This is a genomic window from Listeria costaricensis (genome assembly GCF_900183385.1).
GTDB classification, from domain to species: Bacteria; Bacillota; Bacilli; order Lactobacillales; family Listeriaceae; genus Listeria; species Listeria costaricensis.
The window spans coordinates 56103-113773 of the sequence record NZ_FXUT01000009.1; the positions used below are offsets into that span (position 1 = coordinate 56103).

Genomic DNA, 57671 nt, shown 5'->3' on the forward strand with positions numbered 1-57671 from the left:
GAGCCAAACTGGGGCTGGCTAATGTGATCACTTGTATCTCTTTATATACGCTTTCCGCCAAAGATACTTTTATGATTATCTGCATTCGCCTTGTACTAAGCACTTTACTCGGAGGAACGCTATCGACATTTCTTTATAGTGCGGCGGGTGCCATTCTCAGCTTTCTTGGCATGTGGGCCGTTCAAAAACTGGGGCCGAAAAGGGTTAGTATTATTGGTGTCAGCGTGACAGGCGGCGTCATGCATAACGTAGGTCAGCTAGTCGTGGCCAGCTGGGTCGCTCAAAGCTGGACGGTTATGGGGTATTTACCGGTTCTTTCATTCATCGGCATCCTAACGGGTATCGCCATCGGTATCGCTGCCAACTACCTGCTTCAAAATGTTCAAACACTGCGCAACTTTTTTGAACTGAAAGAAAAACGTGCACTTTCGAAATAAATTTATAAAAAAGGAGTACCATTATGCAGCTTCATGCTATGTGGGAAGAATATCCCGCACTTCAAACGGATCTCACCGAAGTGCTTAATACAATTGAGAAAAATATTCAGATTCGCGATAAAAATGTTGAAACGACCATTAAAAATCTGATTCATGCGGGCGGTAAATTGCTTCGTCCTGCCTACGCGCTACTTTGCGCCCAGCTAGGTCCCGATTATGACCGCGAAAAAGCGATTGCTGTGGCCAGTGCACTAGAAGTTTTGCATATGGCGACGCTAATCCACGATGATGTTGTCGATGAATCTGAACTACGTCGTGGCCAGCCGACCATCCATTCACAGTATGGCAATCACTATGCCGTCTATACAGGCGATTATCTTTTCTGCATTTCTTTTAAAATTCTATCTGCGTATTCAGATTCTGCATCTAATATCGAATTTAGCAGTAAAAATATTGAAAAAATCCTGATGGGCGAACTCGATCAAATGCGGATGCGTTACAACATCCATACAACCGTTCGGGATTACTTGTCTCGTATTTCCGGTAAAACTGCGCAGCTTTTCGCGCTCAGCTGCTATTCTGGTGCAACTGCCAGCAATGCGCCGCGCACACTTGTGAGCCGTGCATGGAATATCGGTCATTACTTGGGGATGGCTTTTCAGATTATTGACGATGTGCTTGATTATACGAGTACGGACACCGGCCTTGGGAAGCCAGTTCTAAACGATGTGAAACAAGGCGTGTACTCTTTGCCGCTGATTTACGCACTTCAAGGTCATAAAAAGGAATTTGCACCGCTGCTCGATAAAAAAGAAGCGATGTCAGATGCCGATCTTCATGAACTCACGGCGCTTATCGAGCGTTATCAGGGCGTTCAAAAAGCCTTTGCACTGGCAGACAAATACACGAAGAAGGCGCTTAGAGAGATCAACCGCTTGCCTGATGGCGACTATAAAACGGATTTAAAATCCATCACTTCTAAAATTTTGACAAGAACGATTTAGTGATAGCTTGTGTTAGTTATCACTTTTTCTATATGTGAATAAATGAACAAAAAGGAGGTATCTCCATGCGCAAATGGAAAATTCTACTTTCCGGCCTCATGACTGCTACCCTTTTAACCGGATGTAGCACTGGACAGGCGGCAGAAGAAGAAAAAGTGACACCTGTGATTCCGAACAAGCAGGACTTAAAGATTGCCGTTTCTACTGATATTCATTATTTAGCACCCGAATTGACGGACGGCGGGCCTGCTTTTCAAAAATATGTCGCAAATGGCGATGGAAAACAGCTGGCATATAGCGATCAGATTACAGATGCTTTTTTCGAGCAAGTGGAAAAGCAGCAGGCGGATATACTGATTCTAAGCGGTGATTTAACCAATAATGGTGAAAAAGCCAGTCACGAGGAATTAGCCGAAAAATTGACGGCCGTTGAGAAAGCCGGTACGGATGTCTATGTGATTCCAGGCAATCATGACATCAATAATCCCTGGGCTAGAAGCTTTTCGGGCGACGAGCAACAAGTGACGGATGATATCACACCGGAGGACTTTGAGAAAATCTATCAGGCGTTCGGCTATGAGGAAGCCATCAGTCGAGACGCTTATTCCCTCAGCTACCTAGCACCAGCCAGCAAGGACGTGTGGCTTTTGATGCTCGACACTAGTATCTATGATTCCAATAAACAGGTTGGCAGTCCGACTACAGAGGGCGGATTGACGACGGGCACGCTTGAGTGGGTCGACGAGATGGCCAAACTGGCAGATAAGCAGGGGGCCAAAATTGTCCCTGTCATGCATCATAACCTAACCGATCACAGCAGTGTCATTCAGGACGGTTATACGATCAATTATGCGGACAATGTAGTCGAGACTTTTGCTGATTGTGGCTTTGAATTCTCTCTAAGCGGCCACATCCATACGCAAAATATTGCCACGGCTACTGCTGAAAACGGCACTCAGATTACCGACATTGTCACCAATGCCCTTTCTGTCTATCCGCACAAGTATGGAATGATTGATTATCATCATGATAAGAAGCAATTTGACTACACGGCCAAGCCACTTGATATGGAGGCCTGGGCGCGGGAACATCAGGCTGCGGATCCGAATCTTCTACAGTTTGACACGTTCGACTATGAGACTTTCTATCAAAATGGCTATAACAAGGCGATGGAAGATTTGTCGACTAATCAGGTGCTTAAAAACTATTCCGATGACGATAAGCAAAAAATGGCTGACACGATGGCGATCGACAACATGTGTTTCTTTGCGGGAGAGGAACCGCCAAAAACGGCCGGGGATACACTTTGGCAAGAGGCGCCGGACAGCTTTTTACGTGATTATATTGTTAGCACCCAGTTGCCACTCAAACAGGATAATAACCACTGGACAAGCAAATAAAAGAAGCCGCCCAATCCGAGCGGTCTGCCTTACGAGTTAGACTTTTAAGCAGGCTTCTCATGACTTGGACGGCTTTCTTTTTTAACTACTGCTTGAGGAGGCAGCTGCGGCACTTGCAGCGGCTGCAGCACTGACGGCGGCCGCCTGCTCGATGGCAATCAGAACGTGTACACTGATCATCAGGCTTTCGATTTGTGCTTGGCTCATTTCCCCTACGCGTTGTTCTGTATAGAGGCTGAGTGCGAGCGCTGTCTGAAAGGCTGCCCCTTCAAAGCGAAGGCCTTTTTGTACACGGATTTGCTGAATCAACGCTTCTAGTTCCTCTGTTGCCGGTTCTCCCTGAGTGAGAAAAGTCAGAATGCCCAGCGTCACATAATGGAGTGGCTTCACGCGAATTTTCTTTTCTTTTAAGCTGCGGTAAACTCGCCGGTACTGTTGAATAAAATTCTTTTCTCGATTCGGATATAGGCAGGTCGCGGTTGCAGCCAAGAATTGCAAGCTATTTTCTTTTTTCAAACCAATGTCGGCAAACTGTTGAAAGTAATATTCATTTCGTGCAGCAATCGCTTCTGGCTTCTCTTCAGAGGGGAGTCCAGCAAGTAAAACAGCCGATGTGACATCCTCCGTTCCAGTTAAAAATGGATGGTCTTTGCGGATAAGTTGATAAATTTCTCTTGCCCGACTGGCCAGTTGCTGTCTTTCTTCCGGTGGATATTTTAGCAGCAGATAGGCGGCAAAATATGTATACTCAGTGCGCTTAAAACCAGCTCCTATCAACATCTGATAATTTTGAATGACACTTGAAACTAAATCCTCCTCTTCGTAAGCATCTGCTAGAAGTAAGCCGGCAATTGAAACGCGCGTATTGGTTGTAAGGGCTGTAAAAGAGCCTAGCGCCTTTTTGAATTGCTGGTTGAGCTCTGAAAAGTCTTCCAGATTAATCGTTTCGTTTTTCCCTGTAAATAAACAGGCGATCAAGAGCTGGATTCGTTTTGCAGCAAAACCGGTTTTACTTTTCCGTACTAAGTCATAGTTTTCCATGAGTAAAGTTGTCAGTTGGTCTGACGTTGCTAGATTTTCTTTCATCTCTATCCACTCCTCTCCTTTTCAGTATAGCGAATTTTCCAAAAACATTCTATACAGCGCTGGTTTGAAAAATGACCATTAAAAAGAGAAACCCTGCTTTTCTTCACAAGGTTTCTCTTTAAAATTTATTATTTTACGTTAAGGAATTGTGTGCCAACATAGCCTGTCTGTCCTTTATATTTCACTTGGCTCCAACCGTAGTTGTCTTTGATGAATTCTACTTTTTCACCTTTTTGCAGCGTGCCAAGGATTTTCGACTTCTTGCTTTCTGATGCCCGAACGTATACTGGCGATTTTGCCGTTACTGTGCGTGACGTCTGTTTTGTGGCAGTTGCGGCTTTGGCTTTAGTGCTGGTTGCTTTTTTGCTTGGTTGTTTAGTTGTCGTTTTGCTGGTAGATTTTTGTGCGGAAGTTGCTTCACCCGGCAGATTCAAAAATTGTGTACCAACATAACCTGTTTTACCTTTATATTTCACTTGGCTCCATCCATAGTTATCTTTGATGAATTCTACTTTTTCGCCTTTTTGAAGGGTGCCAAGGATCTTGGAACTTTTGCTTTCTGATGCGCGAACATATACTGGTGATTTTGCTGTCGCTGTTCCGCTCTTAGCTTTAGATGAAACAGTTGCTGCACCGACCGGCAATGCGGCTGCACTGATAGCTGCGAATGTCAGTGATAGAGCGATACCTGTAGCAGCAATGACTTTGATAGATTGAGATTTTAGAACATTATTCATAATTATTCCTCTTTTCTTTAGTTAATAATAAAATGGTATAAGTGCTTGTATCTTTCGGATATCCTTTTGATATTCTTATCATAACCGCTATTCATTTCAAAGTCAATACTTTTGTTACAAAAATATTACATTACATTTCTGTAAGGTTACACGCACAAAAAAACGGCAAGATCTCGAAAGATCTTGCCGTTTGATGAATGATTGATTATTTGCTGATTGTAGAAACAGCACCGGCACCAACAGTACGTCCACCTTCACGGATGGAGAACTTAGTACCTTCTTCAATTGCGATTGGAGCAATCAATTCAACGTCGATTTCAACGTTGTCGCCAGGCATTACCATTTCAGTACCTTCTGGAAGTGTAACGATACCAGTTACGTCAGTTGTACGGAAATAGAATTGTGGACGGTAGTTGTTGAAGAATGGAGTATGACGTCCACCTTCTTCTTTAGTTAGTACGTAAGTTGCAGCTTTGAAGTTAGTGTGTGGAGTGATAGTACCTGGTTTAGCAAGTACTTGACCACGTTGGATATCTTCACGAGATACACCACGTAGAAGCGCACCAATGTTGTCGCCAGCTTCTGCATAGTCAAGAAGCTTACGGAACATTTCTACACCTGTAACAGTTGTTTTCGCAGTTTCAGTAGCGATACCAACGATTTCGATTTCGTCGCCGACTTTAACTTGTCCACGTTCAACACGACCAGTTGCAACTGTACCACGACCAGTGATCGAGAATACATCTTCGACTGGCATCATGAATGGTTTGTCATGGTCACGTTCTGGAGTTGGGATGTAAGAATCAACCGCGTCCATAAGTTCGTAGATTTTTTCTTCCCAAGCTTCTTCGCCTTCAAGAGCTTTAAGCGCAGAACCTTTGATAACTGGAATGTCATCGCCAGGGAATTCGTATTCAGATAGAAGATCACGAACTTCCATTTCAACTAGTTCAAGTAGTTCTTCGTCATCAACCATGTCGCATTTGTTTAGGAATACAACGATGTAAGGAACACCTACTTGACGAGATAGAAGGATGTGTTCACGAGTTTGTGGCATTGGGCCATCAGCAGCAGATACTACAAGGATAGCTCCGTCCATTTGCGCAGCACCAGTGATCATGTTTTTAACATAGTCAGCGTGTCCTGGGCAGTCAACGTGTGCATAGTGACGTTGTTCAGTTTCATATTCTACGTGTGCAGTAGAGATCGTGATACCACGTTCGCGTTCTTCTGGAGCACCATCGATTTGGTCATAAGCAGAAGCTTGAGCCATACCTTTTTTAGATAATACAGTTGTAATTGCAGCTGTTAATGTAGTTTTACCATGGTCGACGTGTCCAATAGTACCAACGTTAACATGGGGTTTTGTGCGGTCAAATTTTTCTTTTGCCATTTTAATAAAATCCTCCTTAATGTTTGAAAAAGTTTTTATTAGAGTTGCCGAATGAAAATCAAACGGCAAGTGTTTCTAACTAAAGTTATACTTGAAGTTCTGCAAAAATGCAATTAATCTTCTTTGTTTCCACCATTTGCTTTAATGATTTCTTCAGAGATCGATTTAGGAACTTCTTCGTAGTGGTCAAATTGCATTGTGTAGGTACCGCGACCTTGCGTAGAAGAACGCAAATCAGTTGCATAACCAAACATTTGTGCAAGTGGTACATAAGCGCGAACAACTTGAGCGTTACCGCGAGCTTCCATACCATCAACACGACCACGACGGCTTGTGATGTTACCCATGATATCACCTAGATATTCTTCTGGGATAACAACTTCAACGGACATGATTGGTTCAAGAAGAACTGGATCACATTTTTTAGCAGCGTTACGAAGCGCCATGCTGGCAGCAACTTTAAACGCCATTTCGTTGGAGTCAACATCATGGTAAGAACCATCATAAAGTTTTGCTTTGATGTCGATTAGCGGGTAACCTGCAATAACACCGTTATCCAGTGCTGCTTCAAGACCTGCTTGAACCGCTGGGATGTATTCACGAGGAACGACACCGCCGACGATTGCGTTTTCGAATTCAAAGCCTTTACCTTCTTCGTTCGGGCTGAATTCAATCCAAACGTGACCGTATTGACCACGACCACCAGATTGACGTACGAACTTACCTTCAACTTGTGCTGCTGTACGGAATGTTTCACGATAAGAAACTTGCGGGTTACCCACGTTTGCTTCTACACGGAATTCACGTCTCATACGGTCAACCAAGATGTCAAGGTGAAGTTCACCCATACCGGAGATGATAGTTTGACCAGTTTCCGTATTTGTTTCAGTACGGAAAGTTGGATCTTCTTCTGCAAGTTTTGCAAGAGCTTGACCCATTTTATCTTGGTCGGCTTTCGATTTAGGTTCGATTGCTACCGAGATAACTGGTTCTGGGAATTCCATGGATTCAAGAATGATTTGATTCTTTTCATCACATAGTGTGTCCCCAGTAGTTGTGTCTTTCAAACCTACTGCTGCTGCAATATCACCGGAGTAAACGATATCGATTTCTTCACGGTGGTTCGCGTGCATTTGTAGGATACGTCCGACACGTTCACGTTTACCTTTAGTCGAGTTTTGTACGTAAGAACCAGAGTTCAAAGTACCCGAGTAAACGCGGAAGAAAGTTAGACGGCCAACATAAGGGTCAGTCATAACTTTAAATGCAAGAGAAGAGAATGGTTCCTCGTCGCTTGCATGACGTTCAGCTTCTTCACCATCAGGTAAAATACCTTTGATTGCTGGTACGTCAGTTGGAGCTGGAAGGTAGTCGATAACAGCATCAAGCATTGGTTGAACACCTTTGTTTTTGAATGCTGTACCACAAACAACTGGATAGAACTCAACTGCAAGTGTTCCTTTACGGATCGCTGCTTTCAGTTCTTCTTTTGTGATTTCTTCGCCTTCCAAGTATTTCATCATTAGCTCTTCATCAAGTTCTGCAACAGCCTCGATTAGTTTGCCATGATATTCTTCTGCAAGATCTTTCATATCTTCAGGAATTTCTTTGATATGTGGATCGTTTCCTAGTTCATCTTCATAAACTAGTGCATGCATTTCAATCAAGTCGATGATACCAGCAAAAGTATCTTCTGCCCCGATTGGAAGTTGGATCGGATGCGCATTAGCATCTAGACGATCGTGCAATGTTCCTACAGAATATAGGAAGTCAGCGCCGATTTTGTCCATTTTGTTGACGAATACTACACGAGGAACCCCGTAAGTAGTAGCTTGACGCCAAACTGTTTCTGTTTGCGGTTCTACACCTGATTGAGCATCTAGAACTGCAACCGCACCATCTAGTACACGAAGGGAACGTTCAACTTCAACTGTGAAGTCTACGTGTCCTGGAGTATCGATGATGTTTACACGGTAGCCATTCCATTGGGCTGTAGTTGCAGCAGAAGTGATCGTGATACCACGTTCTTGTTCTTGCTCCATCCAGTCCATTTGGGAGGCACCTTCATGGGTTTCACCAATTTTGTGAATACGCCCTGTATAGAAAAGGATACGCTCAGTAGTAGTGGTTTTACCGGCATCGATATGCGCCATAATACCAATATTACGTGTCTTTTCTAAGGAGAACTCTCTTGCCATGTTGTTTTTCTCCTTCCATCTTTTCTCTGGCTGATTAAGGCCTTGAAATTATTAGTTTAACAGCAGTACTCGCGGCACAGCATTTAAGCTGCACACGGATTACCAGCGATAGTGAGCGAATGCTCTGTTCGCATCTGCCATTTTGTGTGTATCTTCGCGTTTTTTCACAGAAGCACCAGTGTTGTTGGCAGCATCCATGATTTCATTCGCAAGACGTTGTTCCATCGTTCTTTCACCACGAAGGCGAGCGTAGTTAACCAACCAACGAAGACCAAGAGTAGTACGGCGGTCTGCACGCACTTCAATCGGCACTTGGTAGTTAGCACCACCGACACGACGAGCTTTTACTTCTAGAACTGGCATGATGTTTTTGATCGCTTGATCGAAAACTTCCATTGGATCATTACCAGTTTGTTCTTTGATGATATCGAAAGCAGCATAGAGAATCGCTTGTGATTTTCCGCGTTTACCGTCGATCATCATTTTATTGATTAGGCGAGTTACCAATTTAGAATTGTAAATCGGATCTGGCAACACGTCACGTTTTGCAACAGGACCTTTACGAGGCATTGGATATCCTCCTTTCATGATTTAAGTAAGTATTATTTTTTAGGTTTTTTCGTACCATATTTGGAACGGCTTTGTCCTCTATTTTCAACACCAGCAGTATCTAGAGCACCGCGAACGATGTGATAACGTACCCCTGGCAAGTCTTTTACACGGCCGCCGCGAATAAGAACAACACTGTGCTCTTGCAAGTTGTGGCCGATACCTGGGATATAAGCTGTTACCTCGATACCATTACTCAAACGAACACGGGCATATTTACGAAGCGCCGAGTTCGGTTTTTTCGGAGTCATAGTACCAACACGAGTGCAAACACCACGTTTTTGCGGCGAATTTACATTTGTAAGTTCACGCTTGAAAGTGTTTAGCCCTTTGTTAAGTGCTGGAGAGTTAGATTTTTTGGATTTAGATGTCCGAGGTTTACGAACTAATTGGTTAATTGTAGGCATTGGATGGGTTCCTCCTTTCTCATTTTAGTAGTTCCACACATCCAGGTGGTTCATTTTTTTCGAAAAATAAAATGGCTGCAGCAAATTGTGCAACACTCCTATTATCGAATATCCTCATACTTATAGTAGAGGCACCTTGAATATCATAACACCGTGGGGAGATGATGTCAAGGGGTTTTTGTACGTGAAATTTGTTTGCTTTTCATCCTCTTTTTTACGAATAGCGGACAAAAAAACAGCGCACGTTACCATGCACTGTTTCATCCTTAAGAACGTAAATCTTTCACGGTCAAATTCCCATCGATCACACCGGCATATTCTCCGCTCAGTGTCAGGGCTCCGCTTGCGCCTACTTTGATCGTATTGTTTTGATCGAGATATTTGAGTGAGTAGGGTTTTGCATAGAAGGTGCCTACTGTTGTTTCGATTTCGGCACTGTAGTCTGTGAGAGTTGCTGATTGGCTGGCGATCACCAGTTCAAAATGTAGATCCAGACTGCATGATGCACGGGAATTAGACAGTTCCCCTACCCCGTCATCGAAATTCAGAATGATCTTACTCGATGAATCCAGATATTTTAAGATGCGTGCGTGGGCATCTTCTGTAATCGTTATTTGCATCGTTGCTTCAGTCCTTTCTTCCATTATATGAAGGTCTGTGAAAAAACGGGTACGGACCTTCTTGCTAGGTCTATACCCGTTTTCTGCTTGATTAAATACCGTTCAAGCGATGATATAAGTCTCTTGCAAAGCTGTCTGTCATGCCTGAAATGAAATCCGTAACGAGCAGAAGCCGCAGATATAGCTTCATCGTCTCATCCTGCTCGGCCGCATTTTTGCGGTAACAGCCGATATAATTATCTGAAATCAGCGAGATGAGTCGTTTGTTTTTGGCGGTCATTTTTTCCGGATAGGGGCTGTCGAAGTAGAGCACGGCTGGAATGTAGTCGTCAAGAAGCGCTGTGATGATTCTGTGGCCGGCAATTTCCGATTCAACGACACCACTGTTGACATAGATGTATTTGGCAGACAAGGATTGTAAAATTTGGACGAGCTGCGCCGCTTCCGAGATGTCCAGTAGAGAATGGTCAAAACTGCCCGCCATGATTTCCGGATAATGCTGATAGAATACTTCGAGGGCCCGATTGATCAGCTGGCCGCGGACATTGCTAGCAAGCCACTGCTGGGCAATAAAGCTTTCTTCCTGCCCCATGTAGCGGTCATTTTTCTTTTTCAGCTCGCTATAGACGGCTGCCGTCACCTTGTTGTGGTCCGGAAATTCCTCGAAACCGCGTAAAATTTGCCCGATTGACACGATGCCTTTTTTGACGCCGTCTTCAAGATCGGCATTCAGATAGGCGATATCATCGGCCACTTCCAGCAAATAGGTGAGCGGATGGCGGTTGTTGTCAGCGCCAGTCAGGGCGGTCACCTCGTCAAAGATGGCCTTATCGGCATAGAAATAGCCCAGTTTTTTGCTTTTCACCTGCTTTTTGCTGATTTCAAGTGATGAGACGGGGTACTTGATGACGCTGTTCAATGTGGCGGTCGTGAGGTTCAAGCCGAATTCGTCGAACAGGTAATGTAGCTTGGAAACGACCCGCAGGACTTGTGCATTCCCTTCAAAATGATAAAAGTCCTCCTGCATTTGCTGATTCAAAATGGTGGCTAGCGGCTGGTCCTTATAGCAGACGACCGAAAGATTCTCTTTGAACCATTCGCGGATTGACTCTTCGCCGAAATGGCCGAATGGCGGGTTGCCCATGTCGTGCAGCAGTCCAGCACACGCCAGAATTTCTGGAATATTGGCCTGGTGCTCTGCCGTGAAGTCCGGGTCAAGTCCGTTCTCCAAAATGTGATGCGCGGCCATGTTGCCCATCGATTTGGCAATCGTCGCCACTTCGATCGAATGGGTCAGCCGCGTCCGAATGAAGTCACTTTTCTCTAGCGGAAATATTTGCGTTTTATCTTGCAGCCGTCTGAACGAGGCGCTCATGATGATCCGCTGGTAATCATTTTCAAAGGCCGTTCGAATATCTGAACTTCGGTGCCGTGTCACACCGGATTCTTTTCTTCTCGTATCATTTAATAATTGGCTCCACTTCAATTTAACGTCTCCTCCTTTTTCACGAGCTGCTTCATTTGTGTTTCCGACAACCGATGTACCGTCCAATCTGTCATTGGTTCCGCGCCGATTTTTTCATAAAAACGCATACCCGATTCGTTCTCATTCAAGCACCACCATTCAAAGCGGCCACAATCCCGCTTAAGTGCCAGCTTGGCTAGATGCGCAAAAAATTGGTGGCCGAAGCCTCTGCCGCGCATCTCGGGGACAATGTAAAGATCCTCCAAGTATAGGCCTTTCTTTCCGACCAATGTGGAAAAGTTGTGGAAAAACAGGGCAAACCCGACTGGCTGGCCTTGGAATTCTCCGAAAACCACTTCGGCAGCATGCTCTTCAAATAATGACTGGTTTAAAGTTTCGACTGTCGCCGTAATATCTTTTTCGATTCCCTCATGTTCAGCCAGTTTATAAATAAAATGTAGAATTAATGGGCCATCTTCCCGTGTTGCTTGTCTAAATGTTAACTCGGTCATTTTCTTCCCTCTCTTCTCTGCTGATTATAGCAGAAATCGTTCGCTCCATACAAAAGCAACCAGAAATCCGCCTCATTTTCCAGCAGGATTTCTGGTTGCATTTACATTTATAAGATGAAATTATTTTTTGCGAAACAGTTGAACGGCGCCGACTGTCAGGAGTAAACCTGCCACGATGCCGACTGGATGATTTTGGTCACCTGTTGTTGGCAATGTGGTAACTTCCGCTTTTTTCGTTGCGGCTGTATCTGTGGAAGCTGGAATGACTGTCGTTGTGTTATTTGTCGTGTTGTTAGTCGTTCCACCTGTTGTGTCATCAGTCTTTGTACCGCCGTCTGTATTGTCATTCGATGGGTCGTCGCTTGGCACTGTGCCGCCGTCGTTATTATCATCGGAATGATCTACTACTGTGACGGTGATTTCTTTGTCGGTAGTGTTGCCGTCCGAATCGGTCACTTCATAGACGACGACATATTGGCCTGCTGTGGTCGGGTCGACAGTGTTGATGATCACATCAATATCTGGTGTCAGATCGCCGTCTTCCGCGTCACTCGCTGTTGCATAATCGTATGGATCGAATGACGTGTTGGCATCGATGGTGACATCATCTGCATCAATGACTGGTGCTGTATCAGGTTCAGGCGCTGGAGTAACAGGATTCACGGTTACCTTGATGGTTTTTTCCGTCATTTCGCCGGCTGAATCGGTTACCTGATAGGTGACGTGATATTCGCCTGGCGTGCTAGTGTCGACATCGCTCGCTGTGACTACTAGGTCTGCTGTCAAATCACCATCTTCTGCGTCGCTGGCTGTTGCATAATCAAGCGGGTCGAACGAGCTGTTTTGATCCACTGTTACATCTTCTGCTTCTATGACTGGTGGCGTGTTCGGCAAGGCTTTTACTGTTACGGAAATCGTTTTGTCGGTTGTGGCACCTGCTGAGTCGGTTACTTCATAGGTGACACTGTAAACTCCCGGTGTACTTGTGTCGACGGTGTTTTCTTTGACGACTAGATCAGCGGTGATGTTTCCGTCTTCCAAGTCGAATGCATAGGCATGGTCGAGCGGGTCAAACGTGCTGCCCTGATCGATTGTTAAGTCTTTGGCTGTGATAACCGGTGCTTTATTGGGCTCCGGATTGACTGTGACAATAATGGTTTTTTGTGTTGTGGCACCGGCTGAATCGGTTACTTCATAGGTGACATTATATTCGCCGGGAACGCTTGTATCAACATCATTGCTTACGACTACAAGACTGCTTGTAATGTCGCCGTCTTCTTTGTCGCTGGCTGTTGCATAGTCAAGCGGGTCAAAATTGCTACCATAATCAACCGTTACATCGTTCGCGTCGATTGTTGGCGGCGTGTTTGGTGCTGGGTTGACTGTGACGGTGATGGTTTTGGTTGTTGTGGCACCTGCCGAGTCGGTTACTTCATAAGTGACGTGATACTCGCCCGGCGTGCTGGTGTCCACATCGTTCGCTGTGACCACTAGGCTGCTTGTGATATTGCCATCTTCCACATCGGCTGCTGCTGCGTGTTGAAGCGGATCGAATGTGCTGCCTTGTTCAACCGTTATATCTTTTGCAAGAATGCGCGGTGGGATGTTAAGATTTGGCGCCAATGGGTCAACGGTTACTTTGATTGTTTTCGTCGTGGTGGCACCTGTCGAGTCGGTTACTTCATAGGTGACATGGTATTCGCCGGCTTTTGAAGTGTCTACATCATTATCAATAACTTTTAGGTTGCTTGTGATGTCGCCGTCTTCCAAGTCGGTTGCCGAGGCATAGTCGAGCGGATCGAATGTGCTGAACCGCGAAACTGTTACATCATCTGCATAGATAACTGGCGCATCGTTGACAACGTGGACAACAAAGGTTTTAGTTGTTGTAGTTCCATAGCTGTCTGTAACTGTACACGTGATTGGATAATCTCCGGGTACTTCATTATTGACCGTACCTGAAAATTGTAGATTGGACGTGATGTCGCCATCTTCTGTATCGCTGGCTGTTGCATAGGCAGCAAGGTCAACCGTATCATGGACATGGATGGTCGTATCTTCTGCATGGATAACTGGCGTCCATTCGAGCGGTTGGACAACTTGGCCGCTGAAATAGAAGGCCTTGCCGGTTGTTTTAGCTTCGGATGTATCTGAGAAGCTGAAATTATAGGTCAATTGCTTGGTATCAAGCGGAACATTGCTCCATGAAATTAACCCGGTCGACTGATTGTAGGTCCCATTGTTTGACAACTTATTCGGAACGATCAGATTATTATCCAACCCAATAATTTTATTTTCTAAAGAAAGTTGCGGGTTTTCTGAATCAATGACTGCGGTTGGCATTGTGATGGTTTGATTTTCTACATCCACGGTTCCAACATATTTATCATTGAGGTAAGAAACATCATAAACGTGATTATCCAGCAAGTAGACGGCATGGATATTGGGTAAATCTTCCAGTACGGATATATCTTCAATATCGTTATTAATCGCATCCAGATTGGTGAGTTCTTTCATATTTTGAATGGGTGAAAGATCCGTAATATGGTTGCCGACGATATAAAGTTGATTGAGATTAACTAAGCCAGATATGGCAGAAATGTCTGACAAATTATCGTTATTTAAATAAAGTTTCTTTAAATTCTTTAAATTAGAAATGGGGGTGAGTGATACATTGCTTAAATCGCTGTTTTCAATGGCAAGCTCATCCAGATTAGTTGCATATTGCAATCCTTCTAAACTTGTAACGCCCGAATCACTGCAAGATAATTCGCCTGTCATGCTAGCTAGTTCTTCCTTGGTAGGTTGATGATCTGAATTTTTGTCGTAGCCCAGCTTCTCATTGATGCAAGCTCTAAGTGTTGCATCTGGCACTAAACTGTCTGCTGCCTGTCCATCTATCGGCCAGTAAGCAAAAACTGAAAATGCGGTAAGCAACATAACGCCAAAAATTGCCATAAGCTTTCTTTTCATGCGTTTTTCCCTCTCTCTTCGGTGAATTTAGTTATTACTTTAATTTAATATTATATACGGATGCAAGAATGGCAAAATCCGTTTTTAACACTGATTTGGATTTATTTTGTGACAAAAAATTTAATTTAGATATTTTTTGTCTATGAACGTTTTATTTTTGTGAAATATCAGCTGAATTTCAAGCTTTTTTTGTCTATTTGTCGCTCGGAAATACAGCGATTGAAAGGTGAATCTTGCGCGCTAAAATGAAACAAAGCAGGACATGGCATGAGGTGGAGATGCCGTGTCCTGCTTTTCTATGACTTGTGCCGTTATTTTTTCAGTAATTCCACGCAGCCTGCTTTATCTACCTGTCCAAAAAAGTAGGATCCTGCTACGAGGATATCTACGCCGCTGTCTTTACACAGATCGGCTGTTTCCTGATTGATGCCGCCGTCGACTTCGATCAAATAGTGCAGGTCGTGCTGTTTGCGAAACTGGTCGAGATACTGGATATTCTGCAAGGTCGACGGAATGAAGGACTGTCCGCCGAAGCCGGGATTTACGGTCATCTGCAGGACGAGGTCGACTTCTGGTAAAATGGGCGCGAGAACGCTTGCCGCTGTGCCGGGATTCAGAACGACACCTGCCTTACAACCGGCCGCTTTGATCTGCTGAATGGTATTGTGGATATGCGGGCAAGCCTCGATGTGGACGGAGATGATTTTGGCTCCTGCCTTGGCAAAATGCTCGATATAGCTTTCCGGCTGGCTGAGCATCAAGTGAACATCCAGCGGGATACGGGCGGCTTTGGCGATTTGGGCTACCATGTCAATCCCGAATGTCAGGTTGGGGACAAAATGGCCGTCCATGACATCGATATGCAGGTAGTCGACGCCTGCTTGTTCGGCATCTGCAACTTCCTGTCCAAGATGCAGATAGTCGGCGGCTAAAAGCGATGGGGCTACAAATGTCATACTTCTGCACCTTCTTTTGCGATCAGTGACTCTACTTTGGCTGCTATGTTTTCCGGCGTGAAGCCGAGCGCCTTGAATAGGACGGCAGCTGGGGCTGATGCGCCAAATTGGTCGATCGTATGGGTATCGCCGCGGTCGCCGATAATGTCACGCCAGCCATATGGGCTCCCTGCTTCAATGGCAAAACGGGCTGTGACGGCGACTGGTAAAATGGCTTCCTGATAGCTTGGGTCGGTTTTTTTGAAGCGCTCGACGGATGGCATGCTGATGACGGAAACGTCGATATTTTTTTCAGCAAGGAGTGCTTTGGTATCAAGGGCCAATGAGACTTCCGAACCGGTCGCAATCAGTAGCGCATCCGGCTGATCTTTGGTGGAGCCGGCGACGATATAGGCACCATTTTCCACACCGTGGGCGGCTTGGTTTTCTTGGATGGGCAGCACCGGCAAATCTTGGCGGGACAGCACGAGGGCAATCGGGCCGGATTGGTTGCTGATAGCGGTTTTCCATGCGGCGCTGGTTTCTTTGGCATCTGCCGGACGAATCACGGTCAAGCCTGGCATTGCCCGCAGTGAAGCGAGCTGCTCGATGGGTTCATGGGTCGGGCCGTCTTCACCCACTGCAATGCTGTCATGTGTGAAAACATAGGTGACGGGCAGTTTCATCAAAGCGGCCATTCGGATGGCTGGTCGCAGATAGTCAGAAAATACGAAGAAGGTGGCGCCGAATACACGTAAACCGCCGTGCAGGGCCATTCCGTTCAGCATGGCTCCCATGGCAAATTCGCGCACGCCAAACCAGATGTTGCGGCCGGATGGGTCATTTTTTGTATAGGCTGGGCTGTCAGTGATGAAGGTTTTGTTGGAGCCGCCTAGATCTGCAGAGCCGCCGAATAGTTCGGGAACCTTTGCTGCAAGCGTATTGATCATTTTTCCGGAAGCTGTCCGGGTGGCCATTTGCGTGCCTGTTTGGAATTCCGGCAGGTCTTTGTCCCAATTTTCGGGCAGTCCCTGTGTAAGTACCCGTTCAAACTGCGCGGCAAGTTCTGGATATTCTTTTTGATAATTTTTGAAAAGGTTGTGCCAAGTTTCCTCGAGTTTAGCGCCGCGAGCCGGATAGTTTTTCAGATAGTTGGTCACTTCTTCTGGAATAGTGAAGGGTTCTTCCTGCCAGTCGTAATTCGCTTTGACGAGTGCCACTTCTTGTTCGCCAAGCGGGGCGCCGTGTGAAGCCGACTTGCCGCCTTTATTGGGCGAGCCGTATCCGATGGTCGTTTTTACTTCGATCAGCGTTGGGCGGTCGGTTTGTTTCTTGGCGGCGACGATTTTTTCCTGAAGGGCGGCGAGATTGTTGCCATCTTCTACGCGGAGCACTTCCCAGCCGTATGCTTCAAAGCGAGCGGCGGCATTTTCACTGAACGAGGCGCTTAGCTCACCGTCAAGTGAGATATCATTTGAATCGTATAAAACGATGAGTTTTCCAAGTCCGAGATGGCCAGCGAGCGATGCGGCCTCGGAAGCCACGCCCTCCATCAAGTCGCCGTCTCCACAAATCGCATACGTATAGTGGTCGACTAGCGGGTATTGCGGTTTGTTGTATTCCGCTGCTAGATGGGATTCAGCAAGTGCCATTCCGGCGGCCATTGCGATGCCTTGTCCGAGTGGGCCACTTGTAGCATCAACGCCTGCTGTATAGCCGAATTCTGGATGTCCCGGCGTGCGGCTGCCAAATTGGCGGAATTGTTTCAAGTCGTCTAGGGTGACATCAAAGCCGAACAGGTGTAGCAGGCTGTAAAGTAGAGCTGAGCCGTGTCCTGCCGACAGAACGAAGCGGTCCCGATTGAACCAGTCGGGATTTCCTGGATTGAAGTTTAAATGTTTGGCAAACAGCATGTATGCCATTGGCGCTGCCCCCATCGGCATGCCGGGATGTCCCGAATTTGCTTTTTCAATCATATCGATCGACAACGTGCGCAGGGTATCGATTGTCTGCTGATCTAATGTTTTTTTCAATTGTATTCTCTCCTTTTTCATTACTCAATTTCCGACCAGATTTTAACGGCGCGTTCGGCGTAACTGGTCGTATCTTTTTTGTGGAACAGGGCGGATGTGCCGAGTACAAAAACATCCGGAAGATCGTCTTTCATCAGGCCGATTGTCTCGGCTCCAATATTGCCATCCACTTCGATGAGCGGGCCGTATGGATTGTCCGCTAGTTTTTCTTTTAACTGCTTGATTTTCTCCAGTACAGGCTGCTGAAATTTTTGCCCGGCAAAGCCTGGATTCACGGTCATCATCAATACCATGTTGACATGATCCAGATAGGGGTAAATTTCTTCCACAGGGGTCTCCGGATTAAGGGCGATCGACGGTTTGATGTTGTAGCTCTTGATTTTACGGATGACCTCCATGACATCATCAGCGGCTTCCACATGAAACGATATATATTCTGGACGGGCCACGCTGAACATTTCGACATATTTGAGTGGTGTGATCGTGGCTAGGTGAATGTCGAGCGGTATGGTCGTTTCCTCTCTCAAAGCCGCCAAATATTCCGGTCCCAAAGCTAAATTATTCACATAAACGCCGTCCATGACATCACAGTGCAAAAGCTCGATGCCGGCTTGTTCTAGCCTCCGAAGCTCGTCTGCCAGATGAAATTGATCGGCGCACATGATCGATGCTGCTACTTGTCGCAAATTTTCCACCTCATTTTTGTTCGAGTTTTTCAAGCAGGTCGAGACGGCGTTTGTGACGGCCGCCTAAGAATTCTGCCTCTAGCCATGTATCGACAATCCGGAGTGCCAGGCTTTCACCAATCACTCGCTCGCCAAGGCAAAGGACGTTGCTGTTATTATGTTCACGTGTGGCCTGTGCGGAGAAGCAGTCTGAAACAACCGCCGCTCGAATACCGGAAATCTTGTTGGCAGCAATCGACATGCCAATCCCCGTTCCGCAGCACAAAATCCCTAAATCGGCCTCCCCGCGGATGACGCGTTCGGATACTTCCTCTGCATAGGACGGGAAATCCACACTGTCATCACTGTATGTGCCGATGTCTGTCATTGTGATACCTTTTTCTTCTAAATGGCGGACGATTGCATCTTTTAATTTTCTGCCGCCGTGGTCTGCACCTATTGTAATTTTCATTTATTTTCACCTTCGTTAATCATTGTTTTGTTCGCTCAAAAATAGTGCTATAATAGCTAAGAGTTAAGGAAAAGAGGGCTGTTATAAGCCCCCTTCCTTACTTATGAAAAGGGTGACTTCTATCATGTCCGCAGCCGGCCAGCTTGGATTTTTGATATGGAGTGATCCTTTTTTTGTTGGATTTTCCATCTTCGTCACCCTTTCATTCTTTATGATTTTACTAATACTTTGATTTCATTCCCTGCCATCACGGCTTCAAATGCTTCGCGCCAGTGATCCAGGTCGTAGCGTTTTGTAATCATTCGGTCGGCATCAATTTTGCCTTGTGCCAAAAGGTCGAGCGCAATGATCCATGAGCTTGGTTTCTGCGAGCGGCTTCCGATATATTCGATTTCACGTTGGATAATTGCTTCTTCGTCGATGGCATTTTTCTTTTCGGCAAAAAGTCCCACCTGAACAAATACACCTTTTTTCTTCGTAAGTGGCAAGCCCTGATTGACTGCTGGAACAGCTCCCGAACAATCGAATACACGACTAGCACCATAGCCATCTGTCATTCCAAGGACAATATCATCCAAGTCTTCGGTCAATGTGTCGACGATCCTGTGTACGCCGAGCTCTTTTGCAAGTTCCAGACGCGCCTTATCTTTCGTGATGCCTGCCATGATTACTGTTGCATCTTGTGCCAGAACGACTTGTGCAAGTAGCAGTCCGATTGGGCCTGGTCCAAAAATCAACACGGTATCTTCTTTGGTGACGGTCGTCTTTTCGAGTGCTGCATGAACACAGCATGCGAGCGGTTCTGTCAATGCTGCGGCTTCAAAGCTGATTTTCGGATCTAGCACGTGACAGCTTTCTTCACGAGATAGGACAAATTCTGCAAAGCTGCCGTCTGCCTGTGTGCCAATGCCTCGGCGATTGCTACATAAGTTATAGTCTTTTTCCTGACAATACATACATTCGCCACACGTTTCAAAAGTGGTTTCACTTGTTACACGATCGCCCACTTCGATATGTTTGACTTCTGGCCCGATTGCCACGACTTCACCGGAAAATTCATGCCCCAGTGTGACGGGTGTTGTTGGATTTTTATATTCGCCTTTGAATGTGTGGATGTCTGATCCGCAGATTCCGGTGAAAGCTACTTTGATTTTGACGCGATCCCCGTAGACTTCCGGTTCCGGTACATCTTGAAGGTCCATTTGGTCATAGCCGGGATTCAGTTTTCTGACTGCTTTCATTGTTTATTCCTCACCCTTCTGCGGTAAAATCATTACTTTGTTGTAATCCTCCTGCCGCGATAAAATCATCTTAAAAGCATCGGCAGTTTCTTCTACTGGATAGCGATGCGAGATCAGCGGTTTCAGTTTGATTCGTCCCTGTTTGACAAATTCGATCGATGTCCGCCACTCTTCTCCCGGGAACGGTGCAGAATAGGAGTTCCAGAAGCCTTTCAGTGTCAATTCGCGACGGAAAATATTTTCAAATGCTTCTTCGTGTAAAAGGACATCTGCATAAGCAATTCCAAGGTAGCCCACTTTTCCTTGTTTGCGGGTGACGAGCAAGCACTGCTCCTGTGTGATTTTGGAACCGGCACACTCAAGTGCAATGTCGGCACCTAGTCCATTGGTGATTTCAAAAACACGTGTCCGCAAGTCTTCATTTTTCGGATTGATCGTATAGCGGCAGCCGAACGCCTTTGCTTCTTCCAGCTTTTTGTCACTGATGTCAACGGCGATGATGTCTCCCGCGCCTGCCAGTTGTAGACATTGAACGGTCAGGATGCCGATCGTCCCGATGCCAAACACAACGACGGTATCACCTAGGCGCGGCTTTATGCCAAGTACGCCATGCATCGAAACGGCTAACGGCTCGATCATTGCCCCTTCTTCAAAGTCCATGTCACCAATTGGGATGACGTTGCTAGCTTTCATGACGACATTTTCGGCAAAACCGCCGTGGAAATGTGAGCCGACCATCCGGTAGTGATCGCAAAGGCTGAACTGGCCGGATTTGCAGTAATGGCATTCACCGCACGGCTCGAGTGGAATTCCTGCTACACGGTCGCCAAGTTTGACATCTGTCACGTTTTCGCCGACTTCTGTGATAACACCGGCAAATTCATGGCCCATTACGGCTGGAAGCGGATATTTCCAGCGAGTCTGCATTTTGTGGATATCTGAGCCGCAAATTCCTGCCGCCATGACTTTGACGCGTACGGAATCTGGTCCGCAGACTGCTTCTTCAATTTGTTCTGACTTTATAACATTATTTTCATAGAGCACAGCTGCCCTCATTGAATTTCACCTCGGTTAATAATTGACTTCGATTAGAAAATGGCTGCCCATAGTTGCGAGAATTTAAGGATGATCCAGTTGAAGAAGTTACCGCCCATATCAAGCGAGCTGACTTCTGTTGCGCCTTTAGGGAATTCGTAAACGCCTTTCATCATTTCTGTATGAACAGGTGCAAAGTCTGTTGCCATCAGAAGGGCGAGTGCGATAACGACTGTCCCCGCTAGAACTGAGTGCAGGATGTTCCCTTTTCTACTTGCTACAACGAAGGACACGTAGAATGGAATGGTTGCAAGGTCGCCAAATGGCAGTACCTTATTACCTGGGATGATAACTGCAAGAAGAAGTGTGATTGGCACTAGGATCAAACCAGTAGAAATATTTGCTGGGTGACCGATAGATAGTGCGGCATCAAGTCCGATGTAAAGCTCGCGGCCTTTGAAGCGGCTCTTCATGAACTCACGTGCTGACTCGGAAATTGGAATCAAGCCTTCCATCAAAATCTTCACCATTCGCGGCATCAAGAACATAACGCCGGCCATTGAGATACCTAATTTGAAGGATTCACCCACATTGTAGCCTGCAAGCAAGCCGATTGCGATACCTAGGAAAAGGCCCATCATCATCGGTTCGCCAAAGATGCCAAACCGTTTTTGGATGGTTTCCGGGTCGACGTGGATGTTTTTGATACCAGGGATTTTTGAGATGACCCAGCCAACTGGGATTCCGATGAAACCAAATGCGGCTGTCGAACCGGTTGGAAGCGAGACGCCTTTTAGTCCGTAAAAGTCTTCTACCATATGCTGTGTTCTATCTGCCATCCACAGAACGAGTACTTCGTAGATGACTGCACAAAGAATGGCGAACCACCAGCTGCCGCCTGTCACGATGTAACCGGTTGCACCTGCTGCAATGAAATGCCAGTAATTCCAGATGTCAAAGTCGAGTGTTTTGGTAGCTCTGACTAGGATGAGTAGTAAGTTGACCACTAGACAAACCGGAATCAAAATAGCGGCAACGGGGGAGGCCCATGATGCGGCTGCAGCGGATGGCCAACCTGCGTCAATAACAGTGAGGTTCATGCCGAACCGCTCGACCATTTGTTGTGCGGCGGGACCTAAGTTATCGGAAAGTAGGCTGATAACCAGGTTGATCCCCACGAACCCGATACCAATTGTAATAGCTGAACGGATGGCCTTTTTAACAGGAACACGGAAAATAAGAGCGATGAAAAAGATGTCAATTGGCAGAATGACAGTCGGCCCGAGATTAAGGACATACTGCACGCCCGATAGTAATGTATCCATTTTGAAATTTCCTCCCTATGAGTAAAGATTAGTGGGACTGTAGTTTTCTATACGCACCGGACAGCCCCAACCGATTTATTCAGATGACTGAGGATCTCTTCGTCCAGTTCTTCCATGCCGATACCTGTGATATAGCTTGTTGCGATGATAGCTGGAATGCTGTAAGTGGTTGGTAAAATAGTGGTTGATACGATCAAGTCGGCATCATTTTGCAAGGCTGCTGCTTCCGCGATTTTGATTTGTTTTACTTCTGCATCTACATTGTGTTCTTTGACCAATCGTTCTACACGATCTGTTACGACTGTTGAAGTGGCGATTCCTGCTCCGCATGCGACTAAAATTTTAAATTTGCTCATTGTATGTTCCTCCAATTTTTTATTATTTAGCGGCGATCTTCGTCAATACGTCGATGATATCCGCTTCATTTTTTGCTTCAAGAAGTGCGCTGATATTCTCCTTGTCTTGGATGATCCCCATTAATTGCTGCAAAACTTGCAATTGGCTGTGCGGTTCATTCAGTCCGAGAACAAAGATGACTTCCGCTTTGACAGACTGATTTTTATCTTCCATCAGGTTGAACGGAATTCCGCTTTCTGTTGTTAATACCGCGATGAATTGTTCATTCACGCATTCAGGATCGGTATGCGGCAGTGCCACGCCATATCCATCAAGTTTCAACCCGGTTGGGAAAACTTCTTCACGGTCAGCAAGTTTTTCAAGAAAGCTGGCTGTTACATAGCCGTGTTCCTGTCCACTAGCTGCGACTGTCTGAAAAACCTCTTGCTGATCATGGCAATTTGTTTTGACCCATATCATTTCTTTCTTTAAAAATTTGACTAAATCCATTACGATTCCTCCTGTAGTGCGGTCTGACTTAAAAATTTGTTCATGATATTGCTTTTCCCGTATAAGTTTTAATAATTGCATGCATCTCCTGCGAATTTTCGGCTTTTGCCAGTTTCTTCAACTGACTGCTCATTCCTGCAAGCTCCATCAGCCCGAGCAATGCTTTAAAATGGGCGTTCTTGTCAATTGCTGCAATGACTGCAACAAAATGAAGTTTGCTCCCATCCTCTAAAGGCAGGCCCTTTTCGATATAAAGCAGGCTCATTCCAAGCTTTTGAACACCTTTTTCCGTCTCTGCATGAGGAATTGCAATTGTCTTTCTAAGAATAATGTTGAAATTCGGTTCGGGATATTGGCGCAGCATTTCGTCGATATAGCCTTCTGTGATCGAGCCATCCGCATGAAGAGGTTCAGCCGCCAGTTTGATTGCCTCCTGCCAGTTCTCCACCTGATCGACTCGTTTAATTCGCGAAATCGGCATCAAGTCGGCCAGTCCTTGTTCCGCCTCCAAATCTTCACTCGCGTCCTCTGCCCTGACCAAATAATCGGCAATCACTTTTTCAAGACGGGCACGATCGCTAATCACAGCATATTTGTCGATCACTTTCATCAAACCGTCGACACTGACGGAATAATCATTGATCATGTATACGGAACGCATGACGCGTTGTCTGAGCTCGAGTCGTTCCTTTTCATCCATGACCTGTCCGACAAGAAAAATCTTTTTGTCTGTTGCAAGCGGGACTGCTGAGAAAACCAGATCATAGGCCACATTCGTATGTTCAAATTCTCTGATTGACATGGCCTGATAGAAAAAGATTTCAGGAAATAGATTGCGGAGTGTTTTTTCCATTAATTTGGAAATGGATAGACCGTTCGGACAAACAACGACGGCTTTCAGTCTTGTCTGCAGCTTCTCAGTGGTTTCGATCAAATGTCCGCCGATAAACAAGGTGATAAAGATGCTTTCGTTTTCCGGGACTTTGGCACCGATAAAATCTTCGAGCGGTTTCAGCGATTCTTTAACGATATAATGAACGGCCTGAAATTCTTGATCAATGCTGTCCAGAATACTGTAGTCTGTTGTCAGATGGTACTTGATGCGGTAATAGGCAGGCTTGATATGTGCAAATAGTTTATCCAGCAGCACTTCTTTATCAACCAGCTGCACGACGGCCTTTCTTTCAAATTCTGCCAGTACTTCTCGGAGCGCCTGTTTTAAAAGTGGCATCTCTTCCGATTTCAAATACTGTTTCGGCAGCACGTTGGATGTTAAAAGCTGAAGCGTGATATACATGCGTTCTTCTTCCGTTATTTTGGGCTGATCTTTGAAAAGAATCTCGGCCGCTCCGTATTCCCGCGTGTCTGAGAGTTCACGGGAATCAATCATAAAGCTCGTCTGGATGGTCTGGCCGCGACTGATTCTTCGGAAAATCGCCTCTAGGATGTAAGGAAGGATTTGCATCTTGCTGTCGATAAAATGCAGATTCAAATGTATTTCCACTTGTTCCAATTTTTTTCGCAAGTTTTCAATTTCAGCGGCATCCACTTGCATGAAACGTCTTAAAAATTCTTCTCCGCCGTAGCTTTCAATAATGTGTCCTGCTGCGTGAAGTAGTGCTGTCCGTTTATTCCACTCGTCTCCCACAATCAGGTAGCCGTTCATCCGGGTATACTTGACTTCGAGATGGTAACGTGCCAAAATCTGCTGCACTAATTTGAGATCACGCAGTACAGTGTTCTTGCTCACCTCCAGTTCGCTGATAAAATGATTAAGGGATAGTTCTTCATTCTTGGTGATCAGCATGAGGATGATCAAACTTGCGCGTTCCCTCTCGGAAGGAATATACCAGTCTGTTTTCTCCCCTTCATCTTCGCCAATCAATTGAAACAGGTCAGGTTGGGTGATGAAACGTCCGCTTGCTCCCCTGTGGATCCGCGAGTGTCCTTGCTCTTCCAGCCAATTATTGATTTTCTTGAAACTGTAGTCGACTTGGCGACGCGATAGATTGAATTTTTCTTGCAGTTTCGTGCCGGTTATATCGGGATGACGCAAGAGTTCTTTTAGTAAAGTGTCGCTTCTTTCATCCAAATACATCTCGTTCCCTCCTGTTCGTTTTTATTATAAAACGAATTTCACTCAAAATGTACACGCTTTCATCCCAATATATTGTCGAGCGATTGTACAACTATGGGATTTACTTGTGACTATTTTAACAATCCTTTCTGACTAAAATAGCGAAAACGACTGTGGTTCTATGTTTTGAAAGCTTGTTATTTCATTATACAATTAGCCGTAAAAGTTGGAAATGCACAATTTGGAGCTATTTTTGTGAGATAAAACAAATTGAATGAGTATATTGTCATGTCAATGTGAGGGGAAGGGGTATTTCTAAAATAAAAACCAGCCCTTTTTGGAGAGCTGGTGCTGGTTGAGTTCTTGCTTTTTAGGCGAGGGGGTATTCGTTTAGTAACGTCTCAGCAAAATTTTCATCTAATGTGTAACGTGATGGACGATCGCTCACTTTTACCAAATAGCCTTTATCTGCCATTTTTTTGGTGGATTTCGTGATTTTTCCTCTGGCTCCATATATTTTCATTTCAATTAGCTGGGCATTCGTTATTTGATTATTTTTTCTGCTAAACAGCCAGCTTTGGGTGAGGATAAACAGAATTCCACAATCAGCTTTGGTTAGTTCGGGATCTTCTTTTGCTAACGTTTTGATCCCTGCATGCATTCTGTCTAATTTATTTCTTTTCTCTTCCATATCCTCTAAAATCATAAACTGCCCTTCTACTAAAAATTCCAGCATTTGTTTGCAGAAGAAGGTAATCTCCCCTTTATTTAGAGGATGGGAGGCTTCTTCAAACGCCTTATAATAAGGGTTTTTATGACGATTGATAATATACGAGAAAGTGATGGCAGAAAAGGGATCCAGCTTCTTTTTAATCAAAGAGCATACGAGATACCTGCCTGTTCGACCATTTCCATCATAGAAAGGATGAATGTATTCAAAATAATAGTGAATTACCATATATCTGTAGAGCTCTGGCATTTCGCTCGTTTGTAGAAACTGAATCAGTCGATTTAGATAATCAATAATCCTGCTCTCCGGCTCGACTCCTTTATGCGTGAATTCACCATTTTTTTGAACGCCGACAAATTTCTTTCTAAAGATGTCACCATCAAGTACATCTTCTTCTTCGACTTCGTCAGCAACTAGTTCATCATAGATAGCTCTAATCTGCTGTACATTCCTTATTTCATTGTAGTTATCCACGTGCTGGTATAATTTGACCAGCCCGAGAAATCTTTTAGCACTCTTTGAAGGCTTTCCTTTTTTGTTTAATTCCTCTAATGCTTCTGCGATTTCTTTTTTAGTGCTTCTGACACCTTCAATTTCATTTGTACTTTGGAGTTCATTAATAAGCAAAGCATCTAGATATTGCTGTAGAGCAGGGCCTGGCAGCTTTTTACTCTGTAATTCGATTGCTTTACTATTTTCCATCGCTTGAATTAACAGGTTTTGTAATTCTGGTGTATTGACTAAAAATAAGGTTACTTTTTCTGTTGAAAAGGAGCCATTGGCAATGGGGGTCATTTCCAGATCAGTCTCGTATGTGCCGTAACTGCTTTTGCGTTGTTGCAATTCCTTCTTGTACGCTTCCTCGTTTTGATGAAAGATTTTTTTTAGCGGATAGTATTTTTCCATCAATAACAACCCCTGACTTTTCATTTTAAATATATATTATCAGATAAAGTAAAACAAATAAATGATTTTACCCTTTCTTATTTCTTTTTTTAACGAAAATGAAAAATAAGGATCCTGTTTATTTTTATTTATCTGCGATTTTTGACAAAAAAGCAGCAACCTAAATTGGTTACTGCTTCTTTCACTTAAAACATTTCTTTTAACGCCGCGATGCTCTTTTCCAAACTGTCAAACATGTCTATTTGCGACTGGTCTTGCTCGATGCAATAATATTCAACGCCGTTTTGTTCGCCCCACTCGATCACTGAGCGGAAATCAACCGTGCCGGAACCGATCTCTGTCAGATTGTTCGCCATATCCATGCGGTCAAAGCCGGGCACGAAATCTTTCATATGGATGATTGGTGCTCGTCCGGAATAACGTTTGATATATTCGACTGGATCCATTCCTGCCACGCTGATCCAGTAAGTATCCGGCTCGGCGTAGAGGCTGATGCCATTTTCGGGATCTGTGAGATAGTCCATCACGTAACGGCCGTCAACCTGGTCAGCAAAATCGAATTCTGGATTATGCAAGCCTACTCGGAAGCCTAGTGGCGACAGTTTATATTGCAGGTCGACGAGTGCCCGCTTGGTTTTCTTGTAGCCGGACGGGGTTTGGTCCTCTTCTTCGATATATTTATCATAGATCGTTTTGCAGTCGAACAGGCTGGCTTCATAGAGGATGCCATCAATATCATCAAAGAAGCGGTCGTGTTTGATATGCATGCCGATGACTTTGAGATCGTAATGCTTCAACAGGCGGGCTACTTCTTCCGTTTTATTGCCGCGCATGCCGTCAAGTTGGACATAACGGATGCCCATTTCGCTGATGCGCTTGAGCGTTCCATCAAGATCTTTTTCCATGGCTTTGCGGACGGAGTAGAGTTGAATGGCAATTTTTTCCTGCCAGCTCATCGGTCATTCCTCCTCAGGTCGAGCCAATCGACTTCTGCCTGCGTCAAGGTGATAGCAGCAGCCTGAACGCTCGATTCAAGCTCGCTCATTTTTTCCGGTCCGATCGCCGCAGCTGTTGGGAAGGACTGATGTAGCACGTAGGCAAGTGAGATTTGGATGGGTGTTGCATTTTTTTCTGCTGCTAAAACTTTGGCGCGCTCGTAGCGTTCCCAGTTGGCATCACTGTAGTAAACTTCGACCATTTCCTGATCGCTCGTGTCCTCTTTCGTGAAGCGGCCTGAGAAGAAACCGCCAGCCTGGGCGGACCAGGAAAATAGTGGCAGGCCTGTTTTTTCGTGCCACTCAATCATGGCGGCGTCGGCTGATACACAATTTTCCCAGCGCGGGCGATTGACTTTTGGCAGGCTCAGGTTGGGACTGTTGAAGCTGAATGGTGTCAAGCCGTGACTTGTTGCATACTGATTGGCTTCAATGATTCGACCGAGTGACCAGTTGGAGGCTCCGATCGCATAGACGCGGCCGGCTTCGATTTCTGCTTGGAGTGCTTCCATCAGCGGCCCTACTTCCACTTCCTCGTTATCTCGATGGAAGGCAAACATTTCCACGTGATCGGTTTGCAGCATTTCAAGACTAGTTGTAATATCTTCATGAATGGCTTCCGGCGTCACGCGCGGTGTACTCGGCGCTTCACGAACTGGGTGGCAGCCTTTCGTTTCAATAATAATCTGATCGCGATTGCCGCGCTCTGCCATCCAAGCACCAATGGCCTTTTCGCTGTGACGATAGTGGCGGGCCGTATCAAAAATATTGCCGCCAAGCGCTACATAACGATCCAGTACTGGCGCTGCAAATTCAAGGTTGTCTGCGCGGAGAAAATCGCCGGCTCCCATCAGCAAGTTGGCACAGGACAACGTGATTTCTTTTCCTTGTTTGATTCCTTTAATATCGATTTTTTTCATTAAAATCAGCCTTCTTTCTTATACGCGTGCGCCGGCTGCTTCATCCAGATAGAACGTGGCAGCCTGTACAGGTTTTAACAGTGTTGCCGGAATCTCAGCGGTAGGTGCTTCCGTGGCAACTTGGTGCATGATGTCCGCTTTTTTAGCGCCTGTGGCAATCACGATAATTTCACGTGCGGCTAAAATTTGGCGCATGCCGAGCGAAATTCCTTGTGTAAGCGGCAAATCTGTTTCAAAATATTTACTCATTACTTCTTTGGTTACGCTGTCGAGCGGTACAATATGGGCGTCTTGGTCCGGCTCGATTCCCGGCTCATTAAAACCAATGTGCCCATTCATCCCAACTCCCAGCAGGATGAAGTCTATCCCGCCGCGTTCGGCAATAAAGGCATCGATTCGCGCACATTCCGCTTTTAAATCGGCTGCCTTGCCATCAAAAAAGCAGATTTGTTCATCGCGCAGCAGAAGCGGCTCGAACAGCCCATCGTAGAGCGTTTGCACACAACTGCCGTGCGTCTCGCGGCCAAGCCCGACCCACTCATCCAAGCCGACAAAGTAGGCCTTTGAAAAATCCGCCTCGCCTTCCCGGTGCATCCGAATCATCTCTTGCATCGTCCGTTTTGGCGTGTCGCCGCCGGCAATGCAAATCAGGCTCTCCGGTTTATTCTGTAAATGTTCTGCGATTCGCGCGGCCACGGCTTTTGCTACTTGCATGTCATCTGTGAATTTTTGAAACATTTTTTAAAACCTCCTACAAATACTAGAAATCAAGATCAAGCGCATCATGGGCTGCTTGGCGGGAAGAAATCTGCGCTTCTTGTTTCACTAAACTGCGTTCATACATTTTGAAGAATGGATAGTACATCAAAACGGCTGCGGCAAGTACGAAAATGATCAAAACGATTGCACGCCAGTCCATTGTTGCCAGATATTGTGCAAGCGGGATTGGTGTACCGCCGACATTGGCGATTGGCGGACGAACCCAGCCAAGGTGGAAGACGAACCATTGACACACGGCAATGATTGGCGTTCCGAAAACAAACGGAATGAACAGGTACGGGTTATAACAGATTGGCAAACCGAACACGACCGGCTCGGAAATTGTGAAGATTGCCGGGACGACGGATGCCTTTCCGACCGCTTTTAGTTCGCGCGACTTGCTGAATAGCGCCAAGAGGACGAGTGCGCCTGTAATTCCTGAACCTGAGAAGCCCATGAAGTAGTCCCAGAAGTTTGGTGCAAAAACGTGCGGGATTGGTTCGCCGGCTGCATATGCGGCTGCGTTTTGTCCCAGATATTGTGTCATGAATGGCATAACGAAGCCGACAAGGATCGCGTAACCATTCAGCCCGATAAACCAGAACAGCATTTCTAGGAAACAGATTAGGAAAACTGCATATGGTGTATCGATACTATTGATCGCAGGTGCCAGTAAGGTGGTGAATACTTCTGGCAGAATCTGACCCTCGCTGACACTTTGAATCCCGATGCTAATCAACACGGCACTGAACAAAATGACTACGAGCGGAACGATGGCTTCAAAGGTTTGCGCAATTCCATCTGGCAGTCCTTTGATACGAATCGTGATTTTCTTTTTCATAAATAGGTGGATAATTTCAACGGTTACCAGTGAAGAAAAGATGGCGATAAACAGACCACGTGAATCTAAGAATCCTGTTTGTAAACTCCCATCAACAAACTTTGTATTCAAGACTAGCGTTGCCATAACGGAACCGATGATACTGTGCAAAATCGGCACGTTCAACTGTTTCGCGTGATTGTAAGAAATGGTAACTGCGGCATAGACGGACAAGAGGCCAAAGGTGAATTGGAATGGCAAATTGAGCAATTCAGCGTTATTCACAAAGAAATCTTTAATTGCCGTTCCATCTGGAAACATATTCCCAATGGCTGAAATAATCAGTGAGAATGAGCCGATGATCAAAACTGAAATCAGGGCGATCATCCCGTTTTTGATTGACTGGATGTGGCGCTGACGTTCAATTTTTGCTGCAATCGGTTCAAAATACCTTTCCATGAAGGCAATGAAGCGGTCCATCAGTGAAGCTTTCTCTTTTGACATGATTGTTCCTCCTTTTTTTAACGGGCAAGGGTGATCATTTTGCTGCTTGTCCTGTTGTTTTCAGGATGATCGCATCTTTTAAAATATTGGCGCCATTTACTGTGCCATAATCTTTCGTATCGATTACTTGGATTGGTTTTCCAGCTTCATTTGTAATTTCTGTCAGCATTTTCAGCTGGTGCTTGATTTGCGGGCCGACCATTACAACATCAAAGTCATTCACATATTCGCGCAGTTCGCCAGCCGGATGGGCTTCAATGCGAATATCCGTATTCTTCAATTTTTCACTTCCTGCTGCAATTTCTTTCATTTTGGTCACCATGACTCCTGTAGAAGCGCCAAGGTTGCATACTAGTAATACGTGTAAACGATCCATTTCCATGATTTTCTCCTCCTATTTTGCTTGCTTTAATTCTTCATACATATCGATCATTTCGCGAATCAGGGTTGAGGCGAGGATTGTATTCATCAAGGTATCTTGTGCATGGACAAGCAGGACGGAAAATTCGGTTGCCTCGCCCCGTGTTTCCTGTACCATTAATTCTGTCTGCACCCGGTGCGCTTCGTTCATCAGGGAGTCTGCTTCTTGAAGTTTACGCTCCATTTCCTCGTGTTCTCCTTGTTTCGCTAAGTGAAGCGCTTCCACCAACTGGGAAAAAGAATCCCCTGCGAGTGAAATTAGTGAAAATGCTGCTTGTTCTGTTTTCATTCGATTACCTTCTCTCATTCATAAATAGCTGACTGCACATCATGATAGATATCACGAGCGGATTTCATCATGACAAGCCGATTGACTTTTTCTTCGTTTAACACAAACTTGACGAGCTGCTCGACTAGCTTGCGCGTTTCCGGGCTTTTGAATGCCAATGTGAAGATCAACCGTACGGGTTCCTCATAGCGGTCGTAAAACAAGACCCCTTCTTCCAAAATCGTAACGGCCATACTGTCACGAATGACACCATCTTCCGGGCCGGCATGAGCCAGTACAACTCCCGGCGAGACGACCATATAAGGCCCGAATTCTTTAAAGTTATGGATAATTTTTTCATAAAACTGCTCGGTGACATAGCCCTGCTCCTCCAAATGGCTGGTCCCGATCCGAACTGCTTTTCGCCAAGTGGGCATATCTTTCACCTGAATAACGGATGCTTCGTCAAATGCGACCGTCGGCAGATCATGTTTTCCCGCTTGCTGATTTTTAGTCAGACATTCCAGCAGATCGAGTTCTAATTTGCTCAGATTGGTGATTTGGGCATTTTCGCTGATAATTTTCATGATTTCACTGAACTTGTCGATCATCTGCTCCTCATTTTTGACCAGCTTCATTTGAAAATGTTCCTGCAGCAGTTTCATATCTTCTTTTTGCAAATACGGGTGGATTCGGAGCAAGCGTTTGGAGTGCACATCCGGAATATCCACTGTTGCGATCACATAGTCGTAAGCTTTCATCGCCGCCGGGTCAAACTTATGCAGCGATGTCGTATCAATCTCGGAAAATTCAAAGAGCTGATCAAGCTGGACGCGCAGCATGTTCGATACTGCCATTCCCGCCGCACAGACAATCAGAAGGGACGGCTTGGTGTGGCTGACCTGCTTGCGTTCCAATTCAGATGCAAAGTAAATCGCCAAAAAGGAAATTTCCTGTGCGCTGATTGAAAACTGAAATTCGTCTTCCAGCTCGGCACAAATGCGCTTTGTTGTAATAAAAATCTCTTTGTTTTCCCGCATGAACTCACTGAAAATCGGGTTGGCAATGGACACTCCTGCCCGCAGCCGCTTGATCATCAGGCTGATATGAGCGGAAATTTGTTCAAAAAAGACTTGATTATCTGTTAAAAAATCCTGATGATAAATTTCACCCATTTTGATACAGAGACGACCGGCAAAATGTTTCACCAGCGCCACCTGTCCGGCATTCTTGAATTGTTTCACAAGGCCAATAATCTTTTCGAGTGCGGCATCTAAAGGGGTGCCGTGATTCTTCCAAGATTGGAATTTAAATGTTGTATCATTATGATGACATTTCAATAAAACGGAAAGAATGGTCAAGTAAAGCTGATCATCCACAGTTCTGTTCAGGTCCTGCGTGATCGCCTCGCCTTCTGCTACAACCTCCGCGAGCAAATCCAGTTCAAATAAATTGTAGAAAAACAGCTCGCCTTTTTTTGACAAACTCTGCTCTGACTCGAGAAACTGATAAAACTCGCGAATGTTCACTGCGCTAAGAAAACGCCGTGCAAACAGGACGCTTTTGGTCATCAATTCGCCTTCGATCAGATAGCCGATGCGTGGTTTATGTGTGAGTGTCAAATTGCTCAAGAATACTTCGCCTTCAAGCGCGCGCAAATGATTGATGACGGAGGTTCTTGAAATGAAGAGCGTCTCCTCAAAATACTGAATGGAAATCGGTGTCTCCATCAGCAGCAGTTTCAAAAAGATAAACTGCTCGATCTCTTCGGGGGCATATTTGTAGGTCTCAGGTGTAATGCGCTGATTGAACTGTGCAAACAACGTGCGGACACGCGGCCGATTGTCCACCATGACTCCTTTACGGGGATGTCGGATGAGTGGATTCTCCTTTTCGGCATTCAAAAAGCGATCGATTTTGGTCAAACTGTAACGGATGTTTCTTTCAGTTGTTTGGACTTCCTTTGCCAGACTTTTGATTTTGATAAAATCTTCCTGTTGCAAAAGCAGATCCAAAACGACGATACAGCGTTTATCCAATTTCATTTTCTTCACCTGCCAACTTTCTATACTTAGCTTACAATTAAATTGATAGGGCTTACAATTAGCTATATAACAAATTTTGTCGCAAAGTCACGACAATTTTTCCGTTTCGATTTATTGTAGCATCCAGAAGGCAGTCAGCAGTATAGGGCGTTGGATGCAAAAGGAAGATACATGTGCAGTTTGTATACAACGAAAGTATTATAAATTTTTTGTAAAGCAGGCCTAAAAATGTTGAAATCAGGGTATAAAAATTTTGAAGGGGTATCAAAGACGAGAGGATGAGAAAACATGGCAACTTACACACGTATTCTAGTCGGAGTTGACGGATCGAACGAAGCAGAAGCGGCCCTTAGACGTGGCATCAAACTAGCCAAAACTGACGGCGCAACACTTGGCATTGGTTTTGTAGCTGACGTCCGCCGCATTGCCCCACTGATCGATTATGAACAAACCTATGCCAAAAAGGCGAAAGCTTACGGAGAAGAGCTGGTTGAAATTTACCGAAATGAAGCGGAACGAGCAGGCGTCGAACATGTGGAAACATTTGTCCACTTTGGAACGCCGAAATCCACACTGGTCCGTAAAATCGCTAAAAACTTTGAACCGGATCTGATGCTGGTCGGCTCGACAGGTCTGACGGCTACAGAGCAGTTCTTACTGGGCAGTGTTTCAGAATATGTAGCGGGACATGCGCCTTGTGATGTGATTATTGTTCGTGGAAAAGCTTGGAACGCGCGGAAGGATGAGGTTTAAACGGAGGCTGCGCTTTCGATAGAAGTTGAGTGATTAGACTGCTTGTTGCCTGTTTTTTGGTGGGGGATAAGTGGTCTAATTTTTATTGAAAGAATGGCGGATATATTTCGGATTGTAACGATCACCAACTGTAAAAATGACAAAAAATAAAATCCACCCCTAAGCTTGACGGCTGGGTGGATTTTATATAATCCAAAAATGGCTGTCACCATCTTAAATGGTGCTTGCTTGAGAGACATGTTTGCGCATGGCTCTCTTCTTTTTTTACTATACTTGTATATTATAAAATTGTAAACCTAGGTTTATATCAAGCGACCTATTTATACTAAATGCCGCTCCTATCGTGATGATGTTCTAGAGTTGCTGAAAAGTTGCCGATTGGATGCGGTCTGGCAGAAATTGTATTTAATCAAAAACGGAAATCAAATTTATCACAACTCGATTTCCGTTTTTCGTCTTTAAAAATTCAATTGGATTTCCGTTTGGCCGGCCGTTGCAGGCAGCGACAGCATGTACTGATGTGGTGCCATTTCCCGCGCGCGATTGGCGGCTTTTCCGTTGATTTTAATCTCAACTGGCTCAGTTTCAGCATAGAAAACGAAATCGCCGCTTTCCTTTAGGGTGATCGTTAAGCCGTTCGCCTCTTCGCGCAAACTAGTGATTGCATGGGATGGTAAATATTTTTCAGCCAAGCCAATTGGGGTTGCTGTTTTTCCCTGTTCAAGCAGCGTATATAATTTTACTTCATACGGGTTAAGTTCGATCGTCTGCCCTGCTATCGGCCATATGCTCGCCTTTTGTTCAAAATATTCATAGGCCAGCACCTGCTGCGGATTGTCCGGTAGCGTGTGCTTGCAAGTCTGATCTGTTAAATTGAACACTGCGACAATCTGGGTATCGCCGACTGTACTGACCAGTTTGATCACACCCTCTGTCGGGTCCTGATATAGATGGTCGACTGTTGGACGTCCGGGCCTGTCGCAACGCACGAGCTGTCCATCTTGATAGACAAGTGGCCGAATAATGGCCGTACTCGAAGCATCAAGTTTATCGCTGATGTAGATGGGGCCGCCGCTCATCACGCGCAGCACCGCATGCCTTTTTGCATCAAACTGTTCCGACCAGAACATATCCCAGTCAGGCTGAAAATCATTCGCATATGTGAGGCTGTTGTAAACATTTTGCAGTAGATGCTCAGTAAATCCGGCATGCTCGGTTGGCAGAAAGTCATCACTCGTGCGAATGATACCATTTTTTTGATGATGCCAGAAATTTTCGACGGCCATTCCCATGCAATGAATCACCGCAGAATCGAAGTGTAGCGCAGCAGCAGTTTCATGCGCTTTATGAACACCATGTGCCACCTGTCCGATTGCCTGCGCCTCACGATAATGATTTTGCAGGGCGCTTTGTCCGTCCGTTTTGACAAAATCAATCCCTTGCTGGCGAAGATAACGATACCACTTGTCCCAAAATTGCAAGCCTTTTTCCCATGAAGGATCTGGCACATGTTTGCCGCGCGGTGTGGCCACTAACCCTGCTGGCTCGTTTTGAAAGAGCTGCTTGGAAATGCCGCCCCAGTAGCCCGCAAGCGTGTGCCAGACGCCGACCTGTTCAACACCATAGTTTTGCTTCAAATCGGCAATCAGTGGAGCAAATCCTCGGGGAAATTTCACCCTGTCTTCCTCTAGTTGCAGCAATTCTTCCCGTTCCGTGAGCAGCCAGCCGTCATCGATCAGCATCCATTTAACCGGAATCTTCTTTTCCTGAAACTCTGCTGCTTTTGCCAGAATGCCGGCTTCACTTACCTCTTTATAAAAAGCATCCCAGCTGCACCAGCCAAGATAGCCAAATGTCGAGACGTTCGGCCGCGTTTGAGTCGCACAGCCAAGTTCGGCACGCGCTTTATCAAATACACTGGCGCTCAGTTGATAAAAATCGTCCCCGCTTCCACCGAATAGCAGCCAATCCGAAAGCCGCTCATATCCGGTAAAATTAGGCGTCACCTGCGCCAAAAGCCCATTTTCCGCCCCTCGCAAAACCGTCTTGCTCTTTTCGCCGCTGACCGCTGTGAGCAGCTGATGGCCCCGTTCTTTTTGTGCAAAAACAGTGACGGTATCAGCCGGAATCTCTTGACTATCTGCACAAAAGTACGGCCGCGTCCACCAGTAATTAAAATGGCTGAGCGACAAGAACCGCAGCGACTTTTCGAGGAAGGCCAGTTGAAAAGTGATCGCCGCTTCACGCGCAAACCCATAATTCGCTCGGCAGGAAGTGTTCGACAGTTGGCAATCATAATGAATGCCAAAAAAATCGTCCGTTTTCGTCACAACGACTTGGCAAAACGCCACTTGCTCCACATTGGTTGTGTCAAAGATGAAGGTGATTTTTTCATTTTCCGCTCGACATTCAGCCTGCTTTAAATAGACCTCACTGCCGTCATCAAGCTGAAGATGTATTTGGTTGATTTCCATTTGTATCCTCCTATTTTTTAATAAAAGGACACCCGATTTACGGGATTCTTCTTGAAATGCTGGACCGCTCGACTAAGTGATACGGCATGTATGTGGCCTTCTGCGTGATTTCACCCGTTTCGATTTGCTGTTTGAGAAGCCTCATTGCCTCTTCGCCGATTAAAACTGGATCCTGTTTGACCGTTGTGAGCTGCGGCCGGATCACATGGGCGATTTCCGAATCATCAAATCCTGAAATGGAAATATCATCCGGCACGTTATATTGATTTTTTTCAGTCAAAAAGTCAATTGCTCCTACCGCCATTAAATCTGAGGCCGCCACGATTCCCGTGACCTTCTCCGTTGCCGCCATGATTTTCTGCGCACAGCGATAACCATTTTGAATGGAATGAAAATCTCCTGCAAGCCATTCTTGCCGCACTTCGAGACCTGCATTCTCCATCGCCCGTTTGTAGCCGAGATAGCGGTCCTTACCAGTCGCCATATCATGTTCCGGTCCATGAATCATCCCAATTTTCGTATGTCCCTGCTGAATAAAATATCTGGTTACTTCATACGAGGCTTGGAAATTATCAATTGTGATATATGGATAGGGTGTTTGTTCCACTTCCTGTCCAACAAAGACAGTGGGATACGTATTTTTTTCATAAAATTGCGCTAGTTTATCATTGAATTCTGTCAAAGAAAATATCACACCATCAACTTGCCGTTCACGAAACAATCTTAAACTCTCAATTTCCCGATCGAGATCTCCACCGGATGAAATGAACATCAGGCTGTATCCGCTCGCACGGCTCACTTTTTCAATACCTTCGATCAAGCTGGAAAAGAATGTATTCGAGATTCTTGGAATGATGACACCGATCAGTTTGGTCGTTTTATTCACCAAGCCGCGTGCTAACATATTGGGCACAAATTCTTCTTCCTCAATGGCTGCTAAAACTCGTTCGCGCAGCTCCTTGCTGACCGGTTTGCTGTTGTTTAAAACTCGAGATACAGTGCTGACAGAAACATTTGCCTTTCTAGCAACATCACGAATTGATTTGGTCATTCATTCACCTCATTTTTTGTTAAGCAATCGTTTTCCTACCTTATAATATCACACCCCATTCTTGTTTTAAAGCTTTCGTTTTTCAGCACCAAAGCCGTCACTCTTCAATAAAGCTGTTTTCCGGTCCCGTTAAATTCAGCCAATTATTGGCAATCACTTTTTTATACCAGTAAAAGCTTTCTTTTTTTGTTCGCTGTAGCGTATTGAAATCTACATGTACCAGACCGAATTTAATCCGGTAGCCTTCTGCCCATTCCAAATTGTCCATGAAAGACCAGGCGATGTAGCCGCGCAAGTCAAGGCCGTCCGCCAGCAAGCGATGAAGCTGCAGCAGGTGATATTTATAATAATCGATTCGCTTGTAGTCTCTGATTTTGCCATCCGCTGAAATGGGGACATCATAATGAGCCCCGTTTTCGGTGATGTAAATCGGGATGTCTCCGTAACTTTGCTGAATATAGCGAAGCGCCCTGTGAAGTCCTTCTGGATAAATGGCCCATTTGAAGTCGGTTCGCTTATAGCCCTCATCGAAATTGGCGCAATCCATCAAGCCGCGTCCCGCTTCATATTTGCCCAAATTACCAGAATAATAATTGATGCCGATAAAATCAATCGGCTGGGCAATCGTCGCCATATCGCCATCCAAAACGGGCGGTCTGGCATTTTTCCCAGCAAACCAGTCGAGCAGATTTTCCGGATAGCGACCTTTGAATACGGGATCCATGAACCACTCGATAAACCAGGCATTTTGGCGTCTGGCCGCTTCTACATCTTCCTGACATTCCGAATACTGTTCAATCCAGGTAACATTGGGCGCATAGCCAATCTCACCGCCATATCCGCCATTTCTGAACAATTGAACCGTCTTGCCATGTGCCACAAGGACGTGATGCGCCACATCAAGCGCAGTCTGCAGATCTTTTTTCCCCGGTGCCTGAATGCCCATATAGTTGGACAGAAAAGAAATGCACCACGGCTCATTAAATGTTGTCCAATACTTGATTTTGCCGTCAAAATGCTTAAAAAGTGTTTCGGCATATTCTGTATACGCATCGATTGTTGCCCGATTTTCAAAGCCGCCCTCCGCTTGAAGCGCAGCAGGCAGATCCCAGTGGTAAATGGTGCAGAACGGCTCGATATTGTTTTCCAACAGTCGATCGACAAGGCGTGTATAATAAGCAAGCCCCGCCGGATTAACCTCTCCCCGACCAGTTGGAAAAATCCGCGGCCATGAGATCGAAAAACGATAACAAGAAACGCCCAGCTCTTTTAGTAACGCTATGTCCTCGTCCAAACGATGATAGCTGTCACAGGCCACATCACCATTATCGCCCGCATAAATATGATCAGGCGTATGGGTAAACTCGTCCCAAATCGACAGCCCCTTGCCATCTTCCTGCCAGGCCCCTTCGATTTGATAAGAAGAGGTGGCAACACCCCACTTGAAACCCTCTGGAAATACTAAATCACTCATTGTCCATCCTTCCTTTCCGTTAAAATTTGAGCGGCGTACAGCAAAAGACCGATACACCAGCTATGCGACAGCCCAAGCATCATGCCCTTTGGTTGAAACGCATTGGTGTGATAGAAGCGCTCACTGACCATGCCGCGATACCCGTTCAGATGGCCGTCCTCTTTGACAATTGCCTGTTTGAAGCACTGATAATGATCCATCGCCCGCTCATAAAAGTAAGCATCTTGGGCCCATTCCGCCAGATCAAGCAGCTCCCCCGTGCAAATCAGGCCGTAGTTATGCAGGTGATTATTGGCCGGCGAGGCATTGTCCGCACCTCTTGTTTTGAAATCATATACGTCCAAGAAGCTATTTTTAGGAAACTCAATGTTGTATGTATAGCGGAACGTCATCGTCCATTCTGCCGCATGTTTGAGAAGCTTCAGCCATTTTTCGCCGCCTGTTTTTTTATACAAAGCATGGTAGCTGATGATCGCATTGTAGCCATCTTCTGACGTAGGTGTTAAATTGACGTCCTCGGGAGCACCGAACAAATAGTCCGCATAAACTGCCGCAGCATACGCTTCCCCGCCTCGCAGCGCCACCTGAATATTTCTTTCATCATCAAAAAGCTCTGCCGCTTCTAAAAATGCCGCAATCCAAAGCAAGCCGCCAGTCCCCTGCCACTCTGCCACATGCCCATCACGAATATCATAATACGCGCCAAAATGACCGTCTTCTCTTTGGATTTTGCGTGCAAAATCCAAATTGCTGCAAACGGCACGCTCCCATTTTTCATGCGTTCTGCCATATGCTTTTTCTTCTGCAATGGCCCGAATGAAAAACAAGGTGGCTTCACTTAGTGTCCGCGCCTGCACCCAGTTTTTATTTGGATTCCAGCCCGTTCCAAAGCCCTTTTCCTTCGTCCATTCCGCCCAAAAAGTACCAATATCGGTCAAATTTTCGCTGATAAAATCCAGCACGTCGACTGCCGCCGCACGATAATCCGCCTTATTTTGGCTATTGGCATATCGAAGTAATGCATAACAATACGGCGCGCCGCTGACCCAGGCAACATGCATATGCGGTCGATCAATCTCGCCGCCCAGTCCCCGGTCAAAAGCAACCGTCTCAAATAACGCGCGATATTTTGGCCGATAATGCCAGTGGTAAAGGCCATGTGCCGCTAGTTGGGTCACTTTTTCATTAGAAAGCCCGGTTTGCGCAAGCGGGAAATGCTTCTGATCATGCGCGTAGCAGGTACGAATGACCTGATCATACTGGTGGTAGCCTCGATTAGGTGCTACATATAGTTGATGCACAAGCTGGATTGGCACATGTGGCTGCAGCTCGATCACAGGACAATCGGCCGGTTTCATGATCGGCTCACCATAAAAGACGACCGGCTCCTCTGTGTAGGGATAGAGGACCTTCAAAAAAGCACCCTCCCGATCCGTCCCAAAACCCACACCCGTCATTCCTGCTTCCGAACGTTCCGCAACGACTAGACCTGCAAACAGATTTTTTTGCCAGCCGAAAACGCTTGGCAAGCTGGCACGATCACTGCGAAAGCTCCAATACGAGGAAGTCAGTTTTTCCGAAAAGTCCGCATCCTTTTGGTACCGCGGAAATTGCTTCGGGCATTCGGCCAAGCGGTTTTCATGATAAAATTGCCCGGGAATCAGCCAATCCGCCGCACCGTCATCCTTGAAACGGTAGCAAAATTGGATGCCTGAAAGAAGCGGCTCCAGACCGCGATACGTCAGCTTCGTCTGAACCGTCAGCTGCTCACTGCCTTGATAGACAAATTCGACTTCTGCCTGAATGTCTTTTCCATCCAAAATGAGTCGGATTTTTTCCCCTTCAGATAATCGGAACTGGCCGTAGTCGCAAATTGTCTCTCCATAGATCAGCGCTTTAACCTGTGTTTCCCGAATCATATCCGCCGAACCTTTTTCCCCGCGCAGCGTCAGCAGCCTGCTTATATCCAGCTCAGCCGAACTTGCTGTATGTTGAAAAGTTATCCAGTCCGCCGACAAGTAATTCACTATCATTTCACTCACAATCGACACTCCTATAAAAGCGGCATTTGACATGACTCGCTGCCAAATGCCGCATGTGTATTAATCGTCCAGCAGAGACGGATCCAGTGATTTGATCTTGGTTTTTATCTGGTCATAGAAGTAATCATTGCTCTTCTTATTGTCGAGCATTTCATTGACCTTTGCTTGTACATCTATGTCCACTTCATCTGTAATCTTATCTGATTTTTTCGGTTTTACGTCCATGACCATGTTGTAATAATCAGACATAATTTTTTGATCGCCTGTAAATTCAGATGTGTACGTATCCATGTTGTCTTTGTACACGGTTTGCAGACCTGGCATGTTCCCCGTTTTTTCCAGATTTTGCTGTTGCCATTTTTCACTCGTGATAAAATCCAGGAAGTCATAGGCTAGATCTTTTTTCTCTGAACCACTGTAAGTCGCATACCAAGTCCCACCGGAATAGCCACCTGTTGGTCCCATCGCTACGCCATATTTCCCTTCTGCCTTACCATCTTTGTTATCGATCATAAATGTTCCCCATGAAGGCATAACTACTGCGAGTACCGAGCCGTCATTGAGGGCATCTCCCCAGCCTGGCGAGAAATAGGACAATTTAGCGTCAACACCGGCTTCACGTGTTTTTCTTGCTGTGTTTAAAAGGTCGTCCCAAGCGGGATCTTGATAATATTTGCCATTTTTGTCCCAGTTTTCCATATTGTACTGGTCGAGTAGCACAATGTCAGAAGCGTTGGAAATCAATTTGACATCTCCGCCACTTTTAGTCGAAACTTGTTTGCCGGCTTCAATGATTGAATCCCAGCTGCTGAAAATCTTGCTGATCTCAGTTGGATCATCCGTACCGAGGTATTCCTTTGCTTTTTCTCGGTCATACCAAAAACCAACTGGCGACGAGTGGTCGGACACGGCGCGTACGTTGCCATCCGCATCTTTCCCTAGTTCGGCTACATATGGAACATAGTTTTCTAGATTTTTATCAATGCCCTCTTTTGAAAGATTGGTCGTATAAGGCGAGTCGATAAAATTGCCCAGCTGGTTTCGCTCGATTGCAAATACATCCGGGGCGTTCTCTTTATTTTGCAAGCCCGTTTGCAGCTTTGTCGCATAGGAATCGCCCGGGAAAACTTTGACGTCCACTTTGACACCAGGGTTTTCTTTTTCAAAAGCTTTCGCCATATCTTTTGTTCCATCAAGACTGGTCCAAATCGTAAGTGTCTTATCATCACTTTTACTGCTTTTGGCACTTGAATCAGAGCTTCCGCAAGCGGTTAATCCTAGTGTAAGTACCAGCGCCGTTAATACTGCTAAAACCTTTTTCATGATCATCAAAACTCCTTTTTAGTCTTTTAGTGCCCCTTCTCCGACACTATCCATAATTTTTCTTGATGCAAATAAGAAGAAGATAACAATTGGAATAACAGAAATGGTAATCGCGACATATTGTGCCCCGTAATCAATGTTGAATTGCGATTTCACGCTTGCCACCATGACAGCGAGCGTCTGCATGTCGTTCTCAAACAGGACGATCAGCGGTTCAAGGAAGCTGTTCCATTTTCCGATAAATACCAGAATCGAAAGCGTCGCCAAGGCTGGTTTCAACATGGGAAGCACGATGCGGTGGAAAATTTTCCACTCGCCGCAGCCTTCCATTCGGGCAGAATCCATGATCTCATCTGAAATCGAATGATCAATCGACTGCTTCAAATAGAACACCCCAAACGCGTTTGCAATGGACGGCAGAATCAGCGGCCAATAGGTATTCAGCATGCCGAGTGATTCTACAACTTTATAGAAGCCGATAATGCCCAGCTGTCCGGGAATCATCATCGTGATTAAAATGAATAGAAACAGCCCTTTGCTCGCTGGAAAATGATACTTGGCAAAGCCGTAGCCGACCAGCGCTGAAAAATACACACCCAAGATCGTAGAAGTGACCGCAATGAATGTTGTATTCAGAAAGCCGCGCCAAATATTAACTGTATCAATCAGGCGATGATAGTTCTCCATAAACTGATCCCCCGGTGTCAGCAGCAAATCGCGCGCAATCTCAGCGTTGGAGTGAGTGGCGGAAATAAACATGCTGTAAAAAGGGATTAAACAAGCGAGGGCCACCAGAATAAGGAAAAAGTAGATGCCCGCCCGTGTGAAAAAAACGCTCTTCTTCATTTTCATCCTTCACTCCGCCTCCTCATTATTTTTGTTAAGATTTGCGTGATCACGGTTGCCAGCAGAATAATCACGAAGATTCCATAAGCAATGGCCGAACCATAACCATAATCAAAGTTTTTAAATGCCGTATTGTAGAGATACATGACCATCGTCAAGGTTGAGTTCTCTGGCCCGGTCCCCATCATCATCGCCTGGTCAAACAACTGCAGACCACCGATAATCGAGGTAAGCCCGACAAATACCAAGACGGGTTTTAAAAGAGGCAGCGTCACCTTGATGGTGGTTTGGAACTTGTTCGCTCCATCCACTTGTGCCGCCTCATAGACTGATGAAGGAATCCCTTGCAGCCCGGCAAGGAAAAACAACATATTATAGCCAAAATATTGCCAGCACATTAGAAAAGAAATGATCAGCCTCGACCAAATCGGATTTTTCAGCCAATTGACCGGGTCATCAATAATATGCAGATCTAGCAAAATCTTATTGACCGTCCCCGTTTGCCAGTCAAACAATAGAGCAAACAGCAAGCCGACCGTAACTGGCGTAATAATGTTCGGAAAGTAATAGGTCGCTCTAAAAAAGTTTTTTCCTTTGATAAATTTTTCATTCAAAATAATCGCCAGTACTAGTGCCAGAATCAACTGCGGAATAATCGAACACAGCCAGATAATGAAGGTATTGCCGACCGATTTGAAGAACAAGTCGTCCTGCAGCAAACGCGTATAATTATCTAGCCCGACAAATGTAGGCGTACTGAATCCATCCCAGTTTGTAAAACTTAAATAGAGTGTATAAAGAATGGGAACGAGACCAAACACACAATAAATTAGGAAATATGGTGAGACAAAAAATATTCCTTTTCGATTCCGTCTGGTCTCCATTTTGCTTATTTTAGTACTCATAAAACTGCTCCTTTTTCAAGCCCGTTCAGCTTGTAAAAATCGATGGCATTGTTGCGGAATATATGCAGCGCAAAATTTTTCGCCTCTTCTTCTGAAAAATAACCGGTCTCAATCCTTCTCTTCAATACTTTTGCTAAAACCTGACGCGCCACTTTAGAAACAGCATAGGTGCCTTCAATGTGGTTGTAATCTCCGCCAAACCCGAAAATCTTGGTTTGCGGAACCATGTCAGTCAGAAGCTCCAAGGCTTGTTCTGCCAGACTGGGCGAAATCCCATATGTCCATGTCATATCCGCATAGACATTGGGGAAATTTTTCACGATGGCTGCATATTCATAAATATACGGTGTACTTGCATGAAGCAGGACAAAACGAGCTTGCGGATATTTCAAAAATAACGGAATCAGATGAGCTGCTCGTGCATGGCGCAAATCATTTCCATCGCCTGATACACTCGTTTCCTGCAATCCGGTATGAATTTGGATGGGCAGATCATGAGCAGCGGCTTTTTGGATGATGTGATGAATGAGCGTATCCTCAAAAGTCCTGTAATCATCCTCTTTCAGCAACGCTTCCTGCTTATTTTTCATCATCAGGAAAACCTTTTCCGATTTCTCTAAACAAGGCTCCGTCATTTCAAGCGTTCGGAAGTAGGCATGTCCGAGCTTGATTGCTGGGCAGCCCGCCACGATGTGCTGCTCCATAACCTTATCAATCAAAGCCAGATACGCAGAAAAGTCGGACACCTGTTCAGCCGTTTCTTTTTCCAGCTTGTGGAGGTCCTCCGCACATCGGACATGAAAGTAGTCGTCATAAAACAAGACTGGAAGAAAATAATCAAGATTGACGTTTGTTGTGATGATCAGCGTAATTGCTAAATCAATCTTGGCCTTATCGACCAGCACTTTCTGATAGAGCTCAGGATCCTTGGAAAAAGCAGTGATCCTCTCATCAAGTGCCAAGATTCCTTCTACGCTCCAGTCATTAAAGTCATAGAGATCCTCTAATGCTTTTTTCAGCAGCTTTGCATAATGCGTGTTGCTGCACTTCTTGTAATACGTTAAAAAATAGGCGGCCTTCTCTTTCTTCTCTAGAGCAGAAAAACGCTTCAAAGCTTCACGATCTGCTCCGACACTGACAAAATCAGAGTCAAGATAGTGCATCAGATCAAAGAATCCAACTTGATCTTTTGCACGCATTGCTTGTGTTGGCAAATGTTCATGTACGTCGATCATATGAATCTGGTCAACAAAGGTTTGAATGTCTGCGATTTTCGTCCTCCCCCTCCACTCTTTTTTGGGTTGGTAGCTAGCCATAAAAATTATCAGGAAAACGTTTTCTTAAATCATGATAGCATTCTTTTTTTGATAATGCAAACGTTTTCCTAATGTTTTTTCATCCAGCTTACCATGATCGTGTGCAGCCCTGATTCCCTAGTCTCAAGGCCGCACACAGGGCTTATTTCTCAATCAAATTAACTTCTGTTACACCATCATCCATCAGGCGATATGTCTTCACTTCTAGCGGGCCGAACTCGACTTCCAAACGCTGCCCCCACTTCGGCAATTGTATGACCGTCTGCGCCTTGCTTCCTGTTGTTTCAGCAAAACGAAGAATGACGCCTTGATGATCCTCCGCCTCTTTCATTGCGGAAAGAATCACTTGTTCATTTGAGATTTCAATCAAGGAATCCGTCTCTGGAAGTGGTCCTGGATGATAGCTTTCAATTACTACCTGTTCTGGCTGATTAAGTTCCAATCCTCGCTGTGTGAGGCGGGCTTCTCGTGCGGCTCCGGCATGCGGCACAATCCGGTAGCGCATATACTGAATGCCCTGATCAATATAATCATATACTTCTTCCGGATCGACTTCATAAGGATCATGCTGCGCGTAAATGGTGCTTCGCAGTGCCGTAAGTCCCATGACATGGCCAGTCACACTTGCGCTGTATTTGCTATCATTGATGATTGCCACGCCATACCGCTGCTTAGTTTCTTTGATAATTCCCGTTACGTCAAACCAGTTTTGCATGGGCTCTTCTTCACCGTTTGCTTCCCTCTGGATCATGCCGAACGGAATCTCATAAAGAGGCTGCCGCTGGACGGTGCTGACCGGAAATTCAAATTTGAGCATTTTAGCAGGCTCCTGCCAATTGATTTTGACAGCAACTTCGACAAAATCCAACTCATTGAATAAAGTAAATTCTTGGATGATAGTCGATTTTTCATAGACGCTTTGCACTTGAAGGGTGCTTTTCACTGGCCCTTCTTCAAGGATACGCATCCTCACAGCTTCAAATTGCCCTGCCTTGTCATTAAAGAGTAGCTTTTGAGGCGCCCAGGTATCGCCCGAATCATTGATAGCCACCGGCAGAGCCGCCAAACCATTAAAGACCTCCACTTGATGCACTTTGTCAAATAAGCTTTTGATCGCGCCGGTTTTCGTGTCCAGCAGCAGCTTGAAGCGATTATTTTCCAGCGACTGAGCTGTTGCGCATACATTTTCACTTGCATGCGTTTCTACTTCCGCTTTTTTTATTTTATAAACCGTATAGCCGAGCGGTGGCAGCTCTGCAATAAAGCCGATTCGTTTGACGCCCGGTGTCTTCGCATGCGCAGTCAGCCGTTGATAAGGAATGATCTCTCCGTTCGAGGCCACGACATGAAAAGCTTTCGGAAACGGGTAATTGCCAAATACGCCCCACTCCACTTCAATATTCGCCTTGACAGGCCAGCTGTGCGGGTTAAAAATAACGATTGGCTTCATGCCGTCTTCCTGTTCGATATTGATTTTCCAGCTGATCGCCTGCAGTGCCTCATTCATTTCACGAGCTGCAATAGCCTTCACTTCTCCATTTAGATCTTTGGCATCCTCATAGGCAGGCTTTATACATGTGCCTGCTAAAATATCATGAAATTGATTGAAAAGTAGCCCCTGCCAGGCATGCTGCAGATTATCCGGATACGGTTTTTGTAAAAGCTTCGCTGCCAGAACACCAAACTTCTCAGCCGCAACCAGCATATTCTCACCAAGCCGATTATCGCGCTTGATTTCTGAGTGCACGCTATAACAACCGCTTGCGTGATGTTGCAGATCGTCATGCACCACCGGCAACTCCAGATTCAAGTCAGTCACTTCTTCAAAAAAGGCATTCGGCGAGCTGAAAAGAATCTCATAATCTTTTTCCGCCATTAGTTCCTTCACCGTTTCAATATTTTCCTTTGTCGGGCCACCGCCGTGATTGCCAACCCCATAAAAGCTCATCAGATGATCGGAAGAAGCGGCAAACTCAGACTCGCAAAGCGCCACATGCTCGCGGATTTTCCCAAAGGTGCAGTATTCAAAAGGTAAGCGAAATGCACTGACCCGTGAGCCGTCTGCTGATTCCCATAGAAAAAGCCGCGCTGGAAGACCTTTCTCATCTGGCGCTGGACGCATAAAAAGATAGTGATCCATGCCGGACTTTTTGAGAATCTGCGGTAGCATGCCATTATGCCCGAAGCTGTCGACATTGTAGCCAACTTTTGCCATTACGCCGAATTTCTCTTCAAAATAGCACTGCCCCTGCAAGCCTTGACGGGCAAAGGATTCCCCAGAAGGAATATTGCAGTCCGGCTGCATCCACCAGCCACCGCAAATGACCCAGCGCCCTTCTTGAACGCGTTGCCTAATCTCTTCAAACATCTCTGGATCATTGCGCTCGACCCATTGATAGATAGCCGCTGAACTGGAAGTGAAAATAAAATCCTCATATTCCGCCAAACGATCAAGTGCCGACCGAAAAGTAGCTTTTGTTTCCTGAAACCCCTCCTGCCAGCGCCAAAGCCAAATCGGATCAATATGAGCATTCCCAATCATGTGCATTTTTTTCATCGTCTTCCTCCTCTAAAATTTTTTTGAACGACCACCATGTCACAGCCACCAAATCGCCTGCTGGAACTTTGATCGCCATCTGCCCGCTTGTTTTCTGCGGATAGATTCTGGTTGAAAGGACGCTTTTCCCTTCATTGGCAAAAATCTCCAACGTCGAACGGTCGAGAAAAAGCCTGATCCGCGTATCCGCCAAGGGACTCCGAACCGTTGACCGGTCTCCACTGTCCGACTTTTCACGAATGACCGACAGCATTCCTTCCTCACGTGCAAAACGAATGCGTGTCTCTTCATGCTCGCCTTTAAAAATGACTAATTCCACGGGACGCACATCTAAAATATCCAACTGAATTTCACCGCTTTGAAAATTTTCTTGCAAAATCGTCCAATCATTCTGCCCGGTAATATGAGCGGACCGAACCGCCTTGCGCATTCTTTCAAGCTCACGTGCTGGACGTTGAACAAGCTGCCCGGCCTTGTCCAGCGACACCTCTCGCGGAATCGTCATCGTCCCCACCCAGCCCAGTTCTTTCGTCGGCATGGAGGACTCCCATAAATTCAGCCAGCCAATCAGAAGCGTTCGACCGTCTGGTGCCTGTAAAAGCTGTGGCGCATAAAAATCGCTGCCGTGATCAATCAGCCCCATGCGTGCTTGCTGAAATTCCGGAAAAACGTTAGGCCCGCTTATGTAAATACTCTGATGTCTGATGCCATTCATCCCTTCTGGTGACAAAATCAGGGCAGCCTGTTCCCCCATTTGAAAATAGTCTGGACATTCCCACATGAAACCTAGCGCCTCGTCTTTTCCGCCTGCAAAGACCCCCTGGTAGGTCCAGTCAAAACCATTTTGTGAGGCATAGCGCAGCACTTGACCGACACCATTTTGCCCCTGACTGCCGACCAAAGCATGCCAGTCATCTCGCTCACCCCACAGCCGTGGATCTCTAAAATCCGTCCCCACACCCGGTGGCGGCCCTGCAATGACTGGATTCAGCGGACTTTTTTCAAAATGAATGCCATCTGTACTGACGGCCATGCACTGCACTTCTTTCGGATGCGCACGATCGACATGCCCCGTATACATCAGCACGAGACAGTCTTCCATCACTGCCGCCGAGCCCGAATAACAGCCATCCCGATCATAAGGTTCACTCGGTGCGAGAGCAGGTGGCAAATGCTCCCAATGGCAAAAATCTTTTGTTCGCGCGTGCCCCCAGTATTTAGCCCCATTTTCAGCGGCAAAAGGGTAGCACTGATAAAAAATATGATAGTAGTCCTTGAAAAACACCAAGCCATTCGGGTCATTCATCCATCCGGAAAGCGGTTCCAAATGATAGTCCGCATAATGATGATGCGTATTAGGCGACTGCCTATCGAAGTATTCCTGCGCTTGCTCAATCCGTTCTGCATGCTTCAACGCTATTTACACCTGCCTGTTTTCAATCTATCAACTGCTTTAGTAAAAAAGGTCGCACTGCCAAAGCTGCCAGATTTGAGAATCAGCTCATACTCCTGCGCTCGACAGACTGCCAGCCCCGGCTCAACTTCATCTAGAACCTGCATGCGCTTGATCTGCAGTGCCTCGCAAACCGCTGCCGAAGTGTCACCACCTGCTACAATGAGCCGCTTGTCGACCTGCTGTTTCATAATCCGCCGAGCGCAATCCGCAAGTCCTGCCGAAATCTGCTTGCCCACCTGCCGAGAAACTGTTTGATCGCTATTTTCTTGCCGACGTGGCGAATGAAGAAGCACGTCCCGCCCTGCCTGCAGCAGCTTGATCATCTCAGCAAGACCGACTGACTGCTCGATCTCGGGCCGGTATTCAAAAACCGGCTGTCCGGCTGCTTTGAACCGTTCGATCTGGGCATTCGTTTGCGGCGTGAGGCTGCCAGCAATGATTAAAACGCCTTCTGCAGAACGTTTTCGACTGGCCAGCTTTTCCGCCAAGCCTGAACTGCCGCCAATGATCGGCTCGTTTTCAACCATTTCGGCAATCAGCGCCAAATCGCCCTCCGTTTCCGCATCCAAAATCACATAGCCGCCCTGCTCCCGGTACCGCGACAATTTTTCACGAAAGATCGCCGGCTGCCTGATCTCAGCCAGATGAATCGCCTCGACCGGTCGCCTCGTTTGGCTGCTGACAATGATTCTTAGATCGGATTCGTGCATCGGGTGAATCGGATCATCTCGAAAAGCCGAGTCCGCCAATTTCTTTCCATACACATAATGAATGCTGTTTTTCGTTTCGCGACCATTTTTAGGGAAAGCCGCGATCAGGATGGAAAAATTCGTTCCCAGCGCATCTTGCATGGCATCAAACTGCGGGCCAATATTGCCTCGAAAAACGGAACACGTTTTGTTGTAAAATTGCGTCGCTCCGTAGCTTTTCAATTTTTCCGTTGCCTGAAAGACCTTCTGATAGGCGATTTCCGGCAGATCAAAGCGCGAGTCAGTATCAATAATCAGCACATCCGGACTGCTGGCAGCAGAATCAAGCTCCCCGCCAGCGAAAAGAATTTCCACGATATAGCCGCATTTGCTGTACATGACCCCAATATCATTCGCGCCTGTAATATCATCTGCAACAATCCCGATCACTGCGGCCACCTTCTTCTTGGCTTGTAGCCGGCATTTTCGCGAAAATCTGCTATGACTGCCGGAGCAAGAGACGCTATCCGCCCCTTTGAAAGCACCTGCATTTTCGCCGCCATTTCCAGTGTCTCAAGCGTTACGAGCGCCTCCTCACCAGTTTTCCCATAGACCAGCACCCCATGATTTTGAAGCAGCAGCACATTGGTTTTTTCGGCACGACAACCCACCTCTTTGGCTAACTCGATGGACCCGGGATGCCTATAAGGCACAACAGACATGTTTTCCAGATAGTACATTGCTTCGACAAAATAGCCATCTAGCGGCGGAATCTCCTCGCAACAGGCCAAAAGTGTGCTGTAAAACGGGGCCGCATGGATGACAGCTTGGCAATCCGGCCGTGCAGTATAGATCGCCTCATGCATGGGGGCCTCCTTGCTCGGCTTGGCTCCTGCTATTTGCTTCCCGCCAATTTGACAATGGGCAAAATCTGCCGGTGCCAAATGACCAATAGAAGTCCCGCTCGCAGTGATCACATACTCGCACTGCCCGATCCGCTGGCTGAGATTGCCCGCCTGGCCGAACAGCAGCTGCTTCTCTGCCAAATACGCGCCAAGTTGCCGCATTTGTTCGATTTCCATCATTTTCTTTCACCTACCAGTCATTTTGCTGATTAAATATTGGAACCTCCGAGGAACTCACAGCCTTTTCTGCAAACAAATACATTGCAGCCGACCAGGATTGCCCGGCAAAGCCCATTGGCTGTCCAGTCGTCCCATGAAACCATTCATTGAATTCCCAATCATTCTTTTGTCCGCCTCGATTCATTTCCGTCAACCTCTGAAATTCCTGTTCCGCTTCTGCCAACCGCCCGACTTTCACGAGTGCGGCCACATAGAATCCTCCAATAAACGGCCACGCCCCGCCATTATGATAGTGATGCGGCTGATTCAAATTGCGCACACGATAATATTCCCGCCAGTCCTTATCTCCCGGCTGGATGACAGGATAGACGCTTTGCACCGGATAAGGGCGATTTAAGCCGCAGCCATGAATATAATCAAGAATCTTCTCCGCTTTTTTCTGATCCGCCACGCCAAAAAGAATGGCCAGTAGATTCGCAAGCGTGTCAAAACGGTCTGCATATTCGCGAAAACCCATATACGGCAGGTAAAACGGCCGCTCGACAAGTTCGGTTTCCACGCGTTTCAAAGGGTAGAGCCATTCCCTGCATAAGCTGCCAATCTCCTCATAATCATTCGGCTCCTCCTGCCCAACCCATAGCAAAACATTAATTTTCCGGTAAACATCTTCACTTTTTTGAAAGTAGTCGAGCGCTTCAAAGCCAAGACTTTGCGCCAGCTGCCCCATGATTTTCCAAGCGGCATAGTACAGCACATTATCAAGCAGCACATTGTAACGGTTGGCAAATAAATCGGCCCAATCCATCGCCTCATGCACTTCAAGCAGTCCGCATTCATTCGAGTCCTGATACTCCAGCCAGCGCAAAGCCTGCTTCAAGCTTTCCCACACGGCCGCCAGATGATCCAAATCGGCCGTTGCTTGAAAATAGCCATACTGCCCGATGATATACCAAAGATTGCTGTCAATACAGCCGGCATGAATGGAATCGACGACCGCTTCGTCCGCTTTTCCCTCACTGTGCATTTTCATGCCATGTGCGAGCAGCGCCGGATCAATGATGCCAGGAAGCCCCACGTTATGCGGAATCTTTCCCAGCTTTGACTGATATTTTCGCAGGGTTTCCAGTGATTGCCTGTGGATTTGTAGCCCCCTTTCTTCACCGCAAACGATCAGGCCGAGTCCGCTGATCATGCTATCACGCGCCCATACTTGCTGATAAGCCGTATTCGAGCCGACCAGTCCCAGTTCCTTCCCATTTGCGAATAATTTTTCTTTCGCCTGTTTCTTTGCTTCTGCTACTACCAACCTGTTCATTCCTCCTCAAAAACGTGCTGCTTTTTGGTCACTTCCTAGATAATGCTTGATTTTTTCTTGCACAGCCGCGTAAACTGCTTTCCGACCTTTTTCGATCATTTCTGCCGGCAACGCTTTCGACTCTGCATCTGTCAGGCTTTTCTCCCGACCAATGGCTGCCAAAAAGGCCAGCTCCAAATCAGTCGCAATATTGACTTTGGTGATATGTGCCGTTTGGATTGCTTCTTTGACCATTTCTGGCGGTACACCGGAGCCGCCATGCAAAACCAGCGGAACATCCGTAAGAGCTCTGATTGCCCGAAGCCGCTCGCAGTCAACTTTTGGCGCTTTAACTTTATAGACACCATGTGCTGTTCCGACCGACACAGCCAAAGCATCAACATGCGTTTTTTCGACAAAATCAGCGGCTTCACTTGGATCGGTGTAGAGCTCCTCATCCGTTTCCGTTTCGATAAAGTCCGTCGTCCCAATTTTCCCAAGCTCCGCCTCGACCGAAACATTTTTCGCATGTGCCAATTTCACGACTTCCTGTGTAACCTTGACATTCGCATCAAAAGGCTGATCAGACGCATCGATCATTACCGACGTAAAGCCAGCCGCTATCGCCTCCTCAATCACGCTGACATCTTTTGTATGATCAAGATGGAGCACTACGGGAACGGTGATTTCTTCCGCTTCCAACACACGATAGAACTCTTCTGCAAATTCGGCCGCATTATTGTAAAACCGATCAAATTCTTTTTGTGAAATTTGGACGATCAGTGGTGACGCCAAATCATTGGCCGCTTTTAGAACCGGTTCGATCAGCAGGGTGTATCGGGGTGAAAAAGAACCGATACCGAATTTCTCGTCTTCCGCTACCGGCAGTATGTCATTTAAAGTTGATGCTTTCATTGTTCATTCCTCCACTCTTCAATTTGGCGCTCGACCTGTTCCAAACAGTTTTCATAAAGGCGGGCGCGTTTTTCATCTGGTTCATAGTACTGCTTGATTTTTTCTGTAGGTGTATCATTTTTCAAATAGCATTTGACGGCCCCCAGTATAGCCGGCTCATCCACATCGGGAATCTCCACAGGGCTGCCGGTCAGATCTGCTTTCAGCTGCATCCAGTAAGGATTTTGTGCACCGCCGCCAACTGCCAGAATCTTGTCTGCACATGGCAACTGCTTGCACAGCAGGGCAAAATGGCAAGCGATTCCTTCAAAAACCGCCTGAACGACCTGCTCCCGCGTAGTGGCCAGCCCAATCCCCTGCAGCGATCCCCGTTTGCTTGCATCAAAAAGAGGCGTCCCCACACCGCTCAAATAGGGCAAAAACAGCAGCCCACTTGGCGTCTCCGGCACTTCACGCAAGCAGCCCAGTAAGGCCGGATAATCCCATCCGAATAAATGTCTCACCCATTCTGTTGCCGCCCCACTCGCCTGAATATTAGCCATCCAGTAGAGCTGCCCCGGCCGCACGTCCACCCCGAACGTCAGCCCCGAAGCCAGGTCCCGCTCGACTAGTGGCCGTTTTGGCATTTGCCCTAGGATCGTTTCAGCCGTCCCGATCGAATTGAAAATCTGCCTTTCCGAACGGCTAATCAAAGAAGCAATCACATGGTCATGCCCCGCCACAGCCACCTCCGTATGCCGACTCCAACGCCACCTGCTCCCATACCTGGCAGAAACCCGTCCAGTCACACTGCCGCTTTCAACAATGTCCGGCAAAAGTCGACCTGCCCACGGCGACATAAAGGCTTCCGTTTCAAGCTCAAACAGATAGGTCCGCTGTGCAAGCGTCTTTTCGGCCTTTTTTTCACCCGTCAGCACGTAGGCCAGATAATCCTCGACCGAAAGCCAAATCCCGCGCTCCAAGCGTTCTGGAAAATGAGTCTGCAAATAGAGAAGCTTCGCATAACTGGTTTTGAGCCCGCCACGAAGCCCCGTCTTAAAAAAGCGAGCTGCCACATCGTCTTTTGAAAGAGGGAATTCAGCGGCCTGATCATTCAGCCATGGAAGAAGCGGTGTCAAGGGGTGGCCAGTCTTTCGATCTACAAGCAAACCAGTTTCGGCCATACCAGTCAGCACAATGGCTCGTACTGCCGCCTTTTTTTCAGCAATCTGGTCAACCATTTGGAAAATCATTTCTTGCAATGCGACCGGATCGATCACTTTTCCAAAATGTCGATCACTCAGATATGGGGTGGCGCGCTTAGCAATGGCGATCTGCTCCAACTCGTTGAACAGCCCCACCTTGCAATTGGTCGTGCCGAGATCAATTGCCAGCGTCAGCATGATGACTTCTCTGCCAAAATATTTTTCAAATGCTGAATGCCGCTTTCCGGACTGCTTAGAATCCGGTTCTGCAGTGTCTCCGGCAGTTCTTTTGCTGCTCTTGCCATGGAAGCCTGAGCAAGCACAACCACATCCGCCTTCTCTAACAGCTGCTGCATTCGTTTTGCAAGGCGTGCATCATGACCTTCCGCATCACCAGCTTGCAGACAGCGATAGGCTTCCGTTTCAAGCATAGCCGTGACTTCAATATTTTTCCCAGCCTGCGCCGTTTTTCGCTTCAGCAGATTGACAGTTGGTTTTAAAGTAGTCGGCAGTGTAGCAAGCACGGCGATAGTTTGATCCGCGTGTTCAACAGCCTCTCTTGCCATCGCTTCATCAATGCGAAGAACCGGTACCGGCTCAACAGCCATTTCCGCTATCTCACCCACAGACGAGCAGGCATACAAAACTGCATCAACCTGCTGCTCTACCGCAAAATGTGTATACGAAAGCAGCCGTTCCTTGACCTTCGACAACTCGCCTTGCGTTTCGATCAGTTCTGGCAAAATTGAATCATCCAAAAAATTCACAATTTCATATTCCGGCAAAGTTTGCTGCATTTCTTTTTTTAAGCTTTCAATCGTCACAGCCGTCGTATGAATAATAGCAATCTTTCGCAAAATTTCCCCTCCTTTTCGTTTAGAGCCCTAGCGTTTTTGAGGAAACCCTTTTCCTAAAAAGATGTGAAAACGGTTTCCTTTTTCGCAAAAACATTATATAATATAGCCGAGATAAATGCAATTATTTATATAACATGTTGACAACACTTGTTTTATTCACCATGCCTACCAATTGCACTTATTCTCGTTTATCAAGGAAAACGTTTTCTTATAAAAGGAGGAAAAAGAATGTCAGATCATTTATTAGAGCGCCTGATACGCCGCTATCCCGCACTAGCAGACTGCGCATCAGATATTGCCAAAGCTGGTGAAATGCTTGTTGAGCTTTATCATAAAAACGGCACTCTCTTCATTTGCGGAAATGGGGGAAGTTCGGCCGACAGCCTGCATATCGTGGGTGAATTAATGAAAGGCTTTCAGAAAAAACGACCGGTCAGTCCAGCTCAACTGCCTCAACTTGATGAAAAAACGGCGGACCACTTGGCGAAAAATCTACAGGGTGCCCTTCCAGCCCTCGCACTTGGGGGAAACAATGCCTTATCAACTGCATTTGGCAATGATGTCCATCCCGATTATGTATTCGCGCAAGAAATTTTTGGCTTAGGAAAACCAGATGATATTTTGCTAGGAATCAGTACTTCTGGGCATTCCACCAATGTCCTTCATGCGATCGAAGTGGCACATGGGCGCGGCTTAAAAACGATCGGATTGACCGGCGGAACTGGTGGCCAGATGGTCGAACTTTGCGACACCGCCATTATTGTGCCAGCAGAAACAACCCCTGACATCCAAGAATTTCATTTGCCGATTTATCATTATCTTTGTGAAAAAGCAGAGGAGGTATTTTTCCATGAGTAATTATGTCATTGGATTAGATATTGGCGGAACAAAATGTGCTTGTCTACTTGGCAAATATCACAATAAAGAACTGCAAATTATCGACAAAAAACGTTGGGTCACTCCCAGCACGCCACAAGAAGCCATTGCACGTTTCATGACTCATTGTGATGCTTTTATTGCCGAACACCCCGTCAAAGCGATCGGCACCAGTTGCGGCGGACCACTTGATGCAGAAAAAGGCATCATTTTATCGCCACCAAATTTACCCGGCTGGGATAAAATTAAAATCGTCCAACAATTTGCCACACATTATGGCCTGCCTGTGCGTCTTGAAAATGACGCCAATGCCTGTGCACTTGCCGAACACCGTTTTGGCGCCGGACAAGATGCCCAGCATTTAATATTTTTGACATTTGGGACAGGAATGGGAGCAGGGCTCATTTTAGATGGTCGGTTATATCGTGGTAAAAGCGGACAAGCCGGGGAAATTGGGCATTTGCGAATTCGTGACAATGGGCCAGTCGGTTTTGGAAAGGCCGGTTCCTTTGAAGGCTCATGTAGTGGAGCAGGAATTGCCACTCTTGCCCAGAAGCATTGGGAAGAATTATTTCCCGGGAAATCATTTGATGCTAAAAATGCGGCTCGAGATTTAGCCTTTCTAGCAAATGATGGACATCCGCTGGCCAAGTCGCTTTATCAGGAAGTCGGACATCAACTTGGGGCAGGAGTGGCGCTACTGATAGATGCTTTCAATCCTGAAAAAATCATCATTG

The 57671-nt window shown here is 46.2% G+C and carries 50 protein-coding genes (2 of these 50 cut by a window edge); 6 read left to right on the forward strand and 44 right to left on the reverse strand.

All coding sequences use genetic code 11. The features are described from left to right. The 3 genes from eetB to CS921_RS08655 form a co-directional block, all read left to right on the forward strand. Positions 1-437: the 3' portion of a flavinylation system FAD exporter subunit EetB gene (eetB, locus tag CS921_RS08645; RefSeq protein ID WP_099222953.1), read on the forward strand. It extends 106 nt beyond the left edge of the window; the window shows 437 of its 543 coding nt (coding positions 107-543); the start codon falls outside the window, past its left edge; it ends in the stop codon at positions 435-437. A 23-nt stretch (positions 438-460) separates the two neighbouring features. After that, positions 461-1441 carry a polyprenyl synthetase family protein gene (locus CS921_RS08650; protein ID WP_099222955.1) on the forward strand — a complete coding sequence of 327 codons (981 nt, stop codon included), beginning with the start codon at positions 461-463 and terminating at the stop codon, positions 1439-1441. Positions 1442-1506: 65 nt separating this feature from the next. After that, positions 1507-2841: a metallophosphoesterase gene (locus CS921_RS08655; protein ID WP_099222957.1), complete on the forward strand. Its 1335-nt coding sequence runs from the start codon at positions 1507-1509 to the stop codon at positions 2839-2841. Between the two features lie 81 nt (positions 2842-2922). Here the strand turns inward: CS921_RS08655 and CS921_RS08660 are convergent, their stop codons facing one another. The 28 genes from CS921_RS08660 to CS921_RS08795 form a co-directional block, all read right to left on the reverse strand. Further along, positions 2923-3927 carry a DUF4003 family protein gene (locus CS921_RS08660; protein WP_099222959.1) on the reverse strand — a complete coding sequence of 335 codons (1005 nt, stop codon included), beginning with the start codon at positions 3925-3927 and terminating at the stop codon, positions 2923-2925. 128 nt (positions 3928-4055) lie between these two features. Next, the gene (locus CS921_RS08665; protein ID WP_099222961.1) at positions 4056-4664 is read right to left on the reverse strand and encodes an SH3 domain-containing protein; all 609 of its coding nucleotides are present in this window, start codon (positions 4662-4664) and stop codon (positions 4056-4058) included. 205 nt (positions 4665-4869) lie between these two features. Next, the gene (gene tuf / locus CS921_RS08670; protein WP_099222963.1) at positions 4870-6057 is read right to left on the reverse strand and encodes an elongation factor Tu; all 1188 of its coding nucleotides are present in this window, start codon (positions 6055-6057) and stop codon (positions 4870-4872) included. 113 nt (positions 6058-6170) lie between these two features. After that, entirely contained in the window at positions 6171-8255 is a 2085-nt protein-coding gene (fusA, locus tag CS921_RS08675) for an elongation factor G (protein WP_099222965.1), read from the reverse strand. Between the two features lie 99 nt (positions 8256-8354). Further along, positions 8355-8825: a 30S ribosomal protein S7 gene (rpsG, locus tag CS921_RS08680; protein WP_099222967.1), complete on the reverse strand. Its 471-nt coding sequence runs from the start codon at positions 8823-8825 to the stop codon at positions 8355-8357. Between the two features lie 32 nt (positions 8826-8857). Beyond that, a complete protein-coding gene (gene rpsL / locus CS921_RS08685; protein WP_099222969.1) occupies positions 8858-9271 on the reverse strand; it encodes a 30S ribosomal protein S12 in 414 nt (137 codons plus the stop codon). Between the two features lie 266 nt (positions 9272-9537). After that, a complete protein-coding gene (locus CS921_RS08690; protein ID WP_162921728.1) occupies positions 9538-9891 on the reverse strand; it encodes an iron-sulfur cluster biosynthesis family protein in 354 nt (117 codons plus the stop codon). 91 nt (positions 9892-9982) lie between these two features. Beyond that, a complete protein-coding gene (locus tag CS921_RS08695; protein ID WP_099222973.1) occupies positions 9983-11377 on the reverse strand; it encodes a deoxyguanosinetriphosphate triphosphohydrolase in 1395 nt (464 codons plus the stop codon). Next, the gene (locus CS921_RS08700; RefSeq protein ID WP_099222975.1) at positions 11374-11868 is read right to left on the reverse strand and encodes a GNAT family N-acetyltransferase; all 495 of its coding nucleotides are present in this window, start codon (positions 11866-11868) and stop codon (positions 11374-11376) included. Before CS921_RS08700 ends, CS921_RS08695 begins: the two co-directional genes overlap by 4 nt. 120 nt (positions 11869-11988) lie before the next feature. Further along, positions 11989-14841, reverse strand: coding sequence for an immunoglobulin-like domain-containing protein (locus CS921_RS08705; RefSeq protein ID WP_099222977.1), 2853 nt, complete (start codon positions 14839-14841; stop codon positions 11989-11991). Between the two features lie 311 nt (positions 14842-15152). After that, complete coding sequence (gene rpe / locus CS921_RS08710) at positions 15153-15797, reverse strand: ribulose-phosphate 3-epimerase (RefSeq protein ID WP_099222979.1); 645 nt, start codon at positions 15795-15797, stop codon at positions 15153-15155. Then, the gene (gene tkt / locus CS921_RS08715) at positions 15794-17809 is read right to left on the reverse strand and encodes a transketolase (RefSeq protein WP_099222981.1); all 2016 of its coding nucleotides are present in this window, start codon (positions 17807-17809) and stop codon (positions 15794-15796) included. The genes rpe and tkt overlap by 4 nt, the downstream gene beginning before the upstream one ends. Positions 17810-17829: 20 nt before the next feature. Then, on the reverse strand, positions 17830-18495 hold the full coding sequence (locus CS921_RS08720) for a ribulose-phosphate 3-epimerase (RefSeq protein ID WP_099223074.1): 666 nt from the start codon (positions 18493-18495) through the stop codon (positions 17830-17832). 10 nt (positions 18496-18505) lie between these two features. Next, entirely contained in the window at positions 18506-18946 is a 441-nt protein-coding gene (gene rpiB / locus CS921_RS08725) for a ribose 5-phosphate isomerase B (protein ID WP_099222983.1), read from the reverse strand. Between the two features lie 209 nt (positions 18947-19155). After that, positions 19156-20187 (reverse strand): zinc-binding dehydrogenase, encoded by a 1032-nt coding sequence (locus CS921_RS08730; RefSeq protein ID WP_099222985.1) that lies wholly within the window; start codon positions 20185-20187, stop codon positions 19156-19158. 3 nt (positions 20188-20190) lie between these two features. Further along, positions 20191-21243, reverse strand: coding sequence for a galactitol-1-phosphate 5-dehydrogenase (locus tag CS921_RS08735; RefSeq protein ID WP_099222987.1), 1053 nt, complete (start codon positions 21241-21243; stop codon positions 20191-20193). A 32-nt stretch (positions 21244-21275) separates the two neighbouring features. Beyond that, positions 21276-22547 carry a PTS galactitol transporter subunit IIC gene (locus tag CS921_RS08740; RefSeq protein WP_099222989.1) on the reverse strand — a complete coding sequence of 424 codons (1272 nt, stop codon included), beginning with the start codon at positions 22545-22547 and terminating at the stop codon, positions 21276-21278. A gap of 47 nt (positions 22548-22594) precedes the next feature. After that, positions 22595-22903, reverse strand: coding sequence for a PTS sugar transporter subunit IIB (locus CS921_RS08745; protein ID WP_099222990.1), 309 nt, complete (start codon positions 22901-22903; stop codon positions 22595-22597). 22 nt (positions 22904-22925) lie between these two features. After that, a complete protein-coding gene (locus CS921_RS08750; protein ID WP_099222992.1) occupies positions 22926-23393 on the reverse strand; it encodes a PTS sugar transporter subunit IIA in 468 nt (155 codons plus the stop codon). Between the two features lie 40 nt (positions 23394-23433). Continuing rightward, positions 23434-25491: a BglG family transcription antiterminator gene (locus tag CS921_RS08755; RefSeq protein WP_099222994.1), complete on the reverse strand. Its 2058-nt coding sequence runs from the start codon at positions 25489-25491 to the stop codon at positions 23434-23436. 349 nt (positions 25492-25840) lie between these two features. Further along, positions 25841-27043, reverse strand: coding sequence for a Fic family protein (locus tag CS921_RS08760; RefSeq protein ID WP_162921729.1), 1203 nt, complete (start codon positions 27041-27043; stop codon positions 25841-25843). 248 nt (positions 27044-27291) lie between these two features. Next, positions 27292-28062, reverse strand: a complete 771-nt coding sequence (locus CS921_RS08765) for a sugar phosphate isomerase/epimerase family protein (RefSeq protein WP_099222998.1) — start codon at positions 28060-28062, stop codon at positions 27292-27294. Further along, on the reverse strand, positions 28059-29021 hold the full coding sequence (locus tag CS921_RS08770) for an aldo/keto reductase (protein ID WP_099223000.1): 963 nt from the start codon (positions 29019-29021) through the stop codon (positions 28059-28061). The genes CS921_RS08765 and CS921_RS08770 overlap by 4 nt, the downstream gene beginning before the upstream one ends. Before the next feature lie 18 nt (positions 29022-29039). Continuing rightward, positions 29040-29759, reverse strand: a complete 720-nt coding sequence (locus CS921_RS08775; protein WP_099223002.1) for a glucosamine-6-phosphate deaminase — start codon at positions 29757-29759, stop codon at positions 29040-29042. A 22-nt stretch (positions 29760-29781) separates the two neighbouring features. Further along, complete coding sequence (locus tag CS921_RS08780) at positions 29782-31107, reverse strand: PTS sugar transporter subunit IIC (RefSeq protein WP_099223004.1); 1326 nt, start codon at positions 31105-31107, stop codon at positions 29782-29784. Positions 31108-31138: 31 nt separating this feature from the next. Next, positions 31139-31486, reverse strand: coding sequence for a PTS sugar transporter subunit IIB (locus CS921_RS08785; RefSeq protein ID WP_099223006.1), 348 nt, complete (start codon positions 31484-31486; stop codon positions 31139-31141). A gap of 12 nt (positions 31487-31498) precedes the next feature. Next, positions 31499-31813, reverse strand: coding sequence for a PTS sugar transporter subunit IIA (locus CS921_RS08790; RefSeq protein ID WP_099223008.1), 315 nt, complete (start codon positions 31811-31813; stop codon positions 31499-31501). Between the two features lie 14 nt (positions 31814-31827). Continuing rightward, entirely contained in the window at positions 31828-33837 is a 2010-nt protein-coding gene (locus tag CS921_RS08795) for a BglG family transcription antiterminator (protein ID WP_099223010.1), read from the reverse strand. A 288-nt stretch (positions 33838-34125) separates the two neighbouring features. Between CS921_RS08795 and CS921_RS08800 the strand changes: the two genes are divergently transcribed. After that, positions 34126-34590 (forward strand): universal stress protein, encoded by a 465-nt coding sequence (locus CS921_RS08800; protein WP_099223012.1) that lies wholly within the window; start codon positions 34126-34128, stop codon positions 34588-34590. Positions 34591-35048: 458 nt separating this feature from the next. Here CS921_RS08800 and CS921_RS08805 read toward each other — a convergent pair whose 3' ends face one another. The 16 genes from CS921_RS08805 to CS921_RS08880 form a co-directional block, all read right to left on the reverse strand. Continuing rightward, entirely contained in the window at positions 35049-37064 is a 2016-nt protein-coding gene (locus CS921_RS08805; protein ID WP_099223014.1) for a Sip1-related alpha-galactosidase, read from the reverse strand. A 37-nt stretch (positions 37065-37101) separates the two neighbouring features. After that, positions 37102-38115: a LacI family DNA-binding transcriptional regulator gene (locus tag CS921_RS08810; RefSeq protein WP_099223016.1), complete on the reverse strand. Its 1014-nt coding sequence runs from the start codon at positions 38113-38115 to the stop codon at positions 37102-37104. Positions 38116-38212: 97 nt separating this feature from the next. Continuing rightward, positions 38213-39589 (reverse strand): GH1 family beta-glucosidase, encoded by a 1377-nt coding sequence (locus CS921_RS08815; RefSeq protein WP_099223018.1) that lies wholly within the window; start codon positions 39587-39589, stop codon positions 38213-38215. After that, entirely contained in the window at positions 39586-41631 is a 2046-nt protein-coding gene (locus CS921_RS08820; protein ID WP_099223020.1) for a hypothetical protein, read from the reverse strand. The genes CS921_RS08815 and CS921_RS08820 overlap by 4 nt, the downstream gene beginning before the upstream one ends. A gap of 60 nt (positions 41632-41691) precedes the next feature. Then, positions 41692-42954 (reverse strand): ABC transporter substrate-binding protein, encoded by a 1263-nt coding sequence (locus tag CS921_RS08825; protein ID WP_162921730.1) that lies wholly within the window; start codon positions 42952-42954, stop codon positions 41692-41694. An 18-nt stretch (positions 42955-42972) separates the two neighbouring features. Then, positions 42973-43806, reverse strand: coding sequence for a carbohydrate ABC transporter permease (locus CS921_RS08830; RefSeq protein ID WP_205527774.1), 834 nt, complete (start codon positions 43804-43806; stop codon positions 42973-42975). Further along, positions 43803-44705 carry a carbohydrate ABC transporter permease gene (locus CS921_RS08835; protein ID WP_099223024.1) on the reverse strand — a complete coding sequence of 301 codons (903 nt, stop codon included), beginning with the start codon at positions 44703-44705 and terminating at the stop codon, positions 43803-43805. Before CS921_RS08835 ends, CS921_RS08830 begins: the two co-directional genes overlap by 4 nt. Next, a complete protein-coding gene (locus CS921_RS08840; protein WP_099223026.1) occupies positions 44702-46021 on the reverse strand; it encodes an amidohydrolase family protein in 1320 nt (439 codons plus the stop codon). Before CS921_RS08840 ends, CS921_RS08835 begins: the two co-directional genes overlap by 4 nt. Positions 46022-46163: 142 nt before the next feature. Continuing rightward, complete coding sequence (locus tag CS921_RS08845; RefSeq protein WP_099223028.1) at positions 46164-48578, reverse strand: alpha-mannosidase; 2415 nt, start codon at positions 48576-48578, stop codon at positions 46164-46166. Next, the gene (locus CS921_RS08850; RefSeq protein ID WP_162921731.1) at positions 48541-49992 is read right to left on the reverse strand and encodes a glycoside hydrolase family 32 protein; all 1452 of its coding nucleotides are present in this window, start codon (positions 49990-49992) and stop codon (positions 48541-48543) included. Before CS921_RS08850 ends, CS921_RS08845 begins: the two co-directional genes overlap by 38 nt. 2 nt (positions 49993-49994) lie before the next feature. Continuing rightward, positions 49995-51173 carry a four-carbon acid sugar kinase family protein gene (locus CS921_RS08855; protein WP_162921732.1) on the reverse strand — a complete coding sequence of 393 codons (1179 nt, stop codon included), beginning with the start codon at positions 51171-51173 and terminating at the stop codon, positions 49995-49997. Continuing rightward, on the reverse strand, positions 51170-51808 hold the full coding sequence (locus CS921_RS08860; protein WP_099223034.1) for a class II aldolase/adducin family protein: 639 nt from the start codon (positions 51806-51808) through the stop codon (positions 51170-51172). Before CS921_RS08860 ends, CS921_RS08855 begins: the two co-directional genes overlap by 4 nt. A 10-nt stretch (positions 51809-51818) precedes the next feature. Beyond that, the gene (locus CS921_RS08865; RefSeq protein WP_205527775.1) at positions 51819-53114 is read right to left on the reverse strand and encodes an amylo-alpha-1,6-glucosidase; all 1296 of its coding nucleotides are present in this window, start codon (positions 53112-53114) and stop codon (positions 51819-51821) included. A gap of 15 nt (positions 53115-53129) precedes the next feature. After that, a complete protein-coding gene (locus tag CS921_RS08870; protein ID WP_099223038.1) occupies positions 53130-54017 on the reverse strand; it encodes a class II fructose-bisphosphate aldolase in 888 nt (295 codons plus the stop codon). Next, the gene (locus CS921_RS08875; RefSeq protein WP_099223040.1) at positions 54014-55399 is read right to left on the reverse strand and encodes an FGGY-family carbohydrate kinase; all 1386 of its coding nucleotides are present in this window, start codon (positions 55397-55399) and stop codon (positions 54014-54016) included. The genes CS921_RS08870 and CS921_RS08875 overlap by 4 nt, the downstream gene beginning before the upstream one ends. Then, positions 55393-56058, reverse strand: a complete 666-nt coding sequence (locus CS921_RS08880; protein WP_099223042.1) for an aspartate/glutamate racemase family protein — start codon at positions 56056-56058, stop codon at positions 55393-55395. Before CS921_RS08880 ends, CS921_RS08875 begins: the two co-directional genes overlap by 7 nt. A gap of 228 nt (positions 56059-56286) precedes the next feature. Between CS921_RS08880 and CS921_RS08885 the strand changes: the two genes are divergently transcribed. Together CS921_RS08885 and CS921_RS08890 are read left to right on the forward strand one after the other, a co-directional pair. Continuing rightward, a complete protein-coding gene (locus tag CS921_RS08885; RefSeq protein WP_099223044.1) occupies positions 56287-56916 on the forward strand; it encodes a D-sedoheptulose-7-phosphate isomerase in 630 nt (209 codons plus the stop codon). Continuing rightward, positions 56909-57671, forward strand: partial view of an ROK family protein gene (locus CS921_RS08890; protein ID WP_099223046.1) — the 5' portion only. 170 nt of this gene lie beyond the right edge of the window; only the first 763 of its 933 coding nucleotides appear in the window; the start codon lies at positions 56909-56911; its stop codon lies beyond the right edge, outside the window. The genes CS921_RS08885 and CS921_RS08890 overlap by 8 nt, the downstream gene beginning before the upstream one ends.

Excerpts from the sequence above, each read along its gene's own strand:
- CS921_RS08650 (WP_099222955.1), top strand. The coding sequence starts at position 461 with ATGCAGCTTCATGCTATGTGGGAAGAATATCCCGCACTTCAAACGGAT.
- CS921_RS08655 (WP_099222957.1), top strand. The coding sequence starts at position 1,507 with ATGCGCAAATGGAAAATTCTACTTTCCGGCCTCATGACTGCTACCCTT.
- CS921_RS08660 (WP_099222959.1), bottom strand. The coding sequence starts at position 3,927 with ATGAAAGAAAATCTAGCAACGTCAGACCAACTGACAACTTTACTCATG.
- CS921_RS08665 (WP_099222961.1), bottom strand. The coding sequence starts at position 4,664 with ATGAATAATGTTCTAAAATCTCAATCTATCAAAGTCATTGCTGCTACA.
- tuf (WP_099222963.1), bottom strand. The coding sequence starts at position 6,057 with ATGGCAAAAGAAAAATTTGACCGCACAAAACCCCATGTTAACGTTGGT.
- fusA (WP_099222965.1), bottom strand. The coding sequence starts at position 8,255 with ATGGCAAGAGAGTTCTCCTTAGAAAAGACACGTAATATTGGTATTATG.
- rpsG (WP_099222967.1), bottom strand. The coding sequence starts at position 8,825 with ATGCCTCGTAAAGGTCCTGTTGCAAAACGTGACGTGTTGCCAGATCCG.
- rpsL (WP_099222969.1), bottom strand. The coding sequence starts at position 9,271 with ATGCCTACAATTAACCAATTAGTTCGTAAACCTCGGACATCTAAATCC.
- CS921_RS08690 (WP_162921728.1), bottom strand. The coding sequence starts at position 9,891 with ATGCAAATAACGATTACAGAAGATGCCCACGCACGCATCTTAAAATAT.
- CS921_RS08700 (WP_099222975.1), bottom strand. The coding sequence starts at position 11,868 with ATGACCGAGTTAACATTTAGACAAGCAACACGGGAAGATGGCCCATTA.
- CS921_RS08705 (WP_099222977.1), bottom strand. The coding sequence starts at position 14,841 with ATGAAAAGAAAGCTTATGGCAATTTTTGGCGTTATGTTGCTTACCGCA.
- rpe (WP_099222979.1), bottom strand. The coding sequence starts at position 15,797 with ATGACATTTGTAGCCCCATCGCTTTTAGCCGCCGACTATCTGCATCTT.
- rpiB (WP_099222983.1), bottom strand. The coding sequence starts at position 18,946 with ATGAAAATTACAATAGGTGCAGACCACGGCGGCAGAAAATTAAAAGAT.
- CS921_RS08730 (WP_099222985.1), bottom strand. The coding sequence starts at position 20,187 with ATGAAAGCAGTCAGAAAACTGAATCCCGGCTATGACCAAATGGACCTT.
- CS921_RS08735 (WP_099222987.1), bottom strand. The coding sequence starts at position 21,243 with ATGAGGGCAGCTGTGCTCTATGAAAATAATGTTATAAAGTCAGAACAA.
- CS921_RS08740 (WP_099222989.1), bottom strand. The coding sequence starts at position 22,547 with ATGGATACATTACTATCGGGCGTGCAGTATGTCCTTAATCTCGGGCCG.
- CS921_RS08745 (WP_099222990.1), bottom strand. The coding sequence starts at position 22,903 with ATGAGCAAATTTAAAATTTTAGTCGCATGCGGAGCAGGAATCGCCACT.
- CS921_RS08750 (WP_099222992.1), bottom strand. The coding sequence starts at position 23,393 with ATGGATTTAGTCAAATTTTTAAAGAAAGAAATGATATGGGTCAAAACA.
- CS921_RS08755 (WP_099222994.1), bottom strand. The coding sequence starts at position 25,491 with ATGTATTTGGATGAAAGAAGCGACACTTTACTAAAAGAACTCTTGCGT.
- CS921_RS08765 (WP_099222998.1), bottom strand. The coding sequence starts at position 28,062 with ATGAGCTGGCAGGAAAAAATTGCCATTCAACTCTACTCCGTCCGCAAA.
- CS921_RS08770 (WP_099223000.1), bottom strand. The coding sequence starts at position 29,021 with ATGAAAAAAATCGATATTAAAGGAATCAAACAAGGAAAAGAAATCACG.
- CS921_RS08775 (WP_099223002.1), bottom strand. The coding sequence starts at position 29,759 with ATGTTTCAAAAATTCACAGATGACATGCAAGTAGCAAAAGCCGTGGCC.
- CS921_RS08785 (WP_099223006.1), bottom strand. The coding sequence starts at position 31,486 with ATGGAAATGGATCGTTTACACGTATTACTAGTATGCAACCTTGGCGCT.
- CS921_RS08790 (WP_099223008.1), bottom strand. The coding sequence starts at position 31,813 with ATGAAAACAGAACAAGCAGCATTTTCACTAATTTCACTCGCAGGGGAT.
- CS921_RS08795 (WP_099223010.1), bottom strand. The coding sequence starts at position 33,837 with ATGAAATTGGATAAACGCTGTATCGTCGTTTTGGATCTGCTTTTGCAA.
- CS921_RS08800 (WP_099223012.1), top strand. The coding sequence starts at position 34,126 with ATGGCAACTTACACACGTATTCTAGTCGGAGTTGACGGATCGAACGAA.
- CS921_RS08805 (WP_099223014.1), bottom strand. The coding sequence starts at position 37,064 with ATGGAAATCAACCAAATACATCTTCAGCTTGATGACGGCAGTGAGGTC.
- CS921_RS08810 (WP_099223016.1), bottom strand. The coding sequence starts at position 38,115 with ATGACCAAATCAATTCGTGATGTTGCTAGAAAGGCAAATGTTTCTGTC.
- CS921_RS08815 (WP_099223018.1), bottom strand. The coding sequence starts at position 39,589 with ATGAGTGATTTAGTATTTCCAGAGGGTTTCAAGTGGGGTGTTGCCACC.
- CS921_RS08825 (WP_162921730.1), bottom strand. The coding sequence starts at position 42,954 with ATGAAAAAGGTTTTAGCAGTATTAACGGCGCTGGTACTTACACTAGGA.
- CS921_RS08830 (WP_205527774.1), bottom strand. The coding sequence starts at position 43,806 with ATGAAAATGAAGAAGAGCGTTTTTTTCACACGGGCGGGCATCTACTTT.
- CS921_RS08835 (WP_099223024.1), bottom strand. The coding sequence starts at position 44,705 with ATGAGTACTAAAATAAGCAAAATGGAGACCAGACGGAATCGAAAAGGA.
- CS921_RS08840 (WP_099223026.1), bottom strand. The coding sequence starts at position 46,021 with ATGGCTAGCTACCAACCCAAAAAAGAGTGGAGGGGGAGGACGAAAATC.
- CS921_RS08845 (WP_099223028.1), bottom strand. The coding sequence starts at position 48,578 with ATGAAAAAAATGCACATGATTGGGAATGCTCATATTGATCCGATTTGG.
- CS921_RS08860 (WP_099223034.1), bottom strand. The coding sequence starts at position 51,808 with ATGATGGAAATCGAACAAATGCGGCAACTTGGCGCGTATTTGGCAGAG.
- CS921_RS08870 (WP_099223038.1), bottom strand. The coding sequence starts at position 54,017 with ATGAAAGCATCAACTTTAAATGACATACTGCCGGTAGCGGAAGACGAG.
- CS921_RS08875 (WP_099223040.1), bottom strand. The coding sequence starts at position 55,399 with ATGCTGACGCTGGCAATTGATCTCGGCACGACCAATTGCAAGGTGGGG.
- CS921_RS08885 (WP_099223044.1), top strand. The coding sequence starts at position 56,287 with ATGTCAGATCATTTATTAGAGCGCCTGATACGCCGCTATCCCGCACTA.